The organism is Candidatus Pelagibacter sp. HIMB1587, assembly GCF_052047775.1.
Lineage (GTDB): Bacteria > Pseudomonadota > Alphaproteobacteria > Pelagibacterales > Pelagibacteraceae > Pelagibacter.
In genome coordinates, this window is sequence record NZ_JBNAJJ010000001.1 from 170,361 (window position 1) to 228,031 (window position 57,671).

Below are 57,671 nucleotides of genomic sequence, written 5' to 3' on the forward strand. Positions count from 1 at the left end.
TTAAAAAATTTATTAAAGAACATCAAGTAGATTGTGATTGGAATGAAAGTGGTAAATATTTCGCTTCATCAAAAATTCAAGATAAAAAAATTTTAGAAAATTTTTCAAGTACATTATCTAAGTTAGGCTTTGAACATAGTTTATTAGGAAACAAAGAATTGTCTGAAAAATTAGGTACTAGTTTTTATAATATCGGACTTTACACAAAGGGTGGTATTCTACTACATCCAGGAAAATTAGTTAGAGCAATGGTTGATGCTCTTCCTACCAATGTTATTTTGTATGAAAATTCTTGTTTGTTAAATTGGTCTAAAAATAAAGATTTCATTTTTTGTAATTTCAAAAATGGAAAAATTAAAACAAAAAATATTATTTTTGCTACGAATGGTTTTTTAAAATCATTAGGAATAAAATCAAATTATAACTTTCCCATTACTTTAACTGCGAGCATGACAAGAAGATTATCTGATAAAGAATTTAAATCTATTGGTGAACCAAAAGAATGGGGTGTATTACCAGTAAGACCTATGGGTGCAACAATTAGAATGACAAAAGACAGACGAATTTTGATTAGAAATACAGCTGAAGTACACAATCCATTTGTTATGTCAAATTCCACTCTTAAAAAAAGATCTTTAAATCAGAAAATTGGAATACAAAAAAGATTTCCACAATTACCCAATGATATAATTAAATCATCTTGGTCTGGCATTGTGTCAAGAACAAGGAATAGTTCTCAAATATTTGAAAAAATAGATAGTAATATTTTTGCTGCAGGTTGTTACAACGGTTCAGGTATTGGTGTGGGAACTTTATTTGGTGAACAAATCGCGCTTAAAGCGATTAACGAAAGTACAAATGAAATAAAAACAATAGAAGCAAGGAACAAACCTACATGGTTACCTCCGCAACCATTTTTGAATTTAGGAATAAAAACTAGATTAGTTTATGAACGTTTGAGAGCTAAATCAGAAATCTAATTGGTTCTAATTTTTTGATTTATCACAAGAACTGCACCAATGATTAAAATTGGAAGACCCATTATTAGATCATATTGCCATTCTAAATTTTCAAATATTGTTGAAATAATTAATGCTAATACGGGCATTACAACACCAACATAACCAGCTCTTCCAGGTCCAACTTTTTCAAGCAACTTCAAATAAGATACAAAAGCAAATATTGAACCAAAAATTGAAAGATAAAATAGTGAAGAGATGTAGCTGAAACTAGTTTCAAATAATAATTCAGCTCCTCGAAATTTTGCAATTACTAATGTAACAATTGAACCATAAAACATAGCGTATGCTATTGTTTGTATTGGAGGAAAATTATTGTTTAAGTTTCTTTGATGAACCATATTACCTGTCGATGCACAAAATGTTCCAACTAGAGCTAGAAACAATCCTATATGAGTTCCTTCGCTAAAACTAAAATTGAAAATTTCATCATTAAAAATGATCATTATACCCACCATACCAATTGATGCTCCAATTAAAGTTTTTATAGAAGGCTTCTTTTTAAAATAGAAGGTTTCACCAACTATATTCATTATTACCACAGTTGAAAATACAATTGCTGGAAAAGCACTAATTAAATAAGTGTTAGACAAATAGAAAAAAACATAATTCACCGAATACAAGCAAATTCCAAAAAACAAAAACCATAAATGCTGATTGATTGAAAATTTTAAGTTTTCTTTTTTAATTATTAAAAAAATAAAAATTATAAATGCAGCTATTAAAAATCTGTAAAATACAGAAACCAGTGGATCAACATAGCCTAATTGAAATTTAATTAGATACCAGGTGGGTGACCAACAAAAAAGAGTGATTATAAAAAGAATAAAATTATTCATGATTAATTAATTTTTACACACGTGTTCTATGAATAAAATTATCCTTATGATTATAATATTATGAAATAACTGCTCTTACAGATCCAAGTTTATCAATTTTTGCTGTATATGTTCCTTTTTTTATAATAGGCACAACCCCAACTGTGGATCCTGTAAAAACATAAAAATCTTTGTCTAAATTAATTTTATCTTTTTTAACTTTATTTAAAACAAATCTTAATGAATTTATTGGATTTACATAAACAGCATTTGTGTTTCCATCTACACTTTGCTTAGCTTTTTTATTTGAAATATTTGTTTTTAAATTACCTATGTTAATTTTTTTAAATTTTTTCTTTTGACCAATCAAAAATTTAATATTACCTCCAAAGTCACTACTTAAATCTCCAAAAGAAGTAATACCTTTTCTATTTTGCCTATATCCAACTACTTCGATACAGGGTGCCATGTGTGAAATATATTTAGTTACATTACTATTAGTGATTTTACCTTTTGAAGTGAAAAAAGTTTTTTTGATCAAATAACAAACTTCAAGTTCAATCCCTAAAGCATATTTATTTATTTTTACTTTCTTTCCACTTTTTATTAAGTTTTTTTTGAAAACAGATGCAATAAAAGGCTCTTTTTCTTTTAATTTTTTCATTAACGGAATTCCAGTTCCACCAGCTTTAAAACCTATTGTTGGATCTTCTATTTTGCTTTCACATAATTTTCTAAATTTGTCCGCTTCAATAAGTTTTTTTGTAAATCTACTAGGTATAGGAGAGATAATTTTATTATTAAGAAAAGCATTAACTAATTTATCCGAAATTTTATCTTTAAGTGTTTTTGTCATAAGAACTTTTAATTTATTTTTTTGATGTTTGATTAATAACAAATATTCCTGAAGTTGTAATTATTATTGCACCTATAATAGTAAATACATCTGGAACATCATCATAGAAGAAAAATCCAAAAATTATTGCCCAAAAAATTAAAGTATAATGAAATGGTTGTATTATGCTAGCTCTTGCATTTTTAAGTGCTAATATTTGGAAGTATATACCTAATGAAAAAAATAAACCAATTGGCACAAAGAAATATAAAGAATTAAAATTAACAGGTTGCCAAAAATTAAACGCCATTATTGAGGTTATAACAATCCCAACTAAAGAAGAGTAGAACAAGGATACTTCAGGAGCATCATATTCAGTTATTTTTTTTGTTGCAATTTGATAAAGACCCAGAAAAAAAGCTGCTAACAATGGAATAAAAGAATTTACACTAAATACATCAGATGCAGGTCTAATAATTATCAAAACTCCAATAAAACCTATAAAGATTGCTATCCATGTTTTGATTGATACTCTCTCATTTAAAATAAATACAGATAATGCAACTATAATTATAGGTGCTAGTGCACCTATGCTATGAGCGTTCGCTAAAGACAGGTGTTTAAAAGATAAAACAAAGAAACCAGACTCTAAAATAGATAGTAGACTTCTTATAATTTGAAGTTTTAAATTATTAGATCTATAAAAATTATTATTGTTAGCTCTTTTTGCTTCTATCAAGCCTAACAAAAGTACAAAAGTATATTTGATAAATAATAATTGAAATATAGAGTAATGAATAACTGCAGTTTTTTGAATTGCATCAAGAATTGAAAATGAAAAGTAAGCAATTATTGCAAAAATAATTCCCAGTGTTTCTCTTGATTTAAATTTCATTTTTTTTGTTTTAATTTTATTTCAAGTTGTTATTGATTAATTCAGACTGTCATGGATTTTGTATTACTATATTTTGTTATAGCAAGTTTTTTAATAGTGATAGTGCCGGGCCCCACTGTCAGTCTGATAATTGCCAATTCTTTAAGATCTGGTGTAAAAGCAGGATTATTAAACGTTTTTGGTACCCAAGTTGGTGTTTTAATTTTGTTATTTTTATTAGCACTTGGATTTGAGATAGTTTCGCCTTTTCTAGAAGTGATTATTAAATATGTAAGAATTCTAGGTTCAATTTATTTAATTTCACTTGGAGTAATTACAATTAAGTCAGATATTGATTTAAATAAAACTCAAGTAACTAAATTTGAAAAAAAATATTTTCTCCAAGGATTAATAGTGATTTTAACTAATCCAAAAATATTTTTGTTCCTTGGTGCATTTATTCCTCAATTTATTAATATAAATAAACCTGTTAGTTATCAGATAATTTATTTTGGAATTATCTTTATAATTGTAGCTACAATATTTGATAGCTCATATGCATTTGTATTTGGCAAGTTTAGAGAATTCATAGCATCAAAATATTTAAAATTTTTAAATAAAATTGGCGGATTTATATTAATTCTTGTTGGTATTTGGATGTTTTTTTATTAATTTTCCAAAACAGACATTGGGTCCAATCTAGTTTGAAACCAATTAATTCTAAAATCAAGATGAGGTCCAGTTGATCTTCCTGTCGATCCGACGGTTCCAATAATATCTCCTTGATTAATTAAGTCTCCTACAGAAACTAAAACATTTTCTAAATGTGAATATATAGTTGATATACCATGACCGTGATCCATAATTACTGTACCACCGGTGTAATATAAATCATCTTCAGCCATTGTAACTTTTCCTGAGCCAGATGATTTAATCATTGTCCCTTGTTTTGCTGCTATATCAATTCCATAATGTGGCCATCTAGGTTTACCGTTTAAAATTCTTTGACTCCCATATACACCACTAATTATTCCTTCAACAGGCATTATAAACTTTTGCTTAAAAAACTGTAATTCAGAATTAATTGCTCTTGCTTCACCAATTGCATTATTTTCTTTTTTTATTCTTTTATAGACTGACTCGGGTGGGGTTACTTTGCTTTCTTCTAAGCCATCTATTCTTTGAATGTTGTATTTTCTTTTTAAAACTTTTTTAGTTATTGTAGATTTCTTTCCATTAAAGATTTTTGTAAAAGTAAGATCATATTTTTGATCTCTATCAATACCAAAAACGAAAAAACCATCCTTTGATACTCTTACTTCTTTTTTTCCAACAATTATCTTAGCACCAGGATTTGTTTTTCCTAAGATAAAATGACCTTGTAAGAATTTACCTTGAAATTCTATCGCGTTTGCAGTTGAAAAAAATAAGAAAAATATTAAAAAAAATCTATTTATTACTGAGCTGTCCATCCACCATCTATTATAATTGATGTTCCAGTTATCATTGAGGAAGCGGGTGAGGCTAAGAAACAAACTGTTGTCGCTACATCACTTTCAGTTGCTGCTTTTCCCATTGGAATATTTCCAAGTGCTAGTTTTTTAAATTTTTTATTTTTAAAGAAATTTTTAACCATTGGAGTTTCAACAAACGTAGGAGCTACTGTATTAACTCTTATATTTCTTTTAGCTAACTCTACTCCCATACCTTTTGTCAAACCTTCAATTCCAAATTTAGTCATATTGTAAACATTTCTCCCACCCATACCAACATGACCTAATTGAGAAGACATATTGATAATAGAGCCGGGTCTCTTTTTATTTTTAAGCATTTTTTTAACTACTAGTTGTGCAACATTAAATGCAGCTTTTAGATTTAAATCTACCAAGTAATTCATGCTTTTTTGTTTAATTTTTTCAAAAGGTTCAGGAATATTAGTTCCAGCATTGTTTACTAACACATCAATAATTTTGATTTTTTCTAATTTTGCTTTTAGATCTTCATAATTCATTACATCACAAGGAACTTTAATTACTTTACCTTTAATTTTTTTAATATCTTTTTCTAATTTATTTAAATCAGATGGAGTTCTGCTTAAAGCTATTACAGTTGCCCCAGCTTCAGCTAGTGCAATAGAACAAGCTCTCCCAAGTCCTTTACCAGCACCAGTAACTAGTGCGTACTTATTTTTAAGATTAATTTTTTGAAGATACATTAAAAGAATATTATTTTAATATCTGTATAAATCAACTCAACAGCTACTATTAATATTGCCAATAACCCAATCCATGCAATCCATTTGTATTTTTTTATCCACCCAGAAATTAATGTTGCAGCAGTTGCCATTAAAACAATCGATAGAACCAGTCCAAATACAAGTAATCCATAATGATCACCTGCAGCACCAGCAACACCCAAAACATTATCTAAACTCATTGTGAAATCAGCAAGTAAAACCGTCCAAATTGCTTTTAAAAAGCTTGAGTTGTCTACTTTTATATCTTCTTCTGAATCTGATCCTTTGATTACATCAACATAAAGTTTGTAGACAATATAAAGAAGTAAAATTCCACCAATAAGTCTCAGTCCAGTAATTTGTAACAAATAAGCTGTTAGTAACGTTAATATTATACGTAATATTACTGCACCACCAATTCCCCAAAATATAACTTTCTTCCTTTGCTCAACAGGAAATTTTGAAGCTACCATTCCAATTATAATGGCATTGTCACCAGCTAGAACTAAATCAATAAAAATAATTTGTGTTAAAATAGCAATTTGTTCGGGAGTAAAAAATTCTGCAAACATTATTGTTGTAGTATCATGTCAGCACCTTTTTCTGCAATCATAATCGTAGGTGCGTTAGTATTTCCCGAAGTAATGTTAGGCATTATCGATGCATCAATAACTCGAAGATTTTCTATTCCTCTTACTTTTAATTTTTCATCAACTACTGACATCTCATCTTGACCCATTTTGCATGTACCAACAGGATGAAAAATTGTTTGTGCAAAATTTGATGCTTCTTTTACTAATTCCTCGTTATCATTAATATGAATACCTGGTCTATATTCCTCAGGTGTATATTTCTTAAAAGTTTCAGATTCCATTATAATTTTTCTTGTCAATTTTAATCCTTTGGCAGCAATCATTCTATCGTGATCAGTTGACAGGTAATTTTGTTTTATTTTTGCGTAAACGCGTGAATCTTTATCAATAATACTTACGTGACCTCTACTTGTGGGTCTTATATTAGAAACAGTTGGAGTGAATGCGTGAAAATCGTGATTTTTTGTAGCTCCCAATGTATCCATACTCATTGGTTGAACGTGCCATTGTAAATCTGGTAATTCTAAAGAAGGATCACTTTTTGCAAACATACAAAGCTGACTTGCTCCCATAGTCATTGGACCACTTCTTTTAAAAACATATTCTAATCCGATAAGTAAATTTCCAAACAAACTATTAATTTTTTTGTTAAGAGATTTTAAACCATTAATTTTATAAATAGGTCTTAACATTAGGTGATCGTGTAAATTTTCACCAACACCATTTAAATTATGAACCATATCAATTCCCAATTTTTTTAGTTTTTCTGGATTTCCAATTCCTGATACTTGCAATATTTGAGGAGAACCAATTGCACCTGAAGAAACTATAACTTCTCTATTTGCTCCAGCTGTTTTCAATTCATTATCTTGCCAATACTCAACTGATTTTGCCTTTTTATTTTCAAAGTTTATTTTTTTAACATGAGCGTGAGTAATAATTGTTAAATTTTTTCTATGCTTAACAGGATTTAGATAACCAACAGCAGTACTACATCTAAATCCATCTTTTTCTGTTACCTGAAAATAACCACAACCATGATTATCACCTGTATTAAAATCTTTCGTTTTTGGTACACCAAATTCCTCAGCAGCGTTTTGAAACTCATCTAAAAGAGGAAGATGTATTCTTTGATCTGAGACAGAGAGAGGTCCACCAACTCCATGATATTCACTTTTGCCTCTTTCTTGATTCTCTGCTTTTATAAAATAGGGAAGAACATCATCCCAACCCCAGCCAGTATTTCCAAGCTGTCTCCAAATATCATAATCTCTGTGTTGTCCTCGTATATATAAAAGTCCATTGATAGAAGAGCTTCCTCCTAAAGTTTTTCCACGGGGATAACGTATTGAAATATTATTCATGCTTTCATCTGGTTCTGTCTTGTAGCACCAGTCAGTATTAGGATTGTGCATCGTTTTAAAATAACCAACTGGAATATGGATCCATGGGTAATTATCTTTACCTCCAGCCTCAATCAAAAGAACTTTGTGTGAAGAGTTTTCTGATAGCCTATTTGCTAAAACACAGCCTGCAGATCCAGCTCCTAGTACAATAAAATCAAAATTATTCATAAATTAGAACTCTTATAAATTAAAAAAATTATATTTCTAACAAATCTGTTAAAAATTTAAAATATACCAATATTAACACTTGTTTTAGTTTTCATTCTTTGACAAAGTTTCGACTTTAAAAATAAAGAGAGGGAAACAAATGAAAAAAATCATTTCAATGTTATTTGCAGTTGCAATGGTGTTTGGATTTATTTCAAATGCTAATGCTGCAAAAACACTAAAATGTCAGACAGTTCTTAACACAAAAGCTGATGAAGTTAAGATGTTAAAAGACTTTACTGACACAGTAACAGCGTTAACTGGTGGATCTCTTAAGTTTGAAATTATGCCAGCTGGAGCTGTTGTTGGTGTAAAAGAAACTTTAGATGCAGTTGACAAAGGCCTAATCGATTGTGGTTTCGCATGGACTCACTATTGGTCAGGTGACCATCCTGCAGCTATGCTATTCGGTTCTCCAGTAGCTGGTGGTGGTGTTGGTATTGACAACATTGCATTCTTATCATGGTTTCAGTATGGCGGTGGAAAAGAGTTATACGACAGACTATGGAAAGAAATGGGAAGAGATATCAAAGGATTTATGATTCAACCAGTTGGACCAGAGGCTTTAGGTTGGTTTCCAAAACCAATTAAAGATATGGCTGACTTTAGAAAATATAAGTTCAGAACTCCTCCAGGAATTCCAGGACAAACATATAAAGACATCGGTATCGCATCTGTAGCTATGGGTGGTGGAGATATTCTACCAGCTTTAGAAGCAGGAACAATTGATGCTGCTGAATGGTGTTGTCCAAAACCAGACTTAACGTTTGGTTTCCAAAAAGTATTAAAGCACTACTACCTACAAGGTCTACACCAAGTAGTCGTAAATGCTGACTTTTATATTACTGGAAAAACATACAACGCTATGAGCGATCATGAGAAGAAGTCTCTTGAAGTTGCAGCTAATGCATCGTTAGCTAAATCTTTAAGTTACAGAATCTATGAAAATGGTAAAGCTTTAAGAGAGCTTACTGAAGTTCATGGAGTTAAATTAGAGGACACACCTTCTGATTACTTCACAGAATACATGGCTGCAGCTAAGAAAAGTTTGGAAACAAACGCTGCAAACAATGCATTCTTTGCAGAAGTATGGGACTCTATGAAAGAATTTGCTGATATAGCAGTTCCTTTCTGGAGTGGTGCTCAAATGTCTAATGCGAAGCTAGGAATGGCTCACGCAGCAACATTAAAGTAATCCAATAATTAATCTATAATTCAATTAGAGCGGACTTAGTTGTCCGCTCTAATTTTTTCTAACAAAATTTTTTATGGCTGAAGAACCAACTAAACTAGATATATCAGATGAAATGATAGCCGAAAGGCGAGGTGGTTCAGGAAAGATGCCAAATGACATGCCATCATGGATGGCAACTTCTATTGTAAATATTGATAAATTTAGCAAATGGGTAGGTAATGTTGTTTGTTGGATACTGATGCCACTTATCTTTGCTATGACTTATGAAGTTTTAGCAAGAAAACTTTTTCATGCACCTACAATTTGGGCTTATGACATAAGTAGATTTTTGTATGGTGCACTATTCATGTTAGGTGCAGGTTATGCACTTTCAAAAGGTGTTCATATAAGAGCAGATTTTTTATACAGAAATTTCAAAACAAAAAACCAAGGGACGATTGATTTTTGGTTATATATTTTATTTTATTTTCCAGGACTAATAGTCTTTCTTTATATGACAATTGGTTATGTAGGTGAATCTATTCAAAGAGGTGAAAGAGGAATGGATACTACATGGATGCCATATATGTGGCCAATTAAAACTTGTTTATTGATTGGTATCGTATTTTTATTAATCCAAGGTATTTCAGAATTATTAAAAAGTTATTGGGCTGCTACTAGAGGAAAATGGCCAGGAGAAGATGAATAATGTTAGCTGAATTTATAGATCCAGCATATTTAGGTTTTATTCTGGTAGGAGTAATGCTTTTTGCAATTTTCGTAGGATTTCCTATTTCATTTACACTTATATTTTTAGGTTTTGTATTTGGATATTTAGGGTTTGGAAAATTGGTTTTCTATTTAATGACGCTCCAATTTTCGATGGTCATGACCGAACAAACCCTCGCCGCCGTTCCGCTCTTTGTCTTTATGGGTATTATGATGGAGCAGGCAGGTTTGATGGAAAGATTATTCTCATCATTTCAAATGATGCTCGCAAGAGTTAGAGGAGCATTATATTACGCTGTTCTTTTTGTTTCAGTTATTTTTGCTGCAGCGACAGGGATTGTTGGCGCTTCAGTAACTATACTCGGTATCATGGCAGCAAAATCAATGAATAGATCTGGCTATGACGTCAGACTTGCTGCAGGTACGATAACAGCTGGTGGTACTTTAGGAATTTTAATACCTCCAAGTATCATGCTTGTTGTTATGGGACCAATTATGGAAATTCCAGTTATTGATTTATTTGCGGCTGCTATAATTCCAGGAATTCTTCTAGCAAGTTTATATGCTGGATACACAACAATAAGATGTATGATCAATCCTAAATTGGGACCTGTAATTCCTGAAGAGATGAGAGCTGCTAGTATGAAAGAAGTTTGGATTGAATTCTTTTTAGGTTTAGTTCCACCAGCAGCCTTAGTGTTTGCAGCATTAGGAAGCATACTTTTTGGTTTTGCAACTCCAACAGAAGCAGCTGGTTGTGGTGCAATGGGAGCTTTACTACTTTCTTTAGCATACAAAAAATTAACTTTTTCAAAACTTCAAGAAGCTCTTGTTAAAACTTTAGAGATAACAGCTTTAATTATGGTTTTAGTTGCTGCATCAAACTTTTTTGGTGCTGTTTTTGCAAGACTAGGTACTCCAACCCTATTAACTGAATTCTTGTTAGGTTTAGACATGAACAAATATTTAATATTAGCGATTGTAATGGTTGCAATATTTTTATTAGGTTGGCCTTTAGAGTGGGTACCAATCGTAATGATTATTGTGCCAATTATTTTACCATTGATCGAAGCTCTTGGCTTTAATCTTACTTGGTTTGCAATATTAGTTGCCGTCAATCTCCAGACCGCCTGGCTGTCCCCACCAGTGGCATTGTCTGCGTATTTCTTAAAAGGGGTGGTGCCTGAATGGGATTTAAAAGATATTTATTATGGAATGATGCAATTTATGGTGCTTCAAATAATTGGTTTGGTTTTAATTATAATATTTCCTAAAATTGCACTTTGGTTACCAACTCTCCTATATGGACAGTAGAAATTATTAGTTTAAAATAATTACTAGTGAATCAACCTAAAGTTAAATACTCCCTATCAAATTGGGATTTAGTTTCGGTAAATCCAAATTATAAAACTTGGAATTGGAAAGACCTTTTTTGTTACTGGGGAGTTAATGTACAAAGTGTAATTGGTTTTTCTCTAATTGCCTCACTTTATATAATGTACAATCTAAACACCTTTGTGGTTTTAATAGGAACTTTATTAGGTTCATTTTTTGTTTATTTATTTGCTAATTTTATTGGAAAACCTTCACAAAAATTTGGATTACCTTTTGTAGTTTTGTTGAGATCTTCTTTAGGATTTAATGGAGCGAAATTTTTTGGATTAATCAGAAGTTTGGTTGGAATTTTCTTATTTGGAATTCAAACTTATTTTTTATCAAAAATTTTAACTTATCTTATTAGAATATTACTTTTCACTATCGATGAGTCATTGTTAGTACAAGATATATTTATTTTTTATTTTTTTGGTTTGAATATTATAGACTGGTCATCAATTTTAATTGCAATTATTTTTCAAACATTTTTGTTTAGTATTGGTGCTCAATATAATAAAAAAATAATAAATTTTTCAGCAATCAGTGTTTATGTAGGAATTATTGTTTTTTTCTTCCTTGTTTTTTTAAGTGATGTCAAATTAACATCAAAAGCCTTTCTAAATATTTTTAATACCAAAAACTTTTTTGATCTTAATAATTTATTACCACTTTTAACTGTAGCAGGAACTGTCTTTGCTTATTTTTCAATATTAATAATTAGTTTTGGGGACATTTCTAGGAATGTTAAAAATACTAAAGAGTTGGGTAAAGGGAATTTAAGTTTGTTTATTAATTTAATTATTTTCTCTTTTTTCTCTATATTTATTGTTGCTGGATCAGATGCACTTTTAAATCAAAAATTTTCAGAAATAGACAGAATTTTTACAAATCCCACTGATATAATTGGCAAATATGATAATATTCAAATAACTACATTGGTACTATTTTTTATCGTAATTGCTTCAGCATCCACGAATTTAGTAGCCAATTATATTCCATCTCAATATTCACTAATAAATTTTGTTCCAAATAAATTATCTTTAAGGAGTGCAAGTTATATAATTTCTTTCCTCGGTTTGCTGGTAGCTATTTTTTGGCTTACAATTTTGAGTCAAATTGGCATTTTATCTTTTATAGATACATTTGGTGCATTTTTTGGACCATTATTTGGAGTAATAGTTGCTGACTATTATCTGATCAATAAACAAAGCTTGAGTAACAAAGATTTGTATTCAATAGACAAAGAAAGTAGTTATTATTATTCAAGAGGGTGGCATATTAAAGGTATCTACTCAGTAATTTTAGGTTTTATTTTTTCAGCATCAACAATTTGGAATACAAATCTAATGTTTTTACAGTCTTATGCGTGGTTAATTGGTGCATTTGTAGCCTGGATAACGTATTACTTGTTGGCAAAAAAATAATATGAAAGCTTTAGTATACACTGGAACACAAGAATTAGTTTACAGAGATGAGCCTAATCCGATTGAAGTTTCAGGTGAAAGTATTTTAAAAATCCATGCTTCAGGAATATGTGGTTCTGATATGCACGCGTATCATGGACATGATGAGAGAAGAATTCCTCCATTAATATTAGGCCATGAAGTTAGTGGTGAAGTTCAAAATGGTAAATTTAAGGGTAAAAACGTTGTTTTAAATCCTCTGATAACTTGTGGTAAATGTGAATACTGCACAAGTGGAAGAGAACATCTTTGTCCTCATAGAATTATTTTAGGGATGAATAAACCAATTGAAAGACAAGGGGTTTTTGCAGAATTTGTCTCAACACCAGACACAAATATTTATGAAATCCCAGATGGATTAGATAAAAATGAAGCGCCAGTAGCAGAGCCAACTGCAGTTTCTTTGCACGCAGTATTAATTGGTGAACAATCTTTAAAAAAACCTTTGTCTGAATGTAAAATTTTGATCCAAGGTGGTGGTGCAATAGGATTATTATGTGGTTTAATTTTATCTAAAATTAAAAATAGTAAAAATATAATTCTCTCTGATCCTAATAAATTGAGATTAAATGAGTGCTCAAAATATTTAGATGCAAAATATGTTGCACCAGACCATAACGAGATAGAAAGTAATAAATTTGATATTGTATTTGATACAGTAGGCTTAGAAATTTCAAGACAACAGGCTATTGAAGTGGTTAAGCCAGGTGGTTCAATTATTCATATAGGCTTAACTCAGCCAGCTGGAACCTTTAATTTTAGAAAAATGACACTTCAAGAGGTGACTGTTATAGGAACTTATTGTTATACAAATAAGGATTTTGAGCAAACCTTAGCAATATTAGCCAACAAAGAGATAGGTTCTCTAGATTGGATTGAATTTAGAGATTTAAAAAATGGCGGTGATGCCTTTAAACAAATTCATGATGGCACATGTGTTGCACCTAAAATTATACTGATACCTTAGAATTAGAATTTAATTTTATAGCTCTAGAACTACCCATTTTGAGGTCATTAGACATAATTGGTGCAGATATCATTATTGACCAATAAATTAAAAGTAAAAAAATTGAAATTGTTTTCATATTAATTATTTAAAAATTAATTCTGATTTTTGCATGTTTAAATCTTGTCTAAATAATGTATTAAGAACTTAAATTATGAAAATATTTTTTAAACTCATCTCAATTTTTTTGATTTCAATTAGCTCAGTTGTTGCAAATGAAGTTATAGTGTTTGACTTTACAGAAGTAGAACTTTCAGAATTAACTGTCAGAAAAGTAAGGGGAGCAAAGAACGAGACAAAATATACTGTTGGTAAGAATGAAAATGGAAATTTCCTTAAGGCTGTTGCCGATAATGCAGCATCTGGTCTTGGTAAAGAAGTTAAAATTGATCTAAACAAGACACCTTTTATAAATATTACGTGGAAAGTTGAGAAAGATTTATCAGGAATTAAAGAAGATACAAGAAAAGGCCATGATTTTGCAGCGAGAGTTTTTGCTGTTAAAAAAACAGGTGCAACACCATTATCAAATAGAGCAATTAACTATGTTTTTTCAAGCAACAGGGATGTTGGTGTTAGTTCACCAAGTCCATACACAAAAAAATCTATAGACAATGTTATAGCCACAACCAAAACTAATTTAAATGAATGGGTAACAGTTAAATCAAATGTAAAAGAAGATTTTAAGAAATTTCACGATTTAGATTTAGACGAATTAGATGGTTTAGCAGTTATGGCGGATACAGATAATTCTAAAATGAAATCTGTGGCTTATTTTCAAAACATTTATTTTTCAGCAAATTAATTAAAGTTTAGTATATTTTTTTAGCCCCATACTCAGGATTGACAGTATGATTGCTACAATTACGTCCTCTATTGGAGTAGCATTAGGTACACCAAAGTTCCATAAAATTACTCCAATCAACCAAATTATATAAACTTTCATTGTAGTTATTATATCTTAGTTTGTATAAAAATTTCTCATTATTTGATATTAATGAACAATGCATAAAACTTTTAGCCATAATGTTAAAATTTACTATGAAGATACCGACTCTGGAGGAGTAGTTTATTACGCAAATTATTTAAAATATTTTGAAAGAGCTAGAACAGAAGCATTATTAGCTATTGGTTTAAGTAATTTGAAAATTAAAGAAGAGTTTAATTCTTTAATAATCGTTAAGTCATGCAATATTGAATATAAAAAATCAGCATACTTAGAAGATAATTTAACAATAAAATCTTTTATATCGTCTTTGTCAAAAACCTCTTTTGTAATGGATCAGTCAATTTACAGAGATGATTTATTAATTGTGGATGCTAAAATACATTTAGTATTTGTAAATACAATCGGAAAACCTACAAAAATTCCTGAGATAGTTTTAAACAACTTTGAACCTTATATTTTAAAATCTAAATAGCTGTTACTCTTTTTATTTTTTTGAAAAAATTAACTATCATTTTTTCAGATATTAATTTTGTATTTACATTTCTAGGACTTGGATGATAACAAGCGTACAATCTGATTTTATTTGACAAATCATAATATTTCCCGTGCTTAAAAGTATACTTTCCATTTAATTTATTTTTACTTTTGTAATATTTAATACAATTATCAAAAGCAACTTTACCTAAAGCAACAATTGTTTGGATTTTGCTTAAAGTTTCAATCTCATTTTGAAAATGATTTGAGCAATTTGATAATTCTTCATTTGTTGGTTTGTCACCAGGAGGAACACATTTCAGTATATTGGTTATAAAAGTTGATTTTAATTCCAATCCATCATTTAAATTTTCTGAATAAGGTAGATTAGAAATATTTGCTTTTTTTAAACAAGAAAACAAGAAATCGCTTGATTTGTCTCCAGTGAAAGGTCTTCCTGTTCTGGTTCCCCCATGTGCAGCTGGCGCCAAACCTAAAATTAATAATTTCGAATTTATCTTACCAAATCCAGGAACTGGTTTACCCCAATAAGTTTCGTTAATGTTTTGTTTTCGTTTTACAGTAGATATTTTTTTAATAAAATTAATTAATCTAGGACATTTTCTACATTTAATAATTTTCTTATTAAGTTGTTTTAATTTATTATTCATCTATGAAAATTTTAAAATATTTTTTAATTATATTTATATTTTTAAGTTCTCCAATTAAAGCAGATTCAAATGAAGCTATGATTGGTGAGCTTCAAAAAGGTGGTAAATTAATATTTATTCGTCATGCTTATGCACCGGGAGGAGGGGATCCTTCTAATTTTGATGTCAATAATTGTGAAACCCAAAGAAACTTAAATTACGAGGGCAGAGTACAATCAAAAAAAATTGGAAATTTTTTTAAACAAAATGAAATTTTAATAAACAAAATTTACTCTAGTGAATGGTGCAGATGCAAAGAAACTGCAGAAATAGCCTTTAAAAATTATGAAACAAAAAATTTTTTGAATTCATTTTTTAGTACAAAATTTGCTAAAAATAGAAAACAACAAGTTATTGATTTTAATAAATTCTTAAACACGTGGGATCAAAAACAAAATATAATTTTTGTAACACATTACGTGGTAATATCTGAGCTTTTAAACTACGCACCATCATCAGGTGAGATTGTTATTTCAGATAAAAATTTAAAAGTAATTGATACTTTAGAAATAGAATATTAAATTAGAATTTATGTCTTCAAAAAGAGCTATGCGACAAGCACAAAAACAAGCATTCGCTAAACATAGATCTAATATTTCAAATAGTAGATTTGATTTTAAAAAAAAAAATTTAGATAAACTTAAGGAAAATAAAAAAAAGAAAACCTAACTTTGGTTTGCAAATTTTTCTATTTTTTTACATGTAGAAATTTTTGAAATCCCTTCGATATCGTTCATAACACTTTTAATAAATATCTCAGGATTGTTCTTTTCAATTAGTATTTGAGTGTAAAATTGAGGATAACCATGTTTTAAAGTAAAAATTTTACCATCCTCTTCGTAAATATTTCTTACATAGGAGTTTGATTTTTTTACACTTAAATCAGTAATTCTATATTTTTGATAAGTTTTTTCTGCATAAACATAATTTCTAGTCATAATTAATTCATTAAGATTAAATATGTATTCATTTTTTAAATATTTATCTTCTTTGTGATCACATTTACTTAAAATTATAATTTCTGAAAATGAATGACTTATAAATGAGAAAGAAAATAAAATGAGAGAAAAAAAAAATAATTTATTTTTTTTCATTTTTTTCAGCAAAAAATAATCCAATTAAAAAAAGTGCTGTCCACCCAATACCCAGTAACGCTTTTGGGCTAGTTTCAGCGCTCCACATATCTAGAACTAAAGCACCAAAGATTAGTCCTATGATATAAATTATAACTACAATTGTTGATTTACTCATTTTTTAGATTTTTTTTGAATAGAGATATTCCGTTATTTATTTTATGCTTGTAAGACTCGTTGAAACTATCTAACTGCCATCCAGTTAATCTTTTTCTGATACTTTCTAAATTGTTTTGTTTCCATTCATCTGTAGTTTCTTCTTGTTTCCAAAGTTTTTTTTCATCATTGTTCCTTCCACAGCCATAACAATAACCAGTTGAAGGATCTGTTTTGCAAATACTGATACAAGGCGAAATAATCATATTATTTATATTTTTATATCCTTTTACACTATTATTCGGATTGGACAAATGAGTTCAATAATATATAAAGCACCTAATTTAACTGGGGCGATGGCGGAATTGGTAGACGCGCTGGTCTTAGGAACCAGTCGAGCAATCGGTGAAGGTTCGAGTCCTTTTCGCCCTACCATTAAATAATTATGAAAGTTACTGTAGAAAATAAAAAAGGTTTAAATAAAGATCTAAAAATTTTTATCGATAAAGAGACTATGAACTCTTATATGGATGAAAAATATGAAGAGATTAAAGGAACAGTAAATTTAAAAGGTTTTCGACCTGGAAAAGTACCAAAAGAAATTTTAAAAAGACAATTTGGTAAAGCTGTATTCGGTGAGGTATTAGACAAAGTTTTAAAAGATACATCAACAAAAGCTTTAGAGGAAAACAAAATTAAACCAGCGGGTCAGCCAAAATTAGATCTAAAAACATATGGTGAAGATAAAGAATTAGAATATGTTTTATCAGTTACAGAGTTACCTAAAGTAGAGATTAAATCATTAGAAAACATTAAATTTGATGAATACACTGTTAAAATTGATGATAGTGAGACAGATAAAAGAATAAAAGAAATTGCTAAGAACCAACCAAATTTCAAGGAAGGTGCTGCAGATACAAAAGCAAAAGAGGGTGATCTAGTAGCACTAGATTACAAAGCAACAATTGATGGAAAAGAATTTAAAGGAAGTGAAGGAAAAAATACACAGCTTACATTAGGTAAAGATTTATTTTTGAAAGGTTTCGATAAGCAGTTAATTGGTGTTAAAAAAGATGATGAGAAAGTTGTTGAAGCAACACTTCCAGAGAATTACCCTGAAAAAGAATTAGTTAATAAAAAAGCTAAATTTAATTGTAAAATTTTATCAGTAAAACAACCACAAGAGGTGAAAATAGATGATGATTTTGCAAAAAATTTAGGAGCTAAAGATTTGAAAGATCTTAAAGCTTTAATTTCAAAACAAATAAATGATGAGTATAAAAATTCTTTAGATCAACTTTCAAAAAATCAAATTTTAAAAGAAATTGAAAAAATTAAAGTTGAAGAAGTTCCAGGAAACTTAGTCGAGGAAGAAGTTAAAATTCTTTCACAAGGTATGTCTGAAGATGAGGCTAAAAAGAATAAGAAATCTTTTGAAGAAAAAGCAAAAACAAGAATTAAGACTGGATTAATCTTAAATGAATTTGGTGAAAAAAATCAAATCAAAGTTAGTGAACAAGAAATTCAAGCTGAAGTTCAAAAACAATTAAGAATGATGCCAGGACAAGAAAAAATGGTTATGGATTTTTATCAAAAAAATCCATCTGCTTTAGCCAGTCTAAGAGGGACAGTTTATGAGGAGAAAATTTTAAATCTTATAAAAGAAAAAGGTAAACCAAATAAAAAAGAAATTTCAAAAGAAGAAGCGGAAAAAATCTTAAAAGAAGCTCATAAACATGATCACGATCACGATCATGACCATGATCATTCGCATGATCACGAACCAAAAAAAGAAACAAAAAAGAAACCTGCAGCAAAAACCTCAGAGGAAAAAAAATCTTCTACAAAAACAGCTAAAGCAAAACCAGCTGCTACAAAAACAGCTAAAGCAAAACCAGCTGCTAAAAAAACAAAAAAAGTTAGCAAAAAGTAATCACAAGTTGTATAACTATAACGAATCAACTTATGACAACAAAATTATCTGAACATATGAGCAATTTAGTGCCAATGGTTGTTGAGCAATCATCTAAAGGTGAAAGAGCTTATGATATTTATTCAAGACTTTTAAAGGAAAGAATAATTTTTTTAACGGGTCAGATAAATGACAATATTGCATCCTTAGTAACAGCTCAGTTATTGTTTTTAGAAGCTGAAGATCCTAAAAAAGAAATTTATTTATATATCAATAGTCCTGGTGGATTGGTTACAGCTGGTCTTGGGATTTACGATACCATGCAATATGTAAAACCTGATATTTCAACTTTATGTATTGGGCAAGCTGCATCAATGGGATCATTTTTGTTGGCTGCAGGAACTAAAGGTAAGAGGTTTTCTTTACCCAACTCAAGAATAATGGTTCACCAACCTTCAGCAGGTTTTCAAGGACAAGCTACGGATATAGAAATTCATGCTAATGAAGTCTTGTCATTAAAGAAAAGATTAAATGAAATTTACTCAAAACATACAGGCAAAACTGTTGATGAAATAAAATCTGCTTTAGAAAGAGATAATTTCATGACTGCTGATGTCGCAAAATCATTTGGTCTTATTGACGAAGTAGTAGAAAAAAGATCATGATACACAATATATTGATAACTTACTAATCCAAACTTGATTAGTATGAGTCTTCTATAATAAAGTAATAAAATTGATTCGTTTAAAAAATTATGAGTACAAATAATAAAAATATTCTTTACTGTTCTTTTTGTGGAAAGAGCCAACACGAAGTTAGAAAATTAATTGCAGGTCCAACTGTATTTATTTGTGATGAATGTGTTGAGCTTTGTATGGATATTATAAAAGAGGAAAGCAAAGATACTTTTGTTAAACATCAAGACGGCCTTCCTTCACCAAAAGAAATTTGTACAGTGTTAGATGATTATGTAATTGGTCAAGCGCATGCCAAGAAAGTTCTGTCAGTAGCAGTACATAATCACTACAAAAGACTTAATTATGAAAACAAAACTAGTAAGAATGTAGAATTATCTAAATCCAATATTTTATTAGTTGGCCCAACTGGTTGCGGTAAAACTTTATTAGCACAAACTCTTGCTAGAATTTTAGATGTTCCATTTACAATGGCAGACGCAACAACTTTGACAGAAGCAGGATACGTTGGTGAGGATGTTGAAAATATAATTTTAAAATTACTTCAAGCTTCAGATTATAATGTTGAAAAAGCACAACGTGGAATAGTTTATATCGACGAGGTTGATAAGATTAGTAGAAAATCTGAGAATCCATCCATTACAAGAGATGTATCTGGAGAAGGAGTTCAGCAAGCTTTATTAAAAATAATGGAAGGAACTGTTGCAAGTGTTCCGCCTCAAGGAGGTAGAAAACATCCTCAACAAGAATTTTTACAAGTTGACACAACAAATATTCTTTTTATCTGTGGAGGTGCTTTTGCTGGATTAGACAAGATTATTTCTCAAAGAGATAAAGGTACTTCAATTGGTTTTGGAGCGGACGTAAAAAACACTCAAGACAAGAAAACAGGAGAGTGGATGAAGGGTCTGGAGCCTGAGGATTTATTGAAATTTGGATTGATACCAGAGTTTATCGGAAGACTACCAATGATAGCAACTCTTGAAGATTTAGACGAAAAATCATTGATTAAAATTTTACAAGAACCAAAAAACTCTTTAACTAAACAATATCAAGAATTATTTAAATTAGATGGAGCGAAATTAACATTTAAAGAAAATGCTCTTAAAGAAATAGCTCAAAAAGCAATTAGCAAAAAAACAGGAGCAAGAGGATTGAGATCAATATTAGAAAATATTTTATTAAAAACTATGTATGATCTCCCAAGCCAAGATAACATTGAAGAAGTAATTGTTGATGCAGGTGCCGCAAAAGGTCAATCACAACCAATTTTAGTTCATTCTAAAGGCGAAAATAAATCTAAGTCTGGCAAAACATCAGCGGCTTAATACCCTTAATAAGTAACAAAAACCTATTGCAATATAATATATAATATCCATATTAATCTTATGGACGTTAAAATATCATTGCCGTTATTACCTTTAAGAGACATTGTAGTCTTCCCAAGCATGGTAATACCTCTGTTTGTAGGAAGAGATAAATCTATTTCTGCACTTAATGAGGTGATGAAAAAAGATAAGAAGATCATTCTTGTAACGCAAAAAAACTCAGAGATTGATGATCCCAAGAAAACAGACGTATTTATGTATGGTTGTGAGGGAAGCATCCTACAATTATTAAAGTTACCAGATGGAACTGTAAAAGTTTTAGTAGAAGGAATTAAAAGAGTTAAAATTTTAGATTTTAAAGATAATGAGAAATTTATTACGTGTGACTATACGTATTTTAATGACATCTTGCCAAAAGATGAGGATTTATTTCCTTTAGCAGCTACTGCTCTAAGAAGATTAGAAAAGTTAACTTCAATAAATAAGAAAATTTCGAACGAAACAATAAACACAATTAAGCAGCTAAAAGATCCTTCTCAAATAGCTGACAATATTGCTTCACACATCACAGCTACAATTTCAGAAAAACAACAAATTTTTGAAACTGTTGATGTTAAGAAGAGATTAAATGCCATAATTAAAATTATGGAAAATGAAACAAGCATAATTGGTGTAGAGAAAAGAATTCGAGGAAGAGTTAAAACTCAAATGGAGAAAACTCAGAGAGAATACTATTTAAATGAACAGCTTAAAGCTATTCAGAAAGAACTTGGTGAGATTGAAGACGGTAAAGATGAAACTACTAGTTTAAATAAAGCTATCACAAAAGCTAAAATGCCAAAAGAAGTTGAAAAGAAATGTCTTCAAGAGCTTAAAAAATTGAAGAACATGAGCCCAATGTCAGCAGAGGCTACAGTGGTTAGAAACTACTTGGATTGGATGACAGAATTACCTTGGCACAAAAAAAGTGAAGTCGACATAGATTTGACTAAAGCATTAAATATTCTTGATAAAGATCATTTTGGACTAGAGAAAGTTAAAGAGAGAATAATAGAATTCTTGGCTGTTCAAAAAAGAATGGAAAAAATCAAGGGTCCAATATTATGTTTAGTTGGCCCTCCTGGTGTTGGTAAAACATCTTTAGGTAAATCTATAGCAAAAGCAACTAACAGAGAATTTGTTAGAATGTCAGTGGGTGGTATGAGAGACGAAGCAGAAATAAGAGGGCATAGAAGAACTTATATTGGATCATTACCAGGTAAAATAATTCAAATGATGAAAAAAGCTGGAACTAAAAATCCTCTGATTTTATTAGATGAGATAGATAAAATTGGAAATGATTATAGAGGCGATCCTTCCTCAGCATTATTAGAAGCACTAGACCCAGAGCAAAATACAACTTTTAACGATCACTATTTAGAAGTTGATTATGATTTATCTGATGTAATGTTTGTAACAACGGCAAATACTTTAAATATTTTACCTCCTTTATTAGACAGAATGGAAGTAATAAGATTAGCTGGTTACACCGAGGATGAAAAAATTAGTATAGCTAATAAATATCTACTTCCTAAACAAATAAAAGATAATGGTGTTAAAGAAAAAGAAATGAAATTGGAAGATGACATCATAAAAGAAGTAATTAGAGGATACACAAAAGAGTCAGGAGTTCGAAACTTAGAAAGAGAAATTTCTAAACTTGCTAGAAAAGTTGTTAAGAAAATTGTAGCGGGTGAGGAAAAAGAAGTTGAAATTAATAATAAAAACTTATCTGATTTTCTTGGTGTAGCTAAATTTAAATTTGGTGAATTAGAATCTGAAAATAGAGTAGGTATTGTAACTGGACTTGCTTGGACTGAGTATGGTGGGGAAATTTTAAAAATTGAAACAGTAACTATGCCTGGTAAAGGAAGAATGCAGATTACTGGTAAGCTAGGTGATGTGATGCAAGAATCAGTAAAAGCTGCAAAATCTTTTGTTAGATCAAAATGTTTAGAGTACGGAATTATTCCACCTCTATTTGAGAAAAAAGATTTTCACATTCATGTACCAGAAGGAGCAACACCAAAAGATGGTCCATCTGCTGGAATAGGAATGGTTACTTCAATTGTTTCATCAATCACAAATATACCTGTGAGAAGAGATGTTGCGATGACTGGTGAGGTAACATTAACGGGTCAAGTATTGCCAATAGGCGGTCTTAAAGAAAAATTATTAGCTGCTCATAGAGCTGGAATCAAAGAAGTTTTGATTCCAAAAGAAAATGAAAAAGATTTGGTGGATATGCCTAAAAAAATTATAGATGATATTAAAATTACACCAGTTGAATATGCTGACCAGGTAATTAAAATTGCTTTAACTAAAGAACTTAAACCTACGGAATGGGTTGAGGTAGATTTAGCAAAAAAAGACGATAAATCTCAAGCTAGTATTCAATAATAATTAATTTACTTTATTAAAGTGTTGATGTAATAAGTAGCTCTGTTTTGGGGCGGTTAGCTCAGTTGGTAGAGCATCTCGTTTACACCGAGGGGGTCAAAGGTTCGAGTCCTTTACTGCCCACCAAACAAATTAAGTGGGGGTGTAGCTCAGTTGGTTAGAGCGATCGCCTGTCACGCGATAGGTCGAGGGTTCGAGTCCCTTCACTCCCGCCACTTTTTCCCAATAAACTGTCTGTTAATATTAATAAAATGTGACTTATCTTCCCTTCAACATCAGATAAAAACTGATATATAGATTTTCATGTTATCTGAATTTTTAAAAGATTACCTACCGATTATTCTATTTTTAGTTATTGCTCTTGGTTTAAGTGTTGCTTTTGTAGTGTTAAATTTTTTACTTTCTCCAAAAAAACCTGATCCAGAAAAGTTATCTGCATATGAATGTGGTTTCGAACCATTTCAGGACTCTAGAATGGAGTTCGATGTAAGATTTTACTTAGTTGCAATTCTATTTATCATATTTGATCTTGAAATTGCCTTTCTATTTCCATGGGCAATATCATTAGGAAACATTGGTCTATTAGGTTTTTCATCAATGATGATTTTTCTATTCATATTAACAGTTGGTTTTATTTATGAATGGAAAAAAGGTGCTCTAGATTGGGAATAAAATTAATTTAATGAACAATAAAATAGAACAAGTTCCTGAAGAGTTTAAACAACTTGCTAAAGATTTTAGTAAAAATGGTTTTATAACCACATCGCTGGATAATTTAATTAATTGGTCCAGATCTGGCTCTTTGCATTGGATGACTTTTGGTCTTGCATGCTGTGCAGTCGAAATGATGCAAACAGCAATGCCTAGATATGACTTGGAAAGGTTTGGAGCTGCTCCACGTGGATCACCAAGACAATCAGATGTAATGATTGTTGCTGGAACATTAACAAATAAAATGGCACCAGCTTTAAGAAAAGTTTATGATCAAATGCCAGAACCTAGATATGTAATTTCTATGGGTAGCTGTGCTAATGGTGGAGGTTATTATCATTATTCTTATTCAGTTGTTAGAGGGTGTGATCGTATAGTTCCAGTAGATGTATATGTTCCTGGGTGTCCTCCTTCAGCAGAAGCATTATTGTATGGAATTTTGCAATTACAAAAAAAAATTAGAAAAAAAGGATCTTTCATAAGATAGCCATGTATAGTTTAGAGGATCTAGAAAAAAAAATTAATTCTGAGTTAACCACGAAAATTAACAACTCAGAAATTAAACATAATCAAATTTATTTAGAAACAGATAAAGATGATTTTTTAGATGTAATTTTATTCTTAAAAACTAATTTAGATACAAAATTTCGACAGTTAATAGATATTACCGTTGTAGATTACCCTGAAAATAATCAAAGATTTCAAGTAGTTTACTTATTTTTAAGTCATGAATTTAATCAAAGGTTAGTTCTAAAATACTCTATTTCTGAAAATGAAGTTATACCTTCTTTGACAAGTGTTTTTCCCGCTGCAAATTGGATGGAAAGAGAAGTTTTTGATATGTATGGTGTAAATTTCAAAGATCATCCCGACTTAAGAAGAATACTCACAGATTATGGTTTTGAAGGACATCCATTAAGAAAAGATTTTCCTTTAACTGGTCACTCTGAAGTTAGATATAGCGAAGATCAAAAAAAAGTAATTAGTGAACCAGTTAAACTAGAGCAAAATTATCGAAATTTTGATTACGAGAGTCCTTGGGAAGGAACAAAATATATTAAAGAAGAAATTGAGAATAATGACAAAAAAAATTAAAAATTTAAATCTAAACTTTGGTCCTCAACATCCAGCAGCTCACGGTGTATTAAGATTAATATTAGAATTAGACGGTGAGGTTGTTGAAAAAGCAGACCCACATATAGGTTTGCTCCATAGAGGCACAGAAAAATTAATTGAAAACAAAACATACATGCAAGCTGTTCCTTATTTTGACCGTTTGGATTATGTAGCTCCAATGAATCAAGAACATGCCTTTGCTCTTGCTGTAGAAAAAATTCTGAAAATAGATGTGCCAATTAGAGCCCAATATATAAGAGTTATTTTTTGTGAAATAGGAAGAATATTAAGCCATATTCTTAATGTTACAACTCAAGCGCTTGATGTTGGCGCCTTAACCCCATCACTTTGGGGTTTTGAAGAACGAGAAACTTTAATGACTTTTTACGAAAGAGCTTCTGGATCAAGATTACACGCAAACTACTTTAGAGCCGGTGGTGTTCATCAAGACTTACCCAAAGGTTTAGAGGAAGATATCTTAAACTTTTGCGATACATTTCCAAAAGTTATTAATGATTTAGAAAGTCTCTTAACAGATAATAGAATTTTTAAACAAAGAAACGTGGATATTGGAATTGTTAGTAAAGAGGATGCCTTAGATTACTCGTTTTCGGGAGTTATGATTAGAGGATCAGGTGTGCCTTGGGATTTAAGAAAGTCTCAACCTTATGATTGTTATGAAGATTTAGATTTTAAAATACCAGTTGGAAAAAATGGTGATTGTTACGATAGATATTTATGCAGAATTGAAGAGATGAAAGAGAGTGTTTCTATTATAAAACAGTGTTTATCTAAAATGGAAAAAGGACCAATTAAATCATTAGATGGCAAAATTAGCCCACCATCAAAAAAAGATATTAAGCAATCAATGGAAGCGTTAATTCATCATTTTAAACTATTTACTGAGGGTTATAGAGTGCCTAAGGACGAGATTTACACAGCTGTTGAAGCACCTAAGGGAGAATTTGGAGTTTATTTAATTTCTGATGGTTCAAGCAAACCTTATAAATGCAAGATTAGAGCCCCAGGTTTTTCACATTTGCAATCAATGGATTATTTAATTAAAGGACACATGTTAGCAGATGTACCAGCGGTTTTAGGTTCATTAGACATTGTTTTCGGTGAGGTGGATAGATGAGTTTAAGAAAACCAGCAAAAGATCAACCAGAAAGTTTCGAATTTAATACTACCTCTTTAGAGGCAGCAAATAATATTGTTGCAAAATATCCAAAAGGAAAACAACAAAGTGCTGTGATGGCCTTACTTTATATTGCTCAAAGACAAAATAATAATTGGATACCATTAGCTGCAATGAAGTATATCGCTAAGTTTTTAGACATGCCTTATATAAAAGTTTATGAGGTTGCCACTTTCTACACAATGTACAATCTATCACCAGTTGGAAAATATTTTGTTCAAGTATGTACTACAACACCTTGTATGATAAGAGGTGCAAATAAATTGGTTGAAGCTTGTAAGGAAAAAATTTCTGAAAATGAATGTGAATTATCAAGTGATAAGAGTTGTTCATGGATGGAAGTTGAATGCTTAGGTGCATGCGTGACTGCTCCTATGATGCAAATAAATGATGATTATTACGAAGATCTTGATAAAGAAAAAACATCTGAGATTTTAGATAAAATTTTAAACGGAGAGACTCCAAAACCAGGTTCATACAGAGGAAGAATTAATAATGAGCCAGAGAATAATAGAAAAACACTAACGGATTTAAAAAATGCTTAAAGATCAAGATAGAATTTTTCAAAATTTATATAATGATAAAGGCTCTGATGTAGCAGCGTCACAATCAAGAGGTGATTGGGTAAACACTAAAGAAATTACTGAAAAAGGAAGAGATTGGATTATTAATGAAATTAAAGAGTCTCAACTTAGAGGTCGAGGTGGTGCAGGATTTCCTACAGGTTTAAAGTGGTCATTTGCACCCAAAGAAGTTGGACCCAGACCACATTATTTAGTTATTAATGGTGATGAGTCTGAACCAGGCACTTGTAAAGATAGAGATATTTTAAGATTTGAACCTCATAAACTAATAGAGGGTTGTCTAATAGCATCATACGCAGTTCAAGCACACGTTTGCTACATATATATTAGAGGAGAATATTTTGTTGATGGTCAAAAACTTCAAGCTGCAATTGATGAAGCTTATGAGAAAAAACTGTTGGGAAAAAATGCAGCTGGAACTGGTTGGGATTTAGATATTTATATTCATTATGGAGCAGGAGCGTATATTTGTGGTGAAGAAACAGCATTACTTGAAAGTTTAGAGGGTAAAAAGGGTCAACCAAGACTAAAACCACCTTTCCCAGCTTTGATTGGTTTATATGGATGTCCAACTATAATTAATAATGTTGAAACGATTGCTGTGGTACCAACTATTTTACGAAGAGGAGCGAAATGGTTTGCTTCTTTAGGAAGAGAAAAAAATACCGGTACTAAAATTTTCTGTATTTCTGGAAATGTTAACAATCCTTGTAATGTAGAAGAGGAAATGAGCATTCCTTTAAAAGAATTAATAGAAGTTCACGCTGGTGGAGTGATTGGCGGATGGGATAATTTACAAGCTGTAATACCAGGTGGATCCTCTATGCCTCTAATTCCAAAAGATAGATGTGAAACACTAAAAATGGATTTTGATGCGTGTGTCGAAGAAAAAAGTGGATTAGGGACAGCAGGGATAGTGGTTATCAATAAAGATCAAGACATTATTAAATGTATGGCGAGAATTGCTAGATTTTACAAACATGAAAGTTGTGGACAATGTACACCTTGCAGAGAAGGTTCTGGATGGATGTGGAGAATGCTTGAACGTATGGCAAAAGGTGATGCAACTAAAGATGAAGTAGACATGTTAGGAGATGTAACAACCCAAATCGCTGGTCATACAATTTGTGCATTTGGAGAAGGTTCCTCATGGCCAGTTCAAGGTTTGTTAAGACATTTTAAAAAAGAAATTCAAGAAAGAAACAATTTGGACCCAATTGTTCAGAAAAAAAATAATATACCTTATTTAGTTGATCAACATTTATTAGATAAAAAAAATGCTTAAATTAAAAGTAAATGACATTGATGTAGAAGTTGAAGAAGGGCTAACAGTTCTTCAAGCCTGTGAAAAAGCAGGAGTTGAGATACCTAGATTTTGTTATCATGAAAAATTATCTATAGCTGGAAATTGCAGAATGTGTTTGGTTGAAATGGAAAAATCACCAAAACCTATTGCATCATGTGCAATGCCTGCTGCAGAGGGAATGAATATTAAAACAAATACAAGTTTAGTTGAAAAAGCTAGAAAAGGTGTAATGGAATTTTTACTAGCAAATCACCCTTTAGATTGTCCTGTATGTGACCAAGGTGGTGAGTGCGATCTTCAAGATCAATCAATGTTTTATGGGGTAGATAAATCAAGATTTAAAGAAAATAAAAGAGCAGTTCCAGAAAAAAATATGGGCCCATTAATTAAAACTCAAATGACAAGATGTATACATTGTACAAGATGTGTGCGATTTGCCACTGAAGTTGCAGGAGTCCCAGAACTTGGTGCTATAGGTAGGGGTGAGGATATGCAAATTACAACATATCTTGAGCAATCAATGCAATCAGAATTGTCTGCCAATGTAGTTGATTTATGTCCTGTTGGAGCTTTGACATCAAAACCTTATGTTTTTGAAGCGAGACCATGGGAATTAAAAAAGACTGAAACAATTGATGTTATGGATGCAATCGGTTCAAACATTAGAGTTGATACATACGATTGGGAAGTAAAAAGAGTTCTCCCAATAATAAATGAAGATATTAATGAAGAATGGATTTCAGATAAAACTAGATATGCGTGTGATGGTTTACTTCATCAAAGATTAGATACTCCATATATTAAATACAACGGTAAATTTGAGAAAGCTTCGTGGCAAGAAGTTTATAAAATAATAAAATCTAAATTAGAAAATACATCTAAAGAAAAAGTATCTGGTTTTGTTGGAGATTTAACAAACATGGAAACTGCTTATATTTTTAAAGAATTTTTTGAGCGAACAGTTGAAACTGATAATTATGAGTCAAGATCAGATAATAGATATATTGATATTTCAAAAAGAGAAAATTATTTGTTTAATTCCTCAATTAATGGAATTGAAGATGCTGATTTAATTTTATTATTGGGCGCCAATCCTAGATACGAAGCTACAATTTTAAATGCAAGAATTAGAAAATCTTATCTAAATAATAGTACAAGAATTGTATCATTAAATGATTGTGGAGATCTAACTTATCCTTATGAAAGTTTAGATGGGCAAACTAAAACAATTAAAGAAATTATAGATGAAACACATAAACTTTCAAAAGAAATAGAAAGTGCAAAAAAACCAATGATCATAATTGGTGAGTCCTTACTAAGATTAGAAAATGCACAATATCTGTTTAATAATTTAAAAGATTTTTTGAATAAAAAAAACAAGTTCTCAGAAGATTGGAATCCTTTAAATGTTTTATCATGTGATGCAGCAACTGTAGGAAATTTTGATTTAGGAGTTTTAAACAATAAAACAAATTTAATAGAAGATTTAAAATCAAATAAATTTGAAATAGTTTTTTTAATAGGTCAGGATAATTTAAATTTTGCTAAAAAAAATGAATTTGTTATTTATCTAGGAAGCCATGGTGACATAGGGGCAGAGTGTGCAGATATAATTTTGCCTGGCTCAGCTTACACAGAACAAGACGGTTATTATACAAATTTAGAGGGAAAAATTCAAAAAGCATTTAAGGCCTCTTATCCTCCTGGAGATGCAAAAGAAGATTGGCAGATAATAAATGAACTAGCTGAATTCATGAATAATAGAAAATTGTTTAACGATAAAGAAGAGCTAGATAGCAGCATGTTAAATTATTTGAAATTGCAAAGTGAAAAACAAACTGAACAAAATAATAACAACTCGAATTTTGATTTTAATAATGAAAATTTAAAAATTGAAATTAAAGATTATTATTTTTCTAATGTTGTTGCTAAATCATCAAAAACAATGATTGAGTGTAATAATGCAAAAACGAATTTAAAATCAACAGGTACGGAAGGTTAAGATGGAATATTTGAATATAGTTTTTCAAGAGGTATACAAAATTCTATTTTTGTTGGTTCCAGTTTTGGTTTCTGTAGCTATGATTGTTTGGTTAGATAGAAGAGTTTGGGCTTTTGTTCAAAAAAGACAAGGACCAAATGTAGTGGGACCATTTGGATTACTTCAATCATTGGCTGATGCTTTGAAATATATTTTTAAAGAAATTATCATTCCATCAAGCTCTAACAAAGTAATCTTTATATTAGCACCTATTGTTACTATGACATTAGCTTTGATTGCGTGGGCTGTTATACCATTTAGCGCAACCCAGGTTTTAGCGGATATTAATGTCGGTATACTTTATCTATTTGCTGTTTCATCCCTGGGTGTTTATGGAATAATTATGGGAGGATGGGCTTCAAACTCTAAATATCCTTTCTTGGGTGCAATTAGATCTGCGGCTCAAATGGTATCATATGAAGTTTCAATTGGGGTTATTATTATCAATGTATTGTTGTGCGTAGGCTCATTGAATTTAAATGACATCGTAACTGCTCAACAAAATCTATGGTTTGTAATTCCGTTATTTCCAATGTTTGTAATATTTTTTATCTCTGCTTTAGCTGAAACTAATAGACCACCTTTTGATTTACCTGAAGCTGAAGCAGAATTAGTTGCTGGATACCAGACAGAATATTCAGGAATGATGTATGCAATGTTTTGGTTAGGTGAGTATGCAAACATCTTATTGATGTGTGCTATGGGATCTATATTATTCTTAGGTGGTTGGTTATCTCCAATAGATATTTATCCATTTACTTTAGTTCCAGGTGCAATTTGGTTAATTTTAAAAATTTTACTTTTATTTTTCTTATTTGCTTTAGTAAAAGCAATTGTACCAAGATATAGATATGACCAATTAATGAGATTAGGTTGGAAAGTATTTCTTCCTTTGTCATTAACTTGGGTTGTTTTAACTGCAAGTTATTTATTTTACTTTAACCTTTTACCAACAAACTAATTATGAATTTATCCAGATTTTTTAAAACTATTTTCATGGTTGATTTTGTAGGCGGTTTGTTCATTGCAATAAAAGAATTGTTTAAACCAAAAAAAACAATCAATTATCCTTTTGAAAAAGGAAAAATTAGCCCAAGATTTAGAGGTGAGCACGCTTTAAGAAGATATCCAAATGGAGAAGAAAGATGTATTGCATGTAAACTTTGTGAAGCTGTATGTCCAGCCCAAGCAATTACAATTGAATCTGCTCAAAGAGAAGATGGCAGTAGAAAAACTACTCGTTATGACATTGATATGATGAAATGCATTTATTGTGGTCTGTGTGAAGAAGCTTGTCCTGTTGATGCTATAGTCCAAGGTCCAAATTTTGAATTTTCTACTGAGACAAGAGAAGAATTATATTACACAAAAGAGAAATTATTAGATAACGGTGACAGATGGGAGAATATTCTAGACGCTAATATTAAAGCGGATAGTTCACATAGATAAATGATTGCTCACGCTATTTTCTTCTACACTTTTTCTATAATTGCGATTGTGTCTGCAATAATGGTTACAGTATCAAAAAATACTGTCCACTCAGTTTTCTTTTTAATATTAGATTTTATCAGTATTTCTTGTCTATTTATTATGATTGGTGCCGAGTTTTTGGGTATGATAATGTTAATTGTTTACGTTGGAGCCGTAGCAGTTTTATTTCTTTTTGTTGTAATGATGCTAAATGTTGCTCAACAAAAAAATCAATGGTTTGCCTCTGCTGCTAGCTCAAAACATATTCCTGTTGGATTAATTATTAGCACAATCATTTTTTTTGAACTAATTATTGTAATTGGCGGATGGAAATACAAACCAGAGATTTTTGATATTAACAATTCATCAAAAGTTTCAGACTTAAGTAACACACACTCATTAGGTCAAATATTATACACTGATTACATACATGTATTTCAAATTAGCGGTATGATTTTGTTAGTTGCGATGGTTGGAGCAATCGTTCTGACTTTTAGACAAAGGTCAAACGTCAAAAGACAAAGTTATATAAAACAAATTTCTCGTGAAAGAACTGAAGGAGTAAGTGTTGTAGAAGTTGCTTCTAACAAAGGAGTTAAAATAGATGACTGAGATAGGTTTAGGACACTATTTAACTTTAGGCGCTGTTATATTTTCAATTGGAGTTATTGGAATTTTTCTTAATAGAAAAAATATTATTGTTATATTGATGAGTATTGAGTTGATTTTATTAGCTGTAAATATCAATTTAGTTGCTTTTTCAATTTTTCTTGGAGATTTAGCTGGTCAAGTATTTACCTTATTTATTTTAACTGTAGCAGCTGCAGAAGCTGCGATTGGTTTAGCTATAATCGTTGTTTACTATAGAAACTCTGGAACTATTAGAGTTGAAGAAATTGATGAGTTGAAAGGATAATAATGGAACTTTCAATTTTATTTCTTCCACTAATAGCATCAATTATTTCAGGTTTTTTTGGTCGTTACATTGGTGATAGAAATTCTGAAATAGTAACTAGTGCATTAGTCTCTATATCTGCAATTTTATCAATAATTGTTTTATATCAGGTAATCATTAATCAATATGAAGAAAATATTGTTATAGCAACTTGGATTAATTCAGGTTCACTTGATGTTAATTGGTCAATGTTAATTGATCCTCTATCAGCGGTAATGTTAGTAGTTGTAACTTCTGTATCTGCTTTAGTGCATATTTATTCAATTGGTTACATGTCCCACGATCCTCATAAGCCAAGATTTATGGCTTACCTATCATTATTTACATTTGCAATGTTAATGCTTGTAACATCAGATAATTTTATTCAACTATTTTTTGGTTGGGAGGGAGTTGGACTTTGCTCATATTTTTTAATTGGTTTTTGGTTTAAAAAAGAGAGTGCTAATGCAGCTGCAATCAAAGCTTTTGTTGTTAATAGAGTAGGTGACTTTGGTTTTGCATTAGGTATTTTTTTAGTCTTTTATTTGTTTGGGACTGTCAATTATGATGAAGTTTTCCAGCAAATTCCAACTGTGGTAGATAAAAATTTATCCTTCTTAGGTTTTGAAGTTAAAGCATTAGATTTGGTTTGTTTATTGTTATTTATAGGAGCTATGGGTAAATCAGCTCAAATTTTACTTCATACTTGGTTGCCAGATGCAATGGAAGGACCAACACCAGTTTCTGCTCTAATTCATGCTGCAACAATGGTTACTGCAGGTGTATTTTTAGTTGTTAGATGCTCACCTATTTATGAATTTTCTCCAGTAATTTTAAATTTGATTACTGTAGTTGGAATGACAACAGCTTTTTTTGCTGCAACGGTAGCTTTAGTTCAAACAGATATTAAAAAAATAATTGCTTATTCAACTTGTAGTCAGTTAGGTTACATGTTTTTTGCAGCCGGTGTAGGTGCTTATAATGTTGCTATGTTTCATTTATTTACGCATGCATTTTTTAAAGCTTTATTATTTTTAGGATCAGGATCAGTAATTCATGCTTTTAAAGATGAGCAAAATATTAATAACATGGGAGGTGTATGGAGAAAATTACCTTACACTTATGCTTTAATGATTATAGGAACTCTTGCTTTGACAGGTTTTCCTTTCTTATCAGGCTTTTATTCAAAAGATGCAATTATTGAATTTGCATATTTGAAAGGAAATACAACAGGTTACTATGCAGCTGGTATTGGAATAGTTACTGCATTTTTAACGTCAGTTTATTCTTGGAGATTAATATTCAAAACATTTCATGGTGAATATAACAATAAAGAGATTAAAATTGAGGAAACGCATGAGTCACCTTTGGTGATGCTTGTTCCGTTATTTGTGCTTTCTATTGGTGCAATTTTTGCAGGTGTATTATTTAAAGATTTGTTTATTGGACATGGTGGTGAAAATTACTTTTGGTCTGAGTCAATCAAATTTTTGGAACATCTAAGCACAGATCATCCACCAACATGGTTTTTACTTTTAACACCTAGTTTAGTTATCCTGTCAATACCTATTGCTTATTACTTATTTGTTAAGAACAAAGAGTTGCCAAATGAAATAGCTTCAATGAATAAACCTTTATACAATTTCCTTGTCAATAAATGGTACTTTGATGAGTTGTATGAGGTTATTTTTATTAAATCATCAAAAAAACTAGGGACATTTTTATGGAAAGTCTGTGATGGAACTATAATAGATGGATTTGGTCCTGATGGAATTTCTTCTTTTATAAAAAAATGTTCGATTAAAGCAAATAAATTTCAAAGTGGTTTTATCTACCAATATGCTTTTGTAATGTTGTTAGGTTTTTCTGCTTTATTAACCTTTTTGATAGTTAAATAATGAGCTTTCCAATTTTATCATCTTTAATCTTGTTACCAACTATAGGAGCTCTTTTTTTATTTTTTACAAAAGATAAAGATGGAAATAATTCAACAGCTAAATATGTAGCCTTATTTACAAGTATAGTTAATTTTTTAATTTCTGTATATTTATGGGCATCTTTTGACCAAAGTATATCTGATTTTCAATTTGTTGAAGATAGAACATGGATTGAAGGATTTATTAATTATAAAGTTGGTGTTGATGGAATTTCGATATTATTTATAATCTTAACAACCTTTATAACTCCACTTTGTATCATTTCAGTTAACAATTCAGTAAAAAATAGATTACGAGATTTTTTAATTGCAATTTTAATCATGGAAAGTTTCATGATTGGTGTGTTTTGTGCACTTGATTTAGTTGTTTTTTATTTATTTTTTGAGGCTGGATTAATCCCAATGTTTTTAATTATTGGTATTTGGGGTGGTCCAAAACGTGTTTATTCAGCATTTAAATTTTTTCTATATACTTTGCTTGGATCGGTCTTAATGCTGGTTGCGATTATTTCAATATACTGGATATCAGGTACAACAGATGTAGTTAAACTTTATGAAATTGGAATTGACGCTAAATACCAAAATTTATTATGGTTAGCTTTCTTTAGTTCTTTTGCAGTAAAAACACCTATGTGGCCTGTTCACACTTGGTTACCAGATGCTCATGTTGAAGCTCCTACAGCCGGTTCAGTTTTGTTAGCTGCTATCCTGTTAAAAATGGCAGGATATGGTTTTATTAGATTTTCACTAGGGTTATTTCCTGTGGCTTCTGAAGTATTCACACCTCTTATTTACACTTTAAGTGTTATAGCAATAATTTTTACTTCTTTTATCGCTTTAATGCAGGAAGACATGAAAAAGCTAATTGCATATTCATCCGTAGCACATATGGGTTTTGTAACTTTAGGTATTTTTACTCTTCAACAGCAAGGTATAGAAGGAAGTATAATTCAGATGATTAGTCATGGATTAGTTTCTGCAGCTCTATTTTTATGTGTTGGTGTTGTTTATGACCGTATGCATTCAAGGATGATAAATTCTTATGGTGGTATAGTTGCCATAATACCAAAGTATTCGATTTTATTTATGTTATTTACATTAGCCGCTTTAGGATTACCTGGAACAAGTGGTTTTATTGGAGAATTTTTAATTTTAATGGGTGCCTTTAAGGATAATTTTTTAGTAGCTGTGTTAGCAAGCTTAGGAGTAATTTTAGGAGCTGCTTATATGCTTTGGTTGTATAAAAGAGTTGTTTTTGGGAAATTAGTTAATGAAGATTTAAAACAAATGTTAGATTTGAATAAATCAGAATATGTAATTTTAACATGCTTAGCTATACCAACTTTATTTTTTGGTTTTTATCCAGATCCTTTGATTAATACAATTGAGGTTTCCGTTTCAGATTTAATAAATATGCATAATATTAATTTAGCGAGTAAATAACATGGAAAATTTAAATTTAATTTTACCTGAAATTTTTATCTCATTATCAATAATGTTTTTACTTGTATTGGGAGTATTTAAAAAAAATAGTTCAGGCATTACTTTTAACTTGTCTTTATTTGTATTTTTGATCGCCGCTATAATTACTATTAACGAAACTTTCTCTGTGAATAGAGAAACTTTGTTTAATGGCAGTGTTGTAATAGATAAGATGTCTTCATTTATGAAGATAATAACATTGTTGGGCGGTTTTCTAGTATTAGTTATTTCTTCTAGTTATTTAAAAATTTTTAAAATTTTTAATATTGAATATCCAGTTTTAATTTTGAGTTCTGTACTAGGAATGATGGTCATGATTAGTTCTAATGATCTAATTGTATTTTATATGGGTCTAGAGTTACAATCATTAGCCTTATATGTTTTAGCAACTTATAATAGAGATCAACTAAAATCATCTGAAGCAGGCTTAAAATATTTTGTATTAAGTGCATTATCATCAGGATTATTACTATATGGATGTTCACTAATTTATGGTTTTTCAGGTTCTACAAACTTCGATGTGATTTCCACACAACTTAATTCAAATGAGTATGTACTGACTTTTGGGATAGTTTTTATCTTAGTAGGTTTAGCATTCAAAATTTCAGCAGTGCCATTCCATATGTGGGCACCAGACGTATACGAGGGATCTCCAACTACTGTCACTTTATTTTTCACAATGGTACCAAAAATTGCTGCGTTAACTGTATTTATTAGATTTTTATATGTTCCATTTTTAAATCTAATAGATCAATGGCAAATGATAATTGTATTTTTATCTATTGCCTCAATGCTATTTGGTGCAATTGCAGCAATTGGACAAACAAATATTAAAAGACTAGTTGCTTATAGCTCTATTGGACACATAGGCTACACATTGGCTGGTCTTGCCACTGCTTCTAATGAAGGAATTCAAAGTTCAATAATTTATATTTCAATTTATGTTGTAATGAATTTGGCCCTTTTTTCTTGTTTGTTAATGCTTAGAAGAAATAATCAATATTACGAAGATATTGATGACTTATCTGGTTTATCAAAAAATCATCCATTATTATCACTCTCTTTACTTGTAATATTATTTTCGTTGGCAGGTATACCACCATTAGCAGGATTTTTTGCTAAGTTTTATGTTTTCAAAGCTGTTTTAGAACAATCAATGTATTTTTTAGCTATTGTTGGATTGTTATCTACTGTTGTTGCAGCTTTCTATTACTTAAGAATAATCAAGATTATGTACTTTGATAAAGAAAAAGATAAATATGATACAGATCATAGTTTATGGTTAAAATTTTCATTAACTTTTTCAACAATATTAATTCTTTTATACTTCATATTTCCAAGCCAATTAATTGAGGTAGTATCAAGAATTAATATTATTTAATGAAATTTAAAAAATTTAATTTTAAATTAATAAAAAGTACTAACGATACAGCTGCAAGAATAATAAAAAAAACTAACTATAAATTTGGTATGGTTGTTGCTGAAAAACAATTTAGTGGTCGAGGTCAGTATGGAAGAAAATGGATTTCATATAAAGGTAATTTATTTGCTTCTTTTTTTCATCCATTTGATGAAAATAAATTCTCAATAGAAAGAGTTACAAAGTTAAATTGTAATTTAGTTAAACAAACACTCTCTAAATATATAAAAAATAAAATTAATTTTAAAAAACCAAACGATTTATTAGTTAATAAAAAAAAGATTTGTGGGATTTTGCAAGAAATTATAACTAAATCAGATAAAAAATTTTTAATTACAGGAATAGGAATTAATGTAATAAAAAATCCAATTATTAAAAATTATCCAGTTACAAATTTATATAAAATAACAGGAAAAAAAATTAATAAATTTGAATTAGAAAAAAATTTGAAACTAGTTTTTGAAAATAGAATATCAAAAATGTATAAAATAAATTAATTAATATGTATATTTTAGGTGACATAGGAAATACTGATACTAAAATTTTTTTAGTTTCCAAAAGAAATAAAATTTTAAAAAGAATTACTTTTATTTCAAAAAAAATAAGTAATAACCAATTAAAAATTTTATTTAAAAAAAATAAAATTCAAATAAATAAAATTGAAAAAATATTATTTTGTAGTGTTGTCCCAAACACTTTTAAAATTATAAAAAATTACTTTTCTAAAATCACTAAAGTTAAATGCAATGAAGTAAAAAATTTGAATTTAAAATCAATGATTAAAATTAAAGTTGATTACAAGCAGGTAGGCTCTGATAGAATTACAAATGCCATAAGCTTATTAGATAACAAAAATAATTATATAATTTTAGATTTTGGTACTGCTACAACATTTGATGTTTTAATAAAAAATATGTATATGGGAGGAATAATAGCTCCAGGAATTAAGTTGTCTCTTAATACTTTGTCAGACAGAGCTACTTTAATCCCAAAAATTGAGCTTAAACGTATGAAAAAAGTAATAGGCAGCAACACACTTTCTGCTGTTAGATCAGGTTTTTTTTGGGGTTATTCTGGTTTAATTGACAATATGATTAATTTAATTAAGAAAGAGACAAGAAAATCCTTTAAAGTTGTATTGACAGGTGGATTTTCTGATTTATTTACAAGTTCAATAAAATCGAAAGTTAAACATAACCAAGATATTACAATTAAAGGTCTAATAAAAATTTCTGAGCAAATAAAATAATATGAAAGATGAATTGTTATTTTGTCCTCTAGGTGGATCTGGTGAAATTGGTATGAACATGAATTTGTTTGGTTACGGTCAACCAAGTGATCATAAATGGATAATGGTAGACATTGGTGTAACTTTTGCTGATGACACTATACCAGGTGTTGATTTAATTTATCCTGATCCAGGATTTATTGTTGAAAGAAAAGATAACTTGTTGGGTATTGTTTTAACTCATGCACATGAAGATCACATTGGAGCGATCGCACATTTATGGCCAAAATTAAGATGTAAAATATTTGCTACTCCATTTACAGCAGTTTTGATTAGAGAGAAGTTTCGAGAAAAACAAATAGATATTACTAATGATTTACAAATTGTTGAATTAAATGGAACTGTTTCATTAGATCCATTTGAAATTGAATATATAACTTTAACTCATTCAATTTTAGAACCCAATGGCTTGAGAATAAAAACTCCTGCTGGTGTAATTTTACACACAGGAGATTGGAAAGTAGATCCCAATCCACTTATTGGTGACAATATAAATGATAAGAGATTAAAAGAAATTGGTGATGAAGGAGTATTAGCAATGATCTGTGACTCTACTAATGTTTTTAGTGCCGGTAAGTCTGGATCTGAACTTGATGTTAGAAAAAATATGTTAAATGTAATGTCGAGATTGAAAAAGAGAATTATCATCACTTCATTTGCATCTAATGTAGCAAGAATGGAGACAGCATTTTATTGTGCTGAGCAAACAGGAAGACAAATTTCACTAGTTGGAAGATCGATGCATCGTATTTACAAAGCTGCACGTCAATGTGGATATTTAAAAAATACAATTGAACCAATTGACCCCCGTGAAGCTAAAAATTTCTCAAGAGAAAAAATAGTTTATCTTTGTACAGGTAGCCAAGGAGAACCAATGGGAGCGATGATGAGAATTTCTAGTTATGTACACCCTGATGTTTTTATTGAAAAAGGTGATGCTGTAATATTTTCATCAAAAATTATACCTGGGAATGAAAAAAAACTTTATAAATTGCACAACCAACTTGTTAAAGATGGTATAGAAGTGATATCTGAAGAAACTGAATTTGTTCATGTTTCTGGTCATCCGAATAGAGAAGATTTAAAAGAAATGTATCAATGGGTTAAACCTAAATGTGTAATACCTGTACATGGTGAACATAGGCACATGATAGAACACATAAATTTTGCAAAAGAAATGCAAGTTCCATATCCTGTACAAGTAGAAAACGGTGATATAGTTAAGTTATATCCTGGTAATCAGCCTGAAGTTTACGACAAAGCTCCAAGTGGTCGATTATATTTAGATGGCAATGTAAGCGTTGATCCAGATTCACAGTCAATAAAAGATAGAAAAAATTTGAGTGCCAATGGATATCTTGAAGTAACTTTAATGATAACACCTAAAGGAAATATTCACAATAATCCTGTACTTTCTTTTCGTGGGTTGCCAGTAGATGATAGAGAAGAATTTGTTTATGGTTTAGAAGAAGAAATAGAAAAAACTTCTAGAACGTTTAAAATTGGAAGCAAACAACAAGAGCATAATTTAATTGATGCATTGAAAATTGCCTGTAGAAAATTTTCTAAGGAAAGAACAGGAAAAAAACCTTTCACTAATATTAACTTAGTGAGAATTTAATGAGTGTAACTGGTTTAGCAATTATCTATGTAATTATATGGTGGATAGTTTTCTTTGCTATACTTCCTATTGATGTAAATAGAGCAAAAACGGTAAAAATTGATGGTGAGGATCCAGGATCACCTGAAAACCCAAAAATGTTGAAAAAATTCTTGTATTGCACTGGTATAACAACTGTAATTTTTATCATTATTTATTTACTAATAAAATTTGAATATTTAAATTTAAGAAATATGATTAGTTAAGATGCTTTTATCAAATTCATTTATTCCGATATTAAAAAATAATCCTTCTGAAGCAAAAATTAAATCTCATCAATTAATGTTGAGAGTTGGTATGATAAAACAAGCTTCTGCAGGAATATACTCATGGTTACCTTTAGGCTTTAAGGTAATGAAAAAAATAGAACAAATTGTTAGAGAAGAGCAAAATAAGATTGGAGCTCAAGAAATATTAATGCCAACAATTCAATCCAGTGAGATATGGAAAGAAAGTGGCCGATATGATGATTATGGTGAGGAGATGCTTAGAATAACTGATCGCCAAAATAGGGAAATGCTTTATGGACCTACCAATGAAGAGCAAGTAACAGAAATTTTTAGATCTTCAATTAAATCTTATAAATCATTACCCCAACTTATGTACCATATACAATGGAAATTTAGAGACGAAATAAGACCTAGATTTGGAATAATGAGGGGAAGAGAGTTTTATATGAAAGATGCCTATTCATTCGATGTATCAGATGAAGAAGCCTTTTTTTCTTATAATAAATTTTTTCTTTCATATTTAAAAACTTTTAAAAGATTAGATCTAACCGCAATACCTATGGCTGCTGACACAGGTCCAATTGGAGGAAATTTATCTCATGAATTTATTATCCTAGCAGATACTGGAGAAAGTAAAATTTTTACTGATAAAAGAATTTTTGACTTAAATAGTGATGATACTCAATTAGAAAAATCTTCGTTAGAAGAAATGAGAAAAAAATATGAGCAATTTTATGCTGTGACAGATGAAAAGTTTAACAAAAATGAATTTGAAAAAATAGTTTCAAAGGAAAATCAATTAATAACAAAAGGTATTGAGGTAGGCCACATATTTTATTTTGGTGACAAATATTCAAAACCTATGAATGCATCAGTGGATTTACCAGGTGGAAAAAAGGATTTTGTTAAAATGGGTTCTTATGGAATTGGTGTATCAAGGCTAGTTGGGGCAATAATAGAGGCAAAATATGATGAAAAAAATGAAATCATGAAATGGCCATTGTCTGTTGCTCCATATGATATTGCTTTAATACCGATGATAAATAAAAATGATAATTCAGCACTAGTTAAGGCTAATAGTATTACCAATGAGTTATTAAAAAATAATATTGATGCTATTATTGATGACACTGATGAAAATTTTTCATCAAAAATCAAAAAAATGAATTTAATTGGGGCTCCCTACCAGATTATCATTGGTAAGAGGAGTGAAGGTGATTTATTAGAGTTCAAAGAAACAGGTGGTGAAACTCAAAACTTACCTTTAAGCAAAATTATAGAAATTATAAATAAACAAAAAAATTCAATTTGATTTCTACTTTAGAAAAAGAAATTACTTTAAGATTTTTAAAAGCTAGAAAAAAGGACGGCTTTTTAAATGTTATTTCAATATTTTCCTTCATTGGAATAAGTCTAGGTGTTGCAGTTCTTATTATTGTTATGTCAGTAATGAATGGTTTTAGAACTGAATTAATCAATAAAATTGTAGGATTTAATTCACACGTAACTGTTAAACCTTATTCAAATTCAATAGATGAAACTAAAATAAATAATAAATTAAACTCAATTTCTAAGAATATTATTTTTAGTAATTCAGGAGAGGCAATTATTCTTAAAAACAATAACACCAAAGGAATAGTGTTACGAGGCTATAAACAAAATGATTTTTTAAATTTAGAAGTGTTAACAAATAAAAAATTTAAAGGTAACTTAAGTCTATTTGACGAAAATTTTATATCAATTGGAAGCGAACTAAGTTTTTCTCTAAATCTTGAAATAGGAGATGAATTGACTCTAATGTCACCATCCGGTGTTCAAACAATAATTGGCAGTATGCCGAAACAAAAAACTTTTGTTGTTAATTCAATTTTTAATAGTGGTTTAGCAGAATTTGATAACAATATTGCATTTATTGAACTTAATGTTTTAGAAGAGTTCTTTGGATACGATCCTAACGAAAGAAATTTAGAAATTTATCTGAAAAATCCAAATAATATCGAGTCTCAAAAATTAATAGTGAAACAAATTTTTAATGATCAGTTTGTCTTTAGTTGGGCAGATATGAATAGTTCATTATTTTCAGCTCTAAAAGTTGAACGGAATGTTATGTTTATTATTTTGTCATTAATAATAATTGTTGCTGCGTTTAATATTATCTCAGGATTAACTATTTTAGTAAAAAACAAAACAAGGGATATTGCCATCTTAAAATCAATTGGAGTATTAAATAAATCAATAATTAAAATATTTTTTTTAGTTGGAGTAATAATAGGTACTTCCGCAACAATTTTTGGTATTTTTTTGGGTGTAACTTTTTCTATTTATATTGAAAATTTTAGACAATTTTTAAGTTCAGTTTTCAATATAAGTTTATTTCCTGAAGAAATATATTTTTTAAGCAAAATGCCTTCTGAAATCAATCCAACATCAATTATTCTAATTTCAGTTTGCTCAATAATTATAACTATTTTAGTGTCAATTTTTCCAGCTTTTAAAGCTGCTAGATTAGATCCAATCAAATCTTTAAAATATGAATAAGTATTTAGAATTAAAAAGTATATCTAAAAGCTTTGAGACTGAAAAAAAAATTAAAGTCTTAAAAGGTTTGTCGCAAAATTTTGAAAAAGGTAAAATCTATTCGCTCATGGGCCCATCTGGTTCAGGAAAATCAACTTTGTTAAATTTAATTTCTTTAATAGACAGGCCTTCATCAGGTCAAATTATGTTTAATCAAAATCAAATTAATTTTAATGATACAGAAAAAAATGATATATTTAGGTCAAAAAAAATTGGTATTGTTTATCAACAAAACAATCTTCTTTCTGATTTTACTGCTTTAGAAAATATTTATTTAGCATCACTTGCTAATAATAATGACAAAGAATTAGCAAATACAAAGGCTAAAAAGTTATTAAAAAAAATTGGTCTTTCAAATAGATCAAATCACTTTCCTTCTCAACTTTCAGGTGGTGAGGCTCAGAGAGTAGCTATAGCAAGAGCTATCGTAAATGATCCCGAAATAATCTTGGCAGATGAGCCAACAGGTAGTTTGGATATGAATACAGCAAAAGAAGTTTTTAAACTTTTATATAATCAAAAAAAATCAGATAGATTAATAATATTTGCAACTCACAATAGATTTTTTGCTAATAAGGCAGATTGCCTATTGGAGATGAGAGATGGTATTATAAAATCAACTAATGTCTGAGTCATTAAATCAAAACTTTAATCATCTAAAAGTCCATACACAATATTCTATATGTGAAGGTGCGGCTAAGATTGATGATTTACAAGAATATTGCAAATCAAACAAAATTAAATCTTTAGGAATAAGTGACACTTCTAATTTATGTGGAGCTTTAGAATTTGCAGAAAAAATTTCTAAATCAGGAACACAGCCAATTATTGGTACTCAAATTAATTTTAAACTAAATGATACAACTGGATTGTTACCTTTATTTGCCTTGAATGAAACAGGTTATAAAAACATTATTGAATTGTCTTCGAATTCATATTTAGAAAATGATGAATTAAGTGACCCTCATGTAAATTTTGACGAATTGTTAAAAAGTTCTGATGGTGTTTCAGTTTTTTCAGGGACTATTTTAGGTCTATTTGGAAAATTATTTGATAAAGGAAAATTTACAGAAGTAAACGAAATTTATTTAAAAATTAAAGAAGTTTTTGGAGATAGGTTTTATTTAGAAATTCAAAGACACAACGACACTAATGAAAATGGGTTTGAAAAATTTAATCTAAAAAAGTCTGCAGAACTAGAAATTCCAATAATTGCTACTAATGAAGTTTTTTATTTATCAAAAGATATGCATGAAGCACATGATGCTTTGATTTGTATTGGTAACAAAACCTATATTAATGAAAAAAATAGATTAAAATTAAGCGATCATCATTATTTAAAAACTAACTCTGAAATGACAGAGTTATTTGCTGATATACCAGAAGCATTAGAAAACAATTACAACTTTCCTTTAAGATGTAATTTTAGACCATTATTCTCTAATCCAATATTGCCAAACATTAGTTCTGATAAAGATGGAAACGCAGATGATATTTTAACTAAATATTCTTTAGAAGGTTTGAGAGATAAATTTTTAAAAGTTTTTAATGTTAAAGTTAGCGAAATTGAAAATGATAAAAATTTTCTTCTTTATAAAGAAAGACTAGATCATGAACTTTCAATAATTATTAAAATGAAATATTCGAGTTACTTTTTAATTGTATCTGATTATATTAAATGGGCTAAAGAAAATGATATACCAGTTGGTCCTGGTAGAGGCTCAGGTGCTGGGTCATTGGTAGCTTGGTGCTTGTCAATTACTGATGTTGATCCAATTAAATTTAATTTAATATTCGAGAGATTTTTAAATCCTGATCGTATTTCAATGCCTGATTTTGATATAGATTTTTGCGAGGATAAAAGAGACCTTGTTTTTGAATACTTAACAAAAAAATATAAAGATAGTGTAGCTCACATAATTACTTTTGGTAAACTTAAAGCAAGGATGGTGATCAGAGACGTTGGTAGAGTTATGGGATTACCTTATGGGTTTATTGATAGTATATCAAAAATGATACCTTTTGATCCTTCTAGACCTCAAAATTTAACTCAATGTATAGCTGGAGAGCCAAGATTACAAAAGCTCATTAATGATGATGCCAGAGTTAAAAAATTAACAGAGTTATCATTGAAATTAGAAGGTCTAAATAGAAATGTTGCTACTCATGCAGCAGGAGTTGTGATTGCAGATAAAAAATTAACGGAAGTAGTGCCTTTATATAAAGATGCCTCTGCAGATTTACTTTTACCCTCAACACAATTTGATATGTATTCAGCTGAAAATGCTGGTTTAATAAAATTTGATTTTTTAGGGCTAAAGACACTAACAGTAATTAATAACACTCAAAAATTGATTAGAAAAAAAGATAAAAAATTTAATATAGAGGAAATAAATTATGATGATCAAAAAGTTTTTGATCTTTTATCATCTGGTAAAACCGTAGGATTGTTTCAGATTGAAAGTGCTGGAATGAGAGAGGCTTTACTTCATATGAAACCAAATCATATTGAGGATATTATTGCACTAGTAGCGTTATATAGACCAGGCCCAATGAGCAACATACCAACTTACAATGATTGCAAACATGGAAAGCAAAAACCAGATTATTTACATCCATTATTGGAAGATATTTTAAAACCTACGTATGGGGTAATTATTTATCAAGAGCAAGTAATGCAGATTGCTCAAAAATTATCCGGATTTACAGCAGGACAAGCTGATCTACTTAGAAGAGCAATGGGTAAAAAGAAGAGAGCTGAACTAGAGAAACAAAAACAAGGCTTTATTGCAGGAGCAGTTAAAAACGGAATAGCTAAAGATGTTGCAGCTGGAATATTTTTAAAAATCGAACCTTTTGCAGAATATGGTTTTAACAAAAGTCACGCTGCAGCCTATGCAATAATTTCTTATCAAACTGCATATTTAAAAACTTATTATCCTAAAGAATTCATTGCTGCATCAATGACGATGGATATTTCTAATCAAAATAAATTAAGTGAGTTTTATGAGGAATTAAAAAGACTCAATATTGAAACAATTAGACCTGATATAAATGAATGCTTTGCAGACTTTAGAACTATTGATGGTAAATTTTATTATGCATTAGGTGGAATTAAAGCTGTTGGTTATGAGGCAATTTCTAATATTGTTAAAGAAAGAGAGTTAAATGGAAAATTTGAGTCTATTAATGACTTTATAAATAGAGTTAATCCAAAAGATATAAATAAATTACAATTAGAAGGATTAGTCAAAGCTGGAGCATTTGATAATTTAAACTCAAATAGACAAGCAATCTTCAACTCTATACCTAATTTAATTTTAAAAAATAAAAATATTGCTGAAAACAAATTAGCAAATCAAATTGATTTATTCTCTGAAAATAATGAAGTAGAGGAAGATATTTTAACCAAAATTGAAGATTGGAAATTTGAAGAGAGATTATCTAAAGAATTTGAGTCGGTTGGATTTTTTATATCTGATCACCCATTAAATCAATTTACAGAAATTTTTGAAGACTATAAAATTAATGATTATGCAAAATTCATATCAGATGATAATTCAGAAAATGTTAATGTAGCTGCAACATTACTTAAAATTCAAGAGAGAAAAACTGCCAAAGGAAATGCGTATGCTGTTTTAAAGTTAACAGATTTAAATAGTGTATTTGAAATATTTATTTTTTCAGATTTGTTAGAATTAAATAGAGAAATCCTAAAAGAAGGTAATTCATTAATTTTGACCTTGGTTAAAAATATTTCTAATGATGAAAATCGTTTTAAAAGAATTAATGTTCAAAAAATAGTTTCTTTAAAAGATTTATTTAATAGTCCAATTAATGAAATATCATTTAATGTTAAATCTATTGAACAAATCCAAGAGATTTCAAAATTTTTAAATCAAGACGGTAAAACCCAGGTAAAATTTAATCTCTCAACAGAAGATCAAATTTTAAACTTTCAATTAAAAAAACCAATGAATCTTGATAGAAAATCTTTAAATCTTTTAAGAAAACAGCAAATTCAAGCAGAAATTAGCTAAATAAAACTTGTCAATTTTGCTAAATATTTGTAAATAACCACTAAAATAAATTAACACGCACACAGTTATTGGTTTTATACCTCCGGTCCTTAATTGGAAATTACTGTGGTGGCTTAACCGGGAATAAATATGAAAATACCTAACGTTACAATTCAACAATTATTAGAAGCTGGTGTTCATCTTGGACATAAAACGTTGAGATGGAATCCAAAAATGAAGAAATACATTTTTGGAAAAAGAGACTCAATTCACATTATTGATTTAACGCAAACACTTGAGTTAACTAAAGTCGCTTTAGAAAAGGTCTACAATACAATAGCAAATAATGGAAAAATTTTATTTGTATCAACAAAAAAACAAGCTTCTGATGCTATAGCTGAAGTAGCAAAAGAAACTGATCAATACTATGTTAATTACCGATGGTTGGGTGGTATGTTAACTAACTGGGGAACAATATCTAATTCGATTAAAAAATTAAAAAAATTAGAAGTTGACTTAACTGCTGAAAATAGAGGTTTTACAAAAAAAGAACTTCTTAAAATGAGCGTAAAAAAAGATAAGCTTCAAAGATCTTTAGGTGGAATTGCAGAAATGAAAAAGGTTCCAGAATTAGTTTTTGTAATTGACACTAATTATGAATCATTAGCTATTGCCGAGTCTTCTAAACTAGGCATTCCTATAATTGCAATTTTAGATAGCAATTCTAACCCAGACAATATTGATTACCCAATACCTGGAAATGATGATGCAAGAAGATCAATTGATTTATATTGTAATCTTATAAAAGAAACTATTAATAATGCTAAAAGTTTAATTCAATCATCTGAGCCTAAGCAAGAAAAAGCTAAGGAAAGTGATGATGATAGCAAAAATAAAACTATTCAAGAAATTGATAGAGAAAAATTAGAAAAAAAATTCTCAAACGAAGATAAAGGAAAGTTAAATTAAAATGAGTGATATAGAAAAAGTAAAAAAATTAAGAGAAGCAACAGGTGCTGGATTTAAGGATTGTAATTTAGCAATTAAAGAGTCTAATGGAGATTTAGATAAAGCAATAGAAATTCTCAGGGTTAAAGGAATATCAAAAGCTTCAAAAAAAATGTCTAGAGACGCTAAAGAAGGTGTTGTTGTAGTATCAGGTGATGAAAACAAAACTTCTGTAATAGAAGTAAATTGCGAAACAGACTTCGTTGCAAAAAATGATGACTTTATAAGCTTTGTTAAAGAATTAAGTGAATTAAACAACCAACACAACTCTAATCAAGATGAATTAAAAAAAGCTGTGATGAAAAATGGGCAAAGTGTAGATGATAATTTAGTAGCGCTAATTGCAAAAATTGGTGAAAAAATTACAATTGGTAAATCAAAAACAATTAAAAATACCAGCGGTATAAATAACCATTATCTTCATACAGTTATAAAAGATAATGTAGCAAAATTAGCAGTTTTAGTATCTCTAGATACAAGTGATAAGTCAGATACAGTCAAATCATTTGGTAAACAACTTTCTATGCATATTGCTGCTTCAAATCCTTTAGCACTTGAGTCAAATTTAATTGATCAAGGATTAATTGACAAAGAACAAGAACTTGTTTCTGAGGAATTGAAAAATTCAGGTAAACCTGACGAAATAGCCAAAAAAATAAGTTTAGGTAAAATGAATAAGTTTAAAGAAGAAAATGCACTTTTAACTCAAGCTTGGGTCATGGAACCAAAGAAAAAAGTTCAAGACATTGTTAAAGAACTTTCAATAGCTGACTTAAAAATTAAGGAATTCTTTAGAATAAAAATAGGAGAATAAATGTTTGATGAAAAATCATATGGTTTGAAAATGGATAAAGCCATAGATGTATTTTCAAAAGAGCTATCATCTCTTAGAACAGGAAGAGCAAATGCTGCTATGTTAGATCTTGTTAAAGTTGATGTTTATGGGCAACAAATGCCGATTAATCAAATTGGCAGTATAACTACACCTGAACCAAGAATGATAAATATTCAGGTATGGGATATAAACAATGTACCCTTATTAGATGCAGCTATTAAAAAGTCAGATTTAGGTTTAAATCCACAGATCGATGGTCAATTAATAAGACTTCCAATACCAGAATTAAATGAAGAAAGAAGAACTGAGTTAAAAAAATTAATTAAATCTATTGGTGAAAAATGCAAAGTATCTATAAGAAATATCAGAAGAGAAGCAAACGAAGACCTTAAAAAATTACTAAAATCCAAAGAAATTGGTGAAGATGAAGAAAAATCTAAAGAAAAAATTATCCAATTAATAACAGACGATCATATTAAATCTGTTGATGAAAAAGTTTCCTCAAAAGAAAAAGAAATAATGACAATATGAACCCTTTAAAACATGTGGCCATTATCATGGATGGTAATGGTAGATGGGGTATAAAACATCATAATTCAAGAAATAAAGGTCATGAAGCTGGATTGGCAACAGTTGAAGCAGCAATCAAAGTAGCCTTAGAAAAAAATATTCGTTATCTGACACTATTTGCTTTTTCTACTGAAAATTGGAAAAGACCAAAAACTGAAGTTAATTTTCTTTTTAAATTACTTGAAAGTTTTTTAAAAAAAAAAATAGAGGAGTTTAATAAAAATCAAATTAAACTAAAAATTATAGGTGAAAAAAAATTTGATAAAAAATTAAATAAACTTTTAAATGTTTGCGAAAAAAAGACAAAAAATAATTTAAAATTACAAATAAATTTAGCTCTCAACTACGGTTCCAAAAAAGAAATAATTAATGCAATAAAAATATTAAATAAGAAAGGGACAAAAATTAACAAAAAAAATCTTTCAAATGCGCTATATACCAGTGACTCGCCTGATCCTGATTTATTAATTCGAACTGGAAATACAAAAAGACTTAGCAATTTTTTACTTTGGCAATTATCTTACTCAGAAATTTTTTTTTCAAAAAAATTGTGGCCAGAATTTAAGACTAAAGATTTTTTAAATGTTATATCTCAATATAAAAGAATAAAAAGAAATTTTGGAAAGATATAATGACTAATGAAATATTAAAAAGAACTTTGAGTTCAATTATACTTTTACTGTTAACTTTTTTTTGTATAATTAAAGGTTCATATTTATTTATCCTATTACTCATAGTAGTTTTTTTAATTTCATCTTTTGAATGGCACAATATGTCTAAACTAAAGTCATATTATTTTATTGGTTTTGTATATTTATTTTTTTCACTATTTTGTGTTTACAAGCTGAGGTTTAATTTTACAAATGACGCTTCAATATTTTTATTAATTACAATAATTTGCATTTTAACTGATATTGGAGGGTTTATTTTTGGAAAAATCTTTAAAGGTCCAAAATTAACCAAATACAGTCCAAACAAAACATATTCTGGTTTATTTGGTAGTTTTTTTCTTTCCTTTAGTATTATTCCAATAAATTTTTTTTTTAATTTTTTAAATGATATTACTTTAATAAAATTAATGATATTTACTTTAATAGTCTCTGCTACTAGTCAACTAGGAGATATATTTATTTCTTATTTTAAAAGATTATCAAGTATTAAAGATACTGGTAAGATTATACCCGGTCATGGCGGACTTTTAGATAGAATAGATGGTATGATTTTTGCATTTCCAATAGCATATCTAATGATATTTTTTAATCTCTTTGAAATTGTTTAATGAAATTAAATTTAGCAATACTTGGATCAACAGGTTCAATTGGAAAATCTTTATTAAATATCATTTCAAATGATAAAAAAAAATTTAATATTTCATTACTAACAGCAAATAGTAATTATCAACTTATTCTAGAGCAAGCAAAAAAGTTTAATGTTAAAAATATTATAATAACAGATAAAAAGTGTTTTGATTTAGCAAGATCCAAAAATAAAATAAAAAATTTAAATATTTTCAATAATTTTCAAAATCTAGAAAAAATTTTTAAAAAAAAAATTGATTACGTGATGAGTTCAATTGTTGGATTGGATGGATTAGTTCCAACATTTAAAATTATTAAACATACAAATAAAATTGCAATAGCAAATAAAGAATCAATTATATGTGCCTGGAATTTATTTAAAAAAGAACTTAAAAAAAATAATACAGAGTTTATACCCGTAGATTCAGAACATTTTTCTATTTGGCATACCTTAAGAAATAACTCTAAAGATAATATTGAAAAATTGTATCTTACGGCATCAGGTGGACCTTTATTAAAAGTGCCAATTAAAAAATTCAAAAACTTGAAAATTAGTAAAATAATTAAACATCCAAATTGGCAGATGGGTGCAAAAATAAGTGTAGATTCAGCAACAATGATGAATAAAGTTTTTGAAGTAATTGAAGCAAAAAAAATTTTTGATCTTAAATATAATCAAATTTCAATATTTGTTCATCCTCATTCTTATTTGCATGCTATTTTGAAATTTAAGGATGGTATGATTAATTTCATTGCTCATGAGACTACGATGGAGATCCCTATAAACAATACTTTAGGTAAATTTAAAAATGATCAAATAAAGTTTAAAAAAATTGATGTAAATAAATTAAACAATTTACAACTTTCTGAAATTGATAAAAAAAAATTTCCAGTTGTGAATATGCTTAACAATTTACCTGCAAACGACTCACTCTTTGAAACCGTTCTTGTTTCAGCGAATGACTGTTTGGTTAATTTATTGTTAAATAACAAAATCACTTATTTAGAATTAATTGAAAAATTATTTAAAATAGTATCTAAAAAAGAATTTATTAAATATAAATTTATAGAACCAAAAAAAATTACTGATATATTAAATTTAAATAAAATTTTAAAATCAAAAATAATTTAAGATGAAAAAGCTATATAAAATTTATCTCATTTTTTTTTATAGTTTTAATTTAATTTTTTTATTTTCATTTGCCAAAGCAATCGAGATAAAGGATATTCAGATCAAAGGAAACGAAAGAATTTCTGATGAAACTATAATTTTATTCTCTGAATTTAGTATTGGTAATGATATAACCAATAAAGACTTAAATGAAATAGTCAAAAAATTATACGGTACAGATTTTTTCAATGATGTTAATGTTAAAATTTTAGATCAGGTTTTGTTAATTACTGTAGCAGAAGCGCCAATAATTGATAAAGTTGAATTTGAAGGTATTAAATCTGAAAATATTAAAGATAATATAAATTCATTCATAAATTTAAAATCAAGATCGTCTTTTAACGAATTTTTAGTCAGTGAAGATAGAAAAAAGATTATATCTTATCTTAGACAAACTGGATATTACTTTTCCAGTGTTAACACAATTATCGAAGATCTTGATAATAATTTAGTAAATATAATTCATAATATTGAACTCGGTAAAAAAGCAAAAATAAAAAAAATTAAATTTATTGGAAATAAAATTTTTAAAGACAACAAACTCAAAAGCATAATTATTAGTGAGGAATATAAATTTTGGAAATTTATATCTGGTAGAAAATATTTAAATGAACAAACTATAAACTTTGATAAGAGATTACTTAAAAATTTTTATTTAAATAAAGGTTACTATAATGTTGAGGTAAATACCTCATTTGCAAAATTAGTTGGAACTGAAGATTTTGAATTAATTTATAATATCAATTCAAATAATAAAATTTATTTCAATGATTTAACTTTAAATATTCCAGATGATTTCAATTTAATTAATTTTCAAAAATTAACAAATTTATTAAATGAATTAAAGGGTAAACCTTATTCAATTAATACTGTAAATAGAATTTTAGACGAAATTGATAAGGTAACATTGAATGAAGAATATAAATCTATAAATGCAAGTGTTAATGAGGAAATTATTGAAAATAAATTAAATTTAAAATTTAATATTGAAGAAACCGAAAAGTTTTTTGTTGAGAAAATCAATATATATGGAAACAACATAACAAGAGAAAGCGTAATCAGAAATAATCTTGAAATTGACGAAGGTGATCCATTTAACAATATACTGCAGTTAAAAAGTGAAAATAACTTAAAAAGTCTGAATTTTTTTAAATCAGTATCTTCAGAAATTATAGAAGGTAAAAATACAAACTCAAAAATTATTAATTTTAAAGTTGAAGAAAAACCAACAGGTCAAATTTCAGCTGGCGCTGGTGCTGGAACATCTGGTGGAACATTTAGTTTCGGTATAAAGGAGAATAATTATTTAGGAAAAGGCTTGGGTATAGAAGCTAATGCCACAATAACATCAGAATCATTCAAAGGTATCTTTGGTGTAGAGAATCCTAATTTTAATAATTCTGATAAATCTTTGTTCGGAAATATACAAGCTATAGAAATCGATAGAATGAAAAATAATGGATATAAAACAAACAAAACTGGCTTTGAGTTAGGAACTAATTTTGAATATTATGAAGACTTTAATCTTGGTTTTTCAACAAGAACCTTTTACGAAAAAATTGATACTGACTCAACAGCATCAGCCCGTCAACAAGCGCAGGAGGGGAATTACTTTGATACATTTTTAAATACTCGTTTTGATTATGATAAACGTAATCAAAAATTTAGGCCAGATGATGGATTTAGATCAACATATACATTAGATATTCCTCTGATAAGTGAAACTTATACATTAACAAATAGATACAATTTTCAAAAATTTACCTCATTATATAATAATAATGTTTCTTCTTTTGGAATTTATCTAGAGGCTGCAAATTCCATAAAAGGTGATGACGTGAAGCTAACTGAAAGATTGTACATTCCGACAAAAAAATTACGTGGATTCGAAAGAGGCAAGGTTGGACCTAAAGATGGAAGTGATTTCATTGGTGGAAATTATATTGCAACAATTAATGCTACCACAAATATACCAGTGTTGTTTCAGAATTTTCAAAATTTAGATGCAATATTTTTTTTAGATATAGGTAATATATGGGGTGTAGATTACGATTCTTCAATTGATGATAGCGATGAAATAAGAAGTTCTATAGGTATAGGAATAGATTGGTTTTCAGTTATAGGCCCAATAAATTTCTCACTATCTGAAGCCATTTCAAAAGCAGATTCTGATATTACAGAAACATTTAGATTTAATGTTGGTACAACATTTTAATGAGACTTTTTAACAACCTATATATTTTTTTATTTATATTTTTAAGTATCCAAAATATTTCTTTTGCAGAACAAAGTGTAAAATTTGTTAATGTTGATTTACTTGTAAATAAAACTGAAATTGGGAATCAAATGCTTGATAAAATTAGTAACCTAGATAAAGAAAATATTAAAAAACTAAAAACATTTGAGAGACAAATTAAAGAAACACAAGAAGAGATTAAATTAAAAAAAAATGTTATTTCAGAATTAGAGTTTGAAAAAGAACTAAACGATCTTAATAAAAAAATATCCGATTTTAATAATCAAAAAAAAATTATGGTAGATAAATTAACAGATGTCAAAAATAAAGAGTTAAACTTATTCTTTGAAAATGTTAGACCTTTAGTACAAAACTATATGAATGAAAAGTCAATCGATATCATTATCAACAGTAATAATATCTTTATGGGGAATAAAAATTCAGATATAAGTAATGACTTGATTGATATAATAAACGCTAAATTTTAAAAATGAATAAATTAAATAAAGACCAAATTGCAAATTTACTTCCTCATAGAGAGCCAATGCTATTAATTGACGAACTTTATGATATTGTAAAATTACATTCTGCTACAGCAGTAGTTAATGTTGAGAAAGATAGTTTTTTTGTACAAGGACATTTTCCTGCAAATCCTGTGATGCCAGGTGTACTAATTGTCGAGTCATTTGGTCAAGCTGCGGCTGCACTAACAGCACATGGTTTAGATAAGTCTACATATGAAAATAAATTAGTATTTTTGATGGGTGTTGAAAAAGCTCGTTTTAGAAATCCAGTAATTCCTAATTGCAAATTAATATTAAAAATTGAAGCTATAAGATCTCATGGGAGAGTATGGAAGTATAAAGGTGAAGCTTTTGTAAACGATATTAAAATGGCAGATGCAATTTGGTCTGCTACCATTGTTGATAAGAAATAAATAGCAATAATTATTGATAACTTTAGAAGAATTGCTCTGTTAAAAGCAATTATGTCAAACCCATTTTTTAAAAATTATGGACCTTTTTTAATTTCAGATATTTTAAAACTTATAAACTTTGAAACTGATAATGTAAAAAAAGATGTTGAGCTAAAAGATATAAAAGATCTCTATAGCTCGAATAATACAGATATCACTTTTTTTCATTCCAAAAAATATTCAGAAATTGCAAAAAATACAAAAGCATCTTTTTGTATAACTACAGATTCTTTAAAAAAAGAACTTCCAACTCCATGTGTTCCTTTAGTTGTGGAAAATGTATTACTATCTGTATCAAAGGTAACATCAATGTTTTATCCTGATGCTATAAATGATGATTTTGATGAAAGCGTAATTTATCTTAATGAAACAGATTTAAAGGACAAAGTAATTCATGGTAAAAATGTTTTAATTGGAAAAAATGTATCAATAGGTAAAAATTGTAAAATAGGTCATAACACAATAATTGAAAAAAATGTTTCTATTGGAGATAATTGCTCAATAGGTTCAAATACAATAATAAGAAATTCAATTATAAGTAATAATGTAAGAATTCTTGATAACTGTGTAGTTGGAAAGCATGGTTTTGGTTTTTTTCCTGATAAAATTAAGAATTTAAGATATCCACATATTGGCGTTGTAATTATTGAAGAAAATTGTGAAATAGGATGCGGATCTACTATAGATAGAGGCTCGATGTCGAATACTGTTATTGGCAAAAATACTTATTTGGATAATCAAATACACATAGCTCATAATGTTAAAATAGGGGAAAATTCAATTATAGCAGGGCAAGTAGGAGTAGCAGGTAGTTCAATTATTGGTTCAAATGTTAGAATAGGTGGTCAAGCAGGAATTTCAGGACATATTAAAGTTGGCAATAATGTAGAAATTGGAGGTGGCTCAGGTGTAATAAAAAATATTCCAGATAATACAAAAGTAATGGGTTATCCAGCAAAAAATATTAGAGAATTTTTAAGAGACAACAAATGATTCACAAAACAGCGATTATAGACTCAAATGCAAAAATTTCTCAAAATGTAACAATTGGTCCTTATTCTGTTATTGGTCCAAATGTAGAAATAGGAGATGGAACAGTTATTCAGTCCCACGTAAATATAACAGGTAATACTAAGATTGGTCATAATAATAAAATTTATCCATTTGTTTCTATAGGAAATGATCCACAAGATTTAAAATTTAAAGGTGAAAAAACTTTATTAGAGATAGGTGATAATAATAAAATAAGAGAATACGTTACTATAAATCCAGGCACAGAAGGAGGTGGAGGTAAAACTAAAGTAGGTAATAACTGTCTGTTTATGGTGTCTTCTCATATTGCTCATGATTGTATTGTTGGTGATAATGTTATTTTAGCAAATAATGTTCCATTGGGAGGCCATGCACATGTAGATGATAATGCAATAATTGGTGGCAATTCAGCTGTACAACAATTTACTAGAGTTGGTAAATTTGCAATGATAGGTGGAATGTGTGGTGTAGTAAGAGATGTTATACCATACGGTATAGCACATGGAAATAGAAGTATATTGCAAGGATTAAACCTTATTGGTTTAAGAAGAAAAAATATTCCAAATAAAGAAATATTACATCTCAATGAAGCTTATAAAATAATATTTAAAAATGAGAATTTAACAGAAAATTTAAGTAATTTATCAAACGATTTAAGAAAAAATGAATTAATTTCTGAAGTGGTTAATTTTATAGAAAAAGATAAGAAAAGACCAATTTGCACTCCCTTTTCAAAATAAAATGATTGGTTTATTTTTAGGTGACACAGATTTTCCTGAAATAGTTTTAAATAAAGTAAAAAAATTAAAAAAAGAGTATTATATTATAGATTTTTCTAAAAATAATAAATTTAAAAGAGATAAAAATTCTTACAGGATTAGCATTGGAAAATTTGGAAAAATAATCAAATTAATTAAAGAAAAAAAATCTAAAAAAGTTTTGTTTGCAGGTAAAATAGCAAAGCCTAATTTTACATCTCTTAGATTAGATTTGAAAGGTATATATTATATGCCAAGTGTTATTAGAGCTTCTAAAATTGGTGATGCTGCAATTATAAAATCTATAATTAAGATTCTTGCAGATGAAGATATTAAAGTTATTAG

General features: G+C 29.1%; 61 protein-coding genes and 3 tRNA genes (2 of these 64 cut by a window edge). 52 read left to right on the plus strand and 12 right to left on the minus strand.

The features are described 5' to 3' along the window. Positions 1-980: the 3' portion of an NAD(P)/FAD-dependent oxidoreductase gene (locus tag ACTTBE_RS00945; RefSeq protein ID WP_440676792.1), read on the plus strand. The gene continues 325 nt to the left of window position 1, outside the view; the window shows 980 of its 1,305 coding nt (coding positions 326-1,305); its start codon lies off the left edge, out of view; it ends in the stop codon at positions 978-980. Here the strand turns inward: ACTTBE_RS00945 and ACTTBE_RS00950 are convergent. The 3 genes from ACTTBE_RS00950 to ACTTBE_RS00960 are packed head-to-tail and all read right to left on the minus strand — an operon-like array spanning position 977 to position 3,567. Beyond that, positions 977-1,858: a DMT family transporter gene (locus tag ACTTBE_RS00950; RefSeq protein ID WP_440676793.1), complete on the minus strand. Its 882-nt coding sequence runs from the start codon at positions 1,856-1,858 to the stop codon at positions 977-979. The two genes, ACTTBE_RS00945 and ACTTBE_RS00950, sit on opposite strands and share 4 nt — an antisense overlap. Positions 1,859-1,916: 58 nt before the next feature. Next, positions 1,917-2,693: a fumarylacetoacetate hydrolase gene (locus ACTTBE_RS00955; RefSeq protein WP_440676794.1), complete on the minus strand. Its 777-nt coding sequence runs from the start codon at positions 2,691-2,693 to the stop codon at positions 1,917-1,919. Positions 2,694-2,706: 13 nt separating this feature from the next. Beyond that, positions 2,707-3,567: a DMT family transporter gene (locus ACTTBE_RS00960; RefSeq protein ID WP_440676795.1), complete on the minus strand. Its 861-nt coding sequence runs from the start codon at positions 3,565-3,567 to the stop codon at positions 2,707-2,709. Between the two features lie 51 nt (positions 3,568-3,618). Here ACTTBE_RS00960 and ACTTBE_RS00965 point away from each other — a divergent pair, with 51 nt between their 5' ends. Beyond that, positions 3,619-4,218 (plus strand): LysE family translocator, encoded by a 600-nt coding sequence (locus ACTTBE_RS00965; protein ID WP_440676796.1) that lies wholly within the window; start codon positions 3,619-3,621, stop codon positions 4,216-4,218. On the opposite strand, the gene ACTTBE_RS00970 is transcribed toward ACTTBE_RS00965, so the two are convergent. Genes ACTTBE_RS00970 through ACTTBE_RS00985 form a run of 4 tightly spaced genes read right to left on the minus strand, consistent with a single transcriptional unit; the run spans position 4,215 to position 7,949 of the window. Next, complete coding sequence (locus tag ACTTBE_RS00970) at positions 4,215-5,018, minus strand: M23 family metallopeptidase (RefSeq protein WP_440676797.1); 804 nt, start codon at positions 5,016-5,018, stop codon at positions 4,215-4,217. The genes ACTTBE_RS00965 and ACTTBE_RS00970 overlap by 4 nt on opposite strands. Then, positions 5,003-5,761, minus strand: coding sequence for an SDR family NAD(P)-dependent oxidoreductase (locus tag ACTTBE_RS00975; RefSeq protein ID WP_440614478.1), 759 nt, complete (start codon positions 5,759-5,761; stop codon positions 5,003-5,005). Before ACTTBE_RS00975 ends, ACTTBE_RS00970 begins: the two co-directional genes overlap by 16 nt. Beyond that, a complete protein-coding gene (locus ACTTBE_RS00980) occupies positions 5,761-6,354 on the minus strand; it encodes a TerC family protein (protein WP_440676798.1) in 594 nt (197 codons plus the stop codon). Before ACTTBE_RS00980 ends, ACTTBE_RS00975 begins: the two co-directional genes overlap by 1 nt. Next, on the minus strand, positions 6,354-7,949 hold the full coding sequence (locus ACTTBE_RS00985; RefSeq protein WP_440676799.1) for a GMC family oxidoreductase: 1,596 nt from the start codon (positions 7,947-7,949) through the stop codon (positions 6,354-6,356). Before ACTTBE_RS00985 ends, ACTTBE_RS00980 begins: the two co-directional genes overlap by 1 nt. 139 nt (positions 7,950-8,088) lie before the next feature. On the opposite strand from ACTTBE_RS00985, the gene ACTTBE_RS00990 reads away from it, so the two are divergent. The 6 genes from ACTTBE_RS00990 (at position 8,089) to ACTTBE_RS01015 (ending at position 14,539) form a co-directional block, all read left to right on the plus strand. Beyond that, a complete protein-coding gene (locus tag ACTTBE_RS00990; protein ID WP_262589327.1) occupies positions 8,089-9,183 on the plus strand; it encodes a TRAP transporter substrate-binding protein in 1,095 nt (364 codons plus the stop codon). Positions 9,184-9,256: 73 nt separating this feature from the next. Next, entirely contained in the window at positions 9,257-9,871 is a 615-nt protein-coding gene (locus ACTTBE_RS00995; protein WP_440676800.1) for a TRAP transporter small permease subunit, read from the plus strand. Then, complete coding sequence (locus ACTTBE_RS01000) at positions 9,871-11,205, plus strand: TRAP transporter large permease (RefSeq protein WP_440634050.1); 1,335 nt, start codon at positions 9,871-9,873, stop codon at positions 11,203-11,205. Before ACTTBE_RS00995 ends, ACTTBE_RS01000 begins: the two co-directional genes overlap by 1 nt. A gap of 26 nt (positions 11,206-11,231) precedes the next feature. Further along, on the plus strand, positions 11,232-12,689 hold the full coding sequence (locus ACTTBE_RS01005; RefSeq protein ID WP_440676801.1) for a cytosine permease: 1,458 nt from the start codon (positions 11,232-11,234) through the stop codon (positions 12,687-12,689). Position 12,690: 1 nt separating this feature from the next. Beyond that, entirely contained in the window at positions 12,691-13,695 is a 1,005-nt protein-coding gene (locus ACTTBE_RS01010; RefSeq protein WP_440676802.1) for an alcohol dehydrogenase catalytic domain-containing protein, read from the plus strand. 193 nt (positions 13,696-13,888) lie between these two features. Then, positions 13,889-14,539, plus strand: coding sequence for a DUF3047 domain-containing protein (locus tag ACTTBE_RS01015; RefSeq protein WP_440676803.1), 651 nt, complete (start codon positions 13,889-13,891; stop codon positions 14,537-14,539). Here the strand turns inward: ACTTBE_RS01015 and ACTTBE_RS01020 are convergent, their stop codons facing one another. Next, complete coding sequence (locus ACTTBE_RS01020; protein WP_440618523.1) at positions 14,540-14,680, minus strand: hypothetical protein; 141 nt, start codon at positions 14,678-14,680, stop codon at positions 14,540-14,542. A 58-nt stretch (positions 14,681-14,738) separates the two neighbouring features. Here ACTTBE_RS01020 and ACTTBE_RS01025 point away from each other — a divergent pair, with 58 nt between their 5' ends. Further along, positions 14,739-15,155 carry a YbgC/FadM family acyl-CoA thioesterase gene (locus tag ACTTBE_RS01025; protein ID WP_440651294.1) on the plus strand — a complete coding sequence of 139 codons (417 nt, stop codon included), beginning with the start codon at positions 14,739-14,741 and terminating at the stop codon, positions 15,153-15,155. On the opposite strand, the gene ACTTBE_RS01030 is transcribed toward ACTTBE_RS01025, so the two are convergent. Next, a complete protein-coding gene (locus tag ACTTBE_RS01030) occupies positions 15,148-15,828 on the minus strand; it encodes a uracil-DNA glycosylase (protein ID WP_440651295.1) in 681 nt (226 codons plus the stop codon). The genes ACTTBE_RS01025 and ACTTBE_RS01030 overlap by 8 nt on opposite strands. 2 nt (positions 15,829-15,830) lie before the next feature. On the opposite strand from ACTTBE_RS01030, the gene ACTTBE_RS01035 reads away from it, so the two are divergent. Together ACTTBE_RS01035 and ACTTBE_RS01040 are read left to right on the plus strand one after the other, a co-directional pair. Further along, positions 15,831-16,388, plus strand: coding sequence for a histidine phosphatase family protein (locus ACTTBE_RS01035; protein ID WP_440676804.1), 558 nt, complete (start codon positions 15,831-15,833; stop codon positions 16,386-16,388). 10 nt (positions 16,389-16,398) lie between these two features. Then, positions 16,399-16,536 (plus strand): hypothetical protein, encoded by a 138-nt coding sequence (locus ACTTBE_RS01040; protein WP_179850441.1) that lies wholly within the window; start codon positions 16,399-16,401, stop codon positions 16,534-16,536. Here the strand turns inward: ACTTBE_RS01040 and ACTTBE_RS01045 are convergent. From ACTTBE_RS01045 to ACTTBE_RS01055, 3 genes are read right to left on the minus strand one after another with little or no spacing between them, the layout of a single operon-like run. Then, a complete protein-coding gene (locus ACTTBE_RS01045; protein WP_440676805.1) occupies positions 16,533-16,961 on the minus strand; it encodes a hypothetical protein in 429 nt (142 codons plus the stop codon). The two genes, ACTTBE_RS01040 and ACTTBE_RS01045, sit on opposite strands and share 4 nt — an antisense overlap. Further along, entirely contained in the window at positions 16,948-17,118 is a 171-nt protein-coding gene (locus tag ACTTBE_RS01050; RefSeq protein WP_179850442.1) for a hypothetical protein, read from the minus strand. Before ACTTBE_RS01050 ends, ACTTBE_RS01045 begins: the two co-directional genes overlap by 14 nt. Then, complete coding sequence (locus ACTTBE_RS01055; RefSeq protein ID WP_440651298.1) at positions 17,111-17,362, minus strand: DUF1289 domain-containing protein; 252 nt, start codon at positions 17,360-17,362, stop codon at positions 17,111-17,113. The genes ACTTBE_RS01050 and ACTTBE_RS01055 overlap by 8 nt, the downstream gene beginning before the upstream one ends. A gap of 84 nt (positions 17,363-17,446) precedes the next feature. On the opposite strand from ACTTBE_RS01055, the gene ACTTBE_RS01060 reads away from it, so the two are divergent. From ACTTBE_RS01060 to lpxI, 41 genes are all read left to right on the plus strand, one after another. Then, positions 17,447-17,531, plus strand: a tRNA-Leu gene (locus ACTTBE_RS01060). A gap of 10 nt (positions 17,532-17,541) precedes the next feature. Continuing rightward, the gene (gene tig / locus ACTTBE_RS01065; RefSeq protein WP_440676806.1) at positions 17,542-19,029 is read left to right on the plus strand and encodes a trigger factor; all 1,488 of its coding nucleotides are present in this window, start codon (positions 17,542-17,544) and stop codon (positions 19,027-19,029) included. Positions 19,030-19,061: 32 nt separating this feature from the next. Further along, positions 19,062-19,673: an ATP-dependent Clp endopeptidase proteolytic subunit ClpP gene (gene clpP, locus ACTTBE_RS01070; protein WP_262589313.1), complete on the plus strand. Its 612-nt coding sequence runs from the start codon at positions 19,062-19,064 to the stop codon at positions 19,671-19,673. A gap of 89 nt (positions 19,674-19,762) precedes the next feature. Continuing rightward, positions 19,763-21,031 carry an ATP-dependent Clp protease ATP-binding subunit ClpX gene (clpX, locus tag ACTTBE_RS01075; RefSeq protein ID WP_075506632.1) on the plus strand — a complete coding sequence of 423 codons (1,269 nt, stop codon included), beginning with the start codon at positions 19,763-19,765 and terminating at the stop codon, positions 21,029-21,031. Between the two features lie 60 nt (positions 21,032-21,091). Further along, entirely contained in the window at positions 21,092-23,470 is a 2,379-nt protein-coding gene (gene lon, locus ACTTBE_RS01080; protein WP_440676807.1) for an endopeptidase La, read from the plus strand. 50 nt (positions 23,471-23,520) lie between these two features. Then, positions 23,521-23,596 (plus strand) — tRNA-Val (locus tag ACTTBE_RS01085). Between the two features lie 12 nt (positions 23,597-23,608). Then, positions 23,609-23,685: transfer RNA gene (locus ACTTBE_RS01090), tRNA-Asp, on the plus strand. An 88-nt stretch (positions 23,686-23,773) separates the two neighbouring features. Next, a complete protein-coding gene (locus ACTTBE_RS01095; RefSeq protein ID WP_075506634.1) occupies positions 23,774-24,142 on the plus strand; it encodes an NADH-quinone oxidoreductase subunit A in 369 nt (122 codons plus the stop codon). Between the two features lie 10 nt (positions 24,143-24,152). Next, the gene (locus ACTTBE_RS01100) at positions 24,153-24,668 is read left to right on the plus strand and encodes a NuoB/complex I 20 kDa subunit family protein (protein WP_440676808.1); all 516 of its coding nucleotides are present in this window, start codon (positions 24,153-24,155) and stop codon (positions 24,666-24,668) included. 2 nt (positions 24,669-24,670) lie between these two features. Further along, on the plus strand, positions 24,671-25,276 hold the full coding sequence (locus ACTTBE_RS01105; protein ID WP_440676809.1) for an NADH-quinone oxidoreductase subunit C: 606 nt from the start codon (positions 24,671-24,673) through the stop codon (positions 25,274-25,276). Continuing rightward, the gene (locus tag ACTTBE_RS01110; protein ID WP_262589308.1) at positions 25,260-26,435 is read left to right on the plus strand and encodes an NADH-quinone oxidoreductase subunit D; all 1,176 of its coding nucleotides are present in this window, start codon (positions 25,260-25,262) and stop codon (positions 26,433-26,435) included. Before ACTTBE_RS01105 ends, ACTTBE_RS01110 begins: the two co-directional genes overlap by 17 nt. After that, the gene (gene nuoE / locus ACTTBE_RS01115; RefSeq protein WP_440676810.1) at positions 26,432-27,040 is read left to right on the plus strand and encodes an NADH-quinone oxidoreductase subunit NuoE; all 609 of its coding nucleotides are present in this window, start codon (positions 26,432-26,434) and stop codon (positions 27,038-27,040) included. Before ACTTBE_RS01110 ends, nuoE begins: the two co-directional genes overlap by 4 nt. Further along, a complete protein-coding gene (nuoF, locus tag ACTTBE_RS01120) occupies positions 27,033-28,364 on the plus strand; it encodes an NADH-quinone oxidoreductase subunit NuoF (protein WP_440676811.1) in 1,332 nt (443 codons plus the stop codon). The genes nuoE and nuoF overlap by 8 nt, the downstream gene beginning before the upstream one ends. Next, positions 28,357-30,387 carry an NADH-quinone oxidoreductase subunit NuoG gene (gene nuoG / locus ACTTBE_RS01125; RefSeq protein WP_440676812.1) on the plus strand — a complete coding sequence of 677 codons (2,031 nt, stop codon included), beginning with the start codon at positions 28,357-28,359 and terminating at the stop codon, positions 30,385-30,387. Before nuoF ends, nuoG begins: the two co-directional genes overlap by 8 nt. 1 nt (position 30,388) lies before the next feature. Beyond that, entirely contained in the window at positions 30,389-31,387 is a 999-nt protein-coding gene (gene nuoH / locus ACTTBE_RS01130) for an NADH-quinone oxidoreductase subunit NuoH (protein WP_440676813.1), read from the plus strand. Positions 31,388-31,389: 2 nt separating this feature from the next. Then, positions 31,390-31,875 carry an NADH-quinone oxidoreductase subunit NuoI gene (nuoI, locus tag ACTTBE_RS01135; RefSeq protein WP_075506642.1) on the plus strand — a complete coding sequence of 162 codons (486 nt, stop codon included), beginning with the start codon at positions 31,390-31,392 and terminating at the stop codon, positions 31,873-31,875. Beyond that, positions 31,876-32,508 carry an NADH-quinone oxidoreductase subunit J gene (locus ACTTBE_RS01140; RefSeq protein WP_440676814.1) on the plus strand — a complete coding sequence of 211 codons (633 nt, stop codon included), beginning with the start codon at positions 31,876-31,878 and terminating at the stop codon, positions 32,506-32,508. Continuing rightward, positions 32,501-32,812, plus strand: a complete 312-nt coding sequence (gene nuoK / locus ACTTBE_RS01145) for an NADH-quinone oxidoreductase subunit NuoK (protein ID WP_075506644.1) — start codon at positions 32,501-32,503, stop codon at positions 32,810-32,812. Before ACTTBE_RS01140 ends, nuoK begins: the two co-directional genes overlap by 8 nt. Before the next feature lie 2 nt (positions 32,813-32,814). Then, positions 32,815-34,728, plus strand: coding sequence for an NADH-quinone oxidoreductase subunit L (gene nuoL / locus ACTTBE_RS01150; protein WP_440676815.1), 1,914 nt, complete (start codon positions 32,815-32,817; stop codon positions 34,726-34,728). Beyond that, entirely contained in the window at positions 34,728-36,209 is a 1,482-nt protein-coding gene (locus ACTTBE_RS01155) for an NADH-quinone oxidoreductase subunit M (RefSeq protein WP_440676816.1), read from the plus strand. Before nuoL ends, ACTTBE_RS01155 begins: the two co-directional genes overlap by 1 nt. A gap of 1 nt (position 36,210) precedes the next feature. Beyond that, positions 36,211-37,629 (plus strand): NADH-quinone oxidoreductase subunit NuoN, encoded by a 1,419-nt coding sequence (gene nuoN, locus ACTTBE_RS01160; RefSeq protein ID WP_440676817.1) that lies wholly within the window; start codon positions 36,211-36,213, stop codon positions 37,627-37,629. After that, positions 37,629-38,165, plus strand: a complete 537-nt coding sequence (locus tag ACTTBE_RS01165) for a biotin--[acetyl-CoA-carboxylase] ligase (RefSeq protein WP_440676818.1) — start codon at positions 37,629-37,631, stop codon at positions 38,163-38,165. Before nuoN ends, ACTTBE_RS01165 begins: the two co-directional genes overlap by 1 nt. A gap of 5 nt (positions 38,166-38,170) precedes the next feature. Continuing rightward, complete coding sequence (locus ACTTBE_RS01170; protein WP_428080200.1) at positions 38,171-38,917, plus strand: type III pantothenate kinase; 747 nt, start codon at positions 38,171-38,173, stop codon at positions 38,915-38,917. A gap of 1 nt (position 38,918) precedes the next feature. Next, complete coding sequence (locus ACTTBE_RS01175; RefSeq protein ID WP_440676819.1) at positions 38,919-40,577, plus strand: ribonuclease J; 1,659 nt, start codon at positions 38,919-38,921, stop codon at positions 40,575-40,577. After that, positions 40,577-40,822: a DUF1467 family protein gene (locus ACTTBE_RS01180; protein WP_075506651.1), complete on the plus strand. Its 246-nt coding sequence runs from the start codon at positions 40,577-40,579 to the stop codon at positions 40,820-40,822. Before ACTTBE_RS01175 ends, ACTTBE_RS01180 begins: the two co-directional genes overlap by 1 nt. A gap of 1 nt (position 40,823) precedes the next feature. Continuing rightward, complete coding sequence (gene proS / locus ACTTBE_RS01185) at positions 40,824-42,158, plus strand: proline--tRNA ligase (protein ID WP_440676820.1); 1,335 nt, start codon at positions 40,824-40,826, stop codon at positions 42,156-42,158. Continuing rightward, positions 42,155-43,384 carry a lipoprotein-releasing ABC transporter permease subunit gene (locus tag ACTTBE_RS01190; protein ID WP_440676821.1) on the plus strand — a complete coding sequence of 410 codons (1,230 nt, stop codon included), beginning with the start codon at positions 42,155-42,157 and terminating at the stop codon, positions 43,382-43,384. Before proS ends, ACTTBE_RS01190 begins: the two co-directional genes overlap by 4 nt. Continuing rightward, positions 43,377-44,054 carry an ABC transporter ATP-binding protein gene (locus ACTTBE_RS01195; protein WP_440676822.1) on the plus strand — a complete coding sequence of 226 codons (678 nt, stop codon included), beginning with the start codon at positions 43,377-43,379 and terminating at the stop codon, positions 44,052-44,054. The genes ACTTBE_RS01190 and ACTTBE_RS01195 overlap by 8 nt, the downstream gene beginning before the upstream one ends. After that, entirely contained in the window at positions 44,047-47,463 is a 3,417-nt protein-coding gene (gene dnaE / locus ACTTBE_RS01200) for a DNA polymerase III subunit alpha (protein ID WP_440676823.1), read from the plus strand. The genes ACTTBE_RS01195 and dnaE overlap by 8 nt, the downstream gene beginning before the upstream one ends. A 129-nt stretch (positions 47,464-47,592) precedes the next feature. Then, complete coding sequence (gene rpsB, locus ACTTBE_RS01205; protein WP_440676824.1) at positions 47,593-48,411, plus strand: 30S ribosomal protein S2; 819 nt, start codon at positions 47,593-47,595, stop codon at positions 48,409-48,411. A gap of 1 nt (position 48,412) precedes the next feature. Continuing rightward, positions 48,413-49,264, plus strand: coding sequence for a translation elongation factor Ts (gene tsf, locus ACTTBE_RS01210; RefSeq protein WP_440676825.1), 852 nt, complete (start codon positions 48,413-48,415; stop codon positions 49,262-49,264). After that, positions 49,265-49,816: a ribosome recycling factor gene (frr, locus tag ACTTBE_RS01215; RefSeq protein ID WP_440676826.1), complete on the plus strand. Its 552-nt coding sequence runs from the start codon at positions 49,265-49,267 to the stop codon at positions 49,814-49,816. Continuing rightward, a complete protein-coding gene (gene uppS, locus ACTTBE_RS01220; protein ID WP_440676827.1) occupies positions 49,813-50,487 on the plus strand; it encodes a polyprenyl diphosphate synthase in 675 nt (224 codons plus the stop codon). Before frr ends, uppS begins: the two co-directional genes overlap by 4 nt. Before the next feature lie 140 nt (positions 50,488-50,627). Beyond that, entirely contained in the window at positions 50,628-51,134 is a 507-nt protein-coding gene (locus ACTTBE_RS01225) for a phosphatidate cytidylyltransferase (protein WP_440676828.1), read from the plus strand. Continuing rightward, a complete protein-coding gene (locus tag ACTTBE_RS01230; RefSeq protein WP_440676829.1) occupies positions 51,134-52,285 on the plus strand; it encodes a 1-deoxy-D-xylulose-5-phosphate reductoisomerase in 1,152 nt (383 codons plus the stop codon). Before ACTTBE_RS01225 ends, ACTTBE_RS01230 begins: the two co-directional genes overlap by 1 nt. A gap of 1 nt (position 52,286) precedes the next feature. Continuing rightward, positions 52,287-54,539 carry an outer membrane protein assembly factor BamA gene (gene bamA / locus ACTTBE_RS01235; RefSeq protein WP_440676830.1) on the plus strand — a complete coding sequence of 751 codons (2,253 nt, stop codon included), beginning with the start codon at positions 52,287-52,289 and terminating at the stop codon, positions 54,537-54,539. Continuing rightward, complete coding sequence (locus tag ACTTBE_RS01240; RefSeq protein ID WP_440676831.1) at positions 54,539-55,048, plus strand: OmpH family outer membrane protein; 510 nt, start codon at positions 54,539-54,541, stop codon at positions 55,046-55,048. Before bamA ends, ACTTBE_RS01240 begins: the two co-directional genes overlap by 1 nt. A gap of 2 nt (positions 55,049-55,050) precedes the next feature. Continuing rightward, a complete protein-coding gene (fabZ, locus tag ACTTBE_RS01245) occupies positions 55,051-55,497 on the plus strand; it encodes a 3-hydroxyacyl-ACP dehydratase FabZ (RefSeq protein ID WP_440676832.1) in 447 nt (148 codons plus the stop codon). Between the two features lie 51 nt (positions 55,498-55,548). Further along, entirely contained in the window at positions 55,549-56,529 is a 981-nt protein-coding gene (gene lpxD, locus ACTTBE_RS01250; RefSeq protein WP_440676833.1) for a UDP-3-O-(3-hydroxymyristoyl)glucosamine N-acyltransferase, read from the plus strand. Then, on the plus strand, positions 56,526-57,308 hold the full coding sequence (lpxA, locus tag ACTTBE_RS01255; RefSeq protein WP_440676834.1) for an acyl-ACP--UDP-N-acetylglucosamine O-acyltransferase: 783 nt from the start codon (positions 56,526-56,528) through the stop codon (positions 57,306-57,308). The genes lpxD and lpxA overlap by 4 nt, the downstream gene beginning before the upstream one ends. A gap of 1 nt (position 57,309) precedes the next feature. Beyond that, positions 57,310-57,671: the 5' portion of a UDP-2,3-diacylglucosamine diphosphatase LpxI domain-containing protein gene (gene lpxI / locus ACTTBE_RS01260; protein WP_440676835.1), read on the plus strand. The gene runs 424 nt beyond the window's last position; the window shows 362 of its 786 coding nt (coding positions 1-362); it begins with the start codon at positions 57,310-57,312; the stop codon falls past the right edge of the window.

Coding starts and splice junctions, on each gene's coding strand:
- ACTTBE_RS00950 (WP_440676793.1), bottom strand. CDS start 1,858: ATGAATAATTTTATTCTTTTTATAATCACTCTTTTTTGTTGGTCACCC.
- ACTTBE_RS00955 (WP_440676794.1), bottom strand. CDS start 2,693: ATGACAAAAACACTTAAAGATAAAATTTCGGATAAATTAGTTAATGCT.
- ACTTBE_RS00960 (WP_440676795.1), bottom strand. CDS start 3,567: ATGAAATTTAAATCAAGAGAAACACTGGGAATTATTTTTGCAATAATT.
- ACTTBE_RS00965 (WP_440676796.1), top strand. CDS start 3,619: ATGGATTTTGTATTACTATATTTTGTTATAGCAAGTTTTTTAATAGTG.
- ACTTBE_RS00970 (WP_440676797.1), bottom strand. CDS start 5,018: ATGGACAGCTCAGTAATAAATAGATTTTTTTTAATATTTTTCTTATTT.
- ACTTBE_RS00975 (WP_440614478.1), bottom strand. CDS start 5,761: ATGTATCTTCAAAAAATTAATCTTAAAAATAAGTACGCACTAGTTACT.
- ACTTBE_RS00980 (WP_440676798.1), bottom strand. CDS start 6,354: ATGTTTGCAGAATTTTTTACTCCCGAACAAATTGCTATTTTAACACAA.
- ACTTBE_RS00985 (WP_440676799.1), bottom strand. CDS start 7,949: ATGAATAATTTTGATTTTATTGTACTAGGAGCTGGATCTGCAGGCTGT.
- ACTTBE_RS00990 (WP_262589327.1), top strand. CDS start 8,089: ATGAAAAAAATCATTTCAATGTTATTTGCAGTTGCAATGGTGTTTGGA.
- ACTTBE_RS00995 (WP_440676800.1), top strand. CDS start 9,257: ATGGCTGAAGAACCAACTAAACTAGATATATCAGATGAAATGATAGCC.
- ACTTBE_RS01000 (WP_440634050.1), top strand. CDS start 9,871: ATGTTAGCTGAATTTATAGATCCAGCATATTTAGGTTTTATTCTGGTA.
- ACTTBE_RS01010 (WP_440676802.1), top strand. CDS start 12,691: ATGAAAGCTTTAGTATACACTGGAACACAAGAATTAGTTTACAGAGAT.
- ACTTBE_RS01015 (WP_440676803.1), top strand. CDS start 13,889: ATGAAAATATTTTTTAAACTCATCTCAATTTTTTTGATTTCAATTAGC.
- ACTTBE_RS01020 (WP_440618523.1), bottom strand. CDS start 14,680: ATGAAAGTTTATATAATTTGGTTGATTGGAGTAATTTTATGGAACTTT.
- ACTTBE_RS01025 (WP_440651294.1), top strand. CDS start 14,739: ATGCATAAAACTTTTAGCCATAATGTTAAAATTTACTATGAAGATACC.
- ACTTBE_RS01030 (WP_440651295.1), bottom strand. CDS start 15,828: ATGAATAATAAATTAAAACAACTTAATAAGAAAATTATTAAATGTAGA.
- ACTTBE_RS01035 (WP_440676804.1), top strand. CDS start 15,831: ATGAAAATTTTAAAATATTTTTTAATTATATTTATATTTTTAAGTTCT.
- ACTTBE_RS01040 (WP_179850441.1), top strand. CDS start 16,399: ATGTCTTCAAAAAGAGCTATGCGACAAGCACAAAAACAAGCATTCGCT.
- ACTTBE_RS01045 (WP_440676805.1), bottom strand. CDS start 16,961: ATGAAAAAAAATAAATTATTTTTTTTTTCTCTCATTTTATTTTCTTTC.
- ACTTBE_RS01050 (WP_179850442.1), bottom strand. CDS start 17,118: ATGAGTAAATCAACAATTGTAGTTATAATTTATATCATAGGACTAATC.
- ACTTBE_RS01055 (WP_440651298.1), bottom strand. CDS start 17,362: ATGATTATTTCGCCTTGTATCAGTATTTGCAAAACAGATCCTTCAACT.
- tig (WP_440676806.1), top strand. CDS start 17,542: ATGAAAGTTACTGTAGAAAATAAAAAAGGTTTAAATAAAGATCTAAAA.
- clpP (WP_262589313.1), top strand. CDS start 19,062: ATGACAACAAAATTATCTGAACATATGAGCAATTTAGTGCCAATGGTT.
- clpX (WP_075506632.1), top strand. CDS start 19,763: ATGAGTACAAATAATAAAAATATTCTTTACTGTTCTTTTTGTGGAAAG.
- lon (WP_440676807.1), top strand. CDS start 21,092: ATGGACGTTAAAATATCATTGCCGTTATTACCTTTAAGAGACATTGTA.
- ACTTBE_RS01095 (WP_075506634.1), top strand. CDS start 23,774: ATGTTATCTGAATTTTTAAAAGATTACCTACCGATTATTCTATTTTTA.
- ACTTBE_RS01100 (WP_440676808.1), top strand. CDS start 24,153: ATGAACAATAAAATAGAACAAGTTCCTGAAGAGTTTAAACAACTTGCT.
- ACTTBE_RS01105 (WP_440676809.1), top strand. CDS start 24,671: ATGTATAGTTTAGAGGATCTAGAAAAAAAAATTAATTCTGAGTTAACC.
- ACTTBE_RS01110 (WP_262589308.1), top strand. CDS start 25,260: ATGACAAAAAAAATTAAAAATTTAAATCTAAACTTTGGTCCTCAACAT.
- nuoE (WP_440676810.1), top strand. CDS start 26,432: ATGAGTTTAAGAAAACCAGCAAAAGATCAACCAGAAAGTTTCGAATTT.
- nuoF (WP_440676811.1), top strand. CDS start 27,033: ATGCTTAAAGATCAAGATAGAATTTTTCAAAATTTATATAATGATAAA.
- nuoG (WP_440676812.1), top strand. CDS start 28,357: ATGCTTAAATTAAAAGTAAATGACATTGATGTAGAAGTTGAAGAAGGG.
- nuoH (WP_440676813.1), top strand. CDS start 30,389: ATGGAATATTTGAATATAGTTTTTCAAGAGGTATACAAAATTCTATTT.
- nuoI (WP_075506642.1), top strand. CDS start 31,390: ATGAATTTATCCAGATTTTTTAAAACTATTTTCATGGTTGATTTTGTA.
- ACTTBE_RS01140 (WP_440676814.1), top strand. CDS start 31,876: ATGATTGCTCACGCTATTTTCTTCTACACTTTTTCTATAATTGCGATT.
- nuoK (WP_075506644.1), top strand. CDS start 32,501: ATGACTGAGATAGGTTTAGGACACTATTTAACTTTAGGCGCTGTTATA.
- nuoL (WP_440676815.1), top strand. CDS start 32,815: ATGGAACTTTCAATTTTATTTCTTCCACTAATAGCATCAATTATTTCA.
- ACTTBE_RS01155 (WP_440676816.1), top strand. CDS start 34,728: ATGAGCTTTCCAATTTTATCATCTTTAATCTTGTTACCAACTATAGGA.
- nuoN (WP_440676817.1), top strand. CDS start 36,211: ATGGAAAATTTAAATTTAATTTTACCTGAAATTTTTATCTCATTATCA.
- ACTTBE_RS01165 (WP_440676818.1), top strand. CDS start 37,629: ATGAAATTTAAAAAATTTAATTTTAAATTAATAAAAAGTACTAACGAT.
- ACTTBE_RS01170 (WP_428080200.1), top strand. CDS start 38,171: ATGTATATTTTAGGTGACATAGGAAATACTGATACTAAAATTTTTTTA.
- ACTTBE_RS01175 (WP_440676819.1), top strand. CDS start 38,919: ATGAAAGATGAATTGTTATTTTGTCCTCTAGGTGGATCTGGTGAAATT.
- ACTTBE_RS01180 (WP_075506651.1), top strand. CDS start 40,577: ATGAGTGTAACTGGTTTAGCAATTATCTATGTAATTATATGGTGGATA.
- proS (WP_440676820.1), top strand. CDS start 40,824: ATGCTTTTATCAAATTCATTTATTCCGATATTAAAAAATAATCCTTCT.
- ACTTBE_RS01195 (WP_440676822.1), top strand. CDS start 43,377: ATGAATAAGTATTTAGAATTAAAAAGTATATCTAAAAGCTTTGAGACT.
- dnaE (WP_440676823.1), top strand. CDS start 44,047: ATGTCTGAGTCATTAAATCAAAACTTTAATCATCTAAAAGTCCATACA.
- rpsB (WP_440676824.1), top strand. CDS start 47,593: ATGAAAATACCTAACGTTACAATTCAACAATTATTAGAAGCTGGTGTT.
- tsf (WP_440676825.1), top strand. CDS start 48,413: ATGAGTGATATAGAAAAAGTAAAAAAATTAAGAGAAGCAACAGGTGCT.
- frr (WP_440676826.1), top strand. CDS start 49,265: ATGTTTGATGAAAAATCATATGGTTTGAAAATGGATAAAGCCATAGAT.
- uppS (WP_440676827.1), top strand. CDS start 49,813: ATGAACCCTTTAAAACATGTGGCCATTATCATGGATGGTAATGGTAGA.
- ACTTBE_RS01225 (WP_440676828.1), top strand. CDS start 50,628: ATGTCTAAACTAAAGTCATATTATTTTATTGGTTTTGTATATTTATTT.
- ACTTBE_RS01230 (WP_440676829.1), top strand. CDS start 51,134: ATGAAATTAAATTTAGCAATACTTGGATCAACAGGTTCAATTGGAAAA.
- bamA (WP_440676830.1), top strand. CDS start 52,287: ATGAAAAAGCTATATAAAATTTATCTCATTTTTTTTTATAGTTTTAAT.
- ACTTBE_RS01240 (WP_440676831.1), top strand. CDS start 54,539: ATGAGACTTTTTAACAACCTATATATTTTTTTATTTATATTTTTAAGT.
- fabZ (WP_440676832.1), top strand. CDS start 55,051: ATGAATAAATTAAATAAAGACCAAATTGCAAATTTACTTCCTCATAGA.
- lpxD (WP_440676833.1), top strand. CDS start 55,549: ATGTCAAACCCATTTTTTAAAAATTATGGACCTTTTTTAATTTCAGAT.
- lpxA (WP_440676834.1), top strand. CDS start 56,526: ATGATTCACAAAACAGCGATTATAGACTCAAATGCAAAAATTTCTCAA.